Here is a 56,716-nt window from a genome sequence, read left to right on the forward strand (position 1 = left end):
GCTTGTATGTTCTTTTATAAATACGGGGCCAGTATATGCTTTTTATGAAACGGCAAAATTGTTCTATTTACAGCAAACCTTTAAGCCTAGTAATAAGATCGGAGATGCAGGAAAATCTTTTTTAAAAACAAGTGTTTTTATTAACCCTATAGGAAATAACTACAGTTTCAAAGGCCGTAATGTTATTGTAATATTTACTGAGGGCTTTTCATCTGAAATTATGGGCAGCTCTAAACCTGGAGCATTTTCAGTTACGCCTAATTTAAATAAGTTATCTACTGAAGCACTAAGCTTTAAAAACTATTATAATCATACAGCTGCAACCTTTCGAGGGTTAAGAGGTCAGTTAACTTCTGGTTATCAATTTCGGGATGGCTTTACTGATACTGGTACAGGTATTGGACAATTATCTAACTCAGAAATTGATAATATTTATCTTCACCGTCAAACCTCTTTACCGGATATATTGAAAGAGTATGGTTATAAAAGTTATTTTATAGCATCCACCGAAAAAAACAACCCACTCAACACAATGTTGAAAACACTTAATTTTGATAAAGTTCTTGGTATGGGTGATTTTATTGGTTATCAACGAGATAGAATGACGGATAAGCAAACATTTAATGCACTGCAATATTTTTTACGCTCTCAGGAAAATAAAAAAGAACACTTTTTTATTGGTGTCTATCCATCTGGTACTCATCATGGTCAAGATAGTCCAAATGAAAAATATTTTGATGGTAACAACCCGCTCTACAATAAATTCTATAACTATGATTTTCAGTTAGGGAAATTTGTTGACTTCTTTCGGCGTAGTTCATTTTATAATAATACATTATTAATAATAACGTCAGATCATTCAACATTTCCTTCGACAGAATATAAAAAAGCATTTAATAGCGATTCTCGTTACTTTGTAGGCGAAATACCATTTCTGGTTATTGGAGGAGATATCACTCCTGAAATTTTGGATGCAGACGGTAAAAATTCATTAAGTTTTGCGCCAACAATATTGCACATGTTAGGGATTCAGTATTCAATGAACTATTTTTTGGGATGTTCTCTTTTTGATAAGGAATGCACATCGCCATTTTCACATCTTTCTGCTATTGGTAGTGACTATTTCATTACAAGCAAAGAAAATCATGTTGAACTAATACCAAATAATAGTGATAGTGAATTAATAAAACTTGCTGAACGTTTTTATAATATCAGTGGATAAGTAGATGATTGGGTAAGAAGTAATCGATCTCCTAATTATGAAAAATATGACTGTAAAATAAGATATAAATTAAGCTATTCTTTATCTTAAATAAGCCGCAACCCCGCGGTGACCACCCCTGACAGGAGTAAACAATGTCAAAGCAACAGATTGGCGTCGTCGGTATGGCAGTGATGGGGCGCAACCTTGCGCTCAACATCGAAAGCCGTGGTTATACCGTCTCTATTTTCAACCGTTCCCGTGAGAAGACGGAAGAAGTGATTGCTGAAAATCCAGGCAAAAAACTGGTTCCTTACTATACGGTGAAAGAGTTTGTTGAATCTCTTGAAACGCCTCGTCGCATCCTGTTAATGGTGAAAGCAGGTGCAGGCACGGATGCTGCTATTGATTCCCTGAAACCATACCTCGATAAAGGCGACATCATCATTGATGGTGGTAATACTTTCTTCCAGGACACCATTCGTCGCAACCGTGAGCTTTCCGCAGAAGGTTTTAATTTCATCGGTACTGGTGTTTCCGGCGGAGAAGAGGGCGCGCTGAAAGGGCCTTCCATCATGCCTGGTGGTCAGAAAGAAGCCTATGAACTGGTTGCGCCAATCCTCACCAAAATTGCTGCCGTAGCTGAAGATGGCGAACCGTGTGTTACCTATATTGGTGCCGATGGTGCAGGTCACTACGTAAAAATGGTTCACAACGGTATTGAATACGGCGATATGCAGCTGATTGCGGAAGCCTATTCTCTGCTGAAAGGTGGCCTGAACCTTTCCAACGAAGAACTGGCTCAGACTTTCACCGAGTGGAATAACGGTGAGCTGAGCAGCTACCTGATCGACATCACTAAAGATATCTTCACTAAAAAAGATGAAGACGGTAACTACCTGGTCGATGTGATTCTGGATGAGGCAGCTAACAAAGGTACTGGTAAGTGGACCAGCCAGAGCGCACTGGATCTCGGTGAGCCTCTGTCACTGATCACTGAATCAGTGTTTGCACGTTACATCTCTTCTCTCAAAGAGCAGCGTGTTGCGGCGTCTAAAGTACTGTCCGGTCCGCAAGCACAACCTGCAGGCGACAAAGCTGAATTCATTGAGAAAGTTCGTCGTGCGCTTTATCTGGGTAAGATTGTTTCTTACGCTCAGGGCTTCTCACAGCTACGTGCCGCGTCTGAAGAGTACAACTGGGATCTGAACTATGGTGAAATCGCGAAGATCTTCCGTGCTGGCTGTATCATCCGCGCTCAGTTCCTGCAGAAAATCACTGATGCTTACGCTGAAAATCCGAAGATCGCTAACTTGCTGTTAGCGCCGTACTTCAAGAAAATCGCCGACGATTACCAGCAAGCTCTGCGTGATGTAGTAGCCTATGCGGTACAGAACGGTATCCCGGTTCCGACCTTCGCCGCTGCGGTTGCCTATTACGACAGCTACCGTGCTGCGGTACTGCCTGCGAATCTGATCCAGGCACAGCGTGACTATTTCGGTGCGCATACTTATAAACGCATTGATAAAGAAGGTGTATTCCACACCGAATGGTTGGATTAATCTGATTTAATCAGTAATAAACTAAGGCCCGGCATTTATCGCTGGGCTTTTTTTTGCCATAAATCTTATAGACTAAATTTCATTGCTTAATATTAACTTAATAAATATTAGCTATTCTTATAAAGAAAATCTGAATTGTTTTTCGTTGCGTTGACCAGTCATCATCGTAGCGTTAAAACTTTTAACTCTTATCAGGATGCTAAAAACATCATGATTCATAGTTAAGTTAATTCTGAGAGCATGAAATGAAAATCACCATTTCCGGTACTGGTTATGTAGGCCTTTCAAATGGGCTTTTAATCGCACAAAATCATGAGGTTGTAGCATTAGATATTTTACCAGCACGCGTCGCAATGCTGAATGATAGGATATCTCCTATTGTTGACAAGGAGATTCAGCAGTATTTGCAATCAGATAAAATATGCTTTAATGCCACTTTAGATAAAAATGAAGCCTACCGGAATACAGATTATGTGATTATCGCAACTCCGACTGACTATGATCCTAAAACTAATTATTTCAATACATCCAGCGTAGAATCAGTAATTAAAGATGTAACAGAGATAAATCCCCAGGCGGTAATGGTTATCAAATCCACGGTTCCGGTAGGTTTTACCGCCGCTATGCATAAGAAATACCACACCGAAAATATTATTTTCTCCCCCGAATTCCTTCGCGAAGGTAAAGCCCTTTACGATAATCTTCATCCTTCTCGTATCGTGATCGGCGAACGTTCTGAACGTGCAGAGCGTTTTGCCGCGTTATTACAAGAAGGGGCAATCAAACAAAATATTCCGACCCTGTTTACTGATTCAACAGAAGCTGAAGCAATTAAACTTTTTGCTAATACCTATCTCGCGATGCGTGTGGCGTACTTTAACGAACTGGATAGTTATGCAGAAAGTTTAGGATTGAACACCCGTCAAATTATTGAAGGCGTTTGTCTTGATCCGCGCATCGGCAACCACTACAACAATCCATCATTTGGTTACGGTGGCTACTGTCTACCGAAAGATACTAAGCAGCTGTTGGCAAACTATCAGTCTGTTCCCAATAATATTATCTCCGCCATCGTTGAGGCTAATCGTACCCGGAAAGACTTCATCGCTGATGCTATCTTGTCGCGCAAACCTAAAGTAGTTGGAATATATCGTCTGATTATGAAGAGTGGTTCGGATAACTTCCGCGCTTCGTCCATTCAGGGGATTATGAAGCGGATCAAAGCTAAGGGTGTTGAAGTTATCATTTATGAACCAGTGATGAAGGAAGAATCGTTCTTCAACTCGCGACTGGAACGTGACCTCACAACGTTTAAGCAACAGGCTGATGTCATCATTTCTAATCGTATGTCTGAAGAGCTTAAGGATGTAGCAAATAAGGTCTATACCCGTGATCTTTTCGGTAGTGACTAACCTATTGTTATCATGATGGTTTTCTGTACGCACGTCATTTAATGTTTGTGGATTAATTCAGTATTTTTATTGTTACTCCTATAGCATTCATACAGATTATCGCTAAACTATGGCGACCTGAAATTTTCCGTCTGTTAGGGTAATGATGAGAGTTGAAAATAATAATATTCCTGGGCATAACCATGACCCGGAACAGATTGATTTAATTGATTTACTGATGCAGTTGTGGCGTGGGAAGGTGACAATCTTCATCACTGTTATTGTGGCAATCGCTCTGGCTATCGGATATCTGGCGGTCGCGAAAGAGAAATGGACGTCGACAGCCATTGTTACTCAGCCAGATGTGGGGCAAATTGCTGGCTATAACAATGCCATGAATGTTATCTATGGTCCGGCTGCACCGAAAGTGTCGGATTTACAGGAGGCGTTAATTGGTCGCTTCAGTTCTGCCTTCTCTGCATTAGCCGAAACGCTGGATAATCAGGAAGAACCAGAAAAACTAACCATTGAACCTTCTGTTAAAAACCAGCCGTTGCCGTTAGCTGTTTCTTATGTCGGGCAAACTGCGGCGGACGCACAGAAGAAGCTGGCTGAATATATTCAACAGGTTGATGACCAGGTGAATGAAGAGCTGGAAAAGGACCTGAAAGATAATATTGCCTTGGGTATGAAAACCCTGAAAGACTCATTGAAAACTCAGGAAGTGGTGGCGCAGGAGCAAAAAGATCTGCGTATCCGCCAGATTCAGGAAGCGTTGCAATATGCGAATCAGGCACAGTTGGCAAAGCCACAGATTCAACAGACCGAAGACGTAACGCAGGATACGTTGTTCCTTCTGGGGAGTGATGCACTGGAGTCGATGATCAAGCATGAAGCGACCCGTCCGCTGGTTTTCTCTCCTGGCTACTACCAGACTCGTCAAAACCTTTTGGATATCGAAAGCCTGAAGGTTGATGATCTTAATATAAATGCCTACCGTTACGTTATGAAACCCACACTGCCAGTACGTCGCGATAGCCCGAAAAAGGCCATCACACTGATTCTGGCTGTGCTGCTGGGCGGTATGGTTGGCGCGGGGATTGTGCTGGGGCGTAACGCGCTGCGTAATTACAACGCGAAATAATCTTTTTAGCTTTAAAGAAAACGGGCAGGGTGATGACACCATGCCCGTTTTTTTGTTGCCGATGTGACAACAACATCACATCCAGTCAGCCTGCAACTCACTGATGTCGTTTGCGCAGGTTCTCAATCACCGTCGTTAAATCCAGATCCTGATCCTGCAACAGCACCAGCAGGTGATACATCAAATCAGATGCTTCGTTGGTCAGTTCAAAGCGGTCATGTACCGTCGCGGCCAGCGCAGTTTCCACGCCTTCTTCGCCCACTTTCTGTGCGATACGCTTGGTGCCACTGGCATACAGTTTGGCAGTGTAGGAGGTTTCCGGATCGGCAGATTTGCGCTCGGCGAGCAGTTGTTCCAGTTGATACAGGAACAGCCACTGGTGAGCGGTGTCGCCGAAGCAGCTGTTGGTGCCTTTGTGGCAGGTTGGGCCGATGGGATTCGCCAGCACCAGTAGTGTGTCGTTGTCGCAGTCCGGCGCAATGCTCACTACGTTGAGGAAATTGCCTGACGTTTCGCCTTTGGTCCACAGTCGCTGTTTAGTGCGTGAGAAGAAGGTAACTTTGCCGCTTTCTATGGTTTTATCCAGGGCTTCCGGGTTCATGTAGCCCAGCATTAACACTTCGCCGGATACCGCGTGTTGCACAATCACCGGCATCAGTCCGTCGGTTTTTTCCCAGTCCAGTTCGCGACGTTGTTGTTCTGTTAACATATCCTGATCTCCACGCCCTGTGTTGCCAGGTACGCTTTTAATTCACCAATATTGATTATTTGTTTGTGGAATACGGAAGCAGCCAGCGCGCCGTCAACGTCGGCATCGCGGAAGGCTTCGAGGAAGTGTTCCATAGTGCCCGCGCCACCGGAGGCAATCAGCGGGACGTGGCAAACTTCACGCACTTTTTTCAGCTGCTCGAGATCGTAACCGTTACGCACGCCATCCTGATTCATCATATTAAGAACGATTTCTCCGGCACCGCGTTTTTGCACTTCCTGTACCCAGTCGAGCGTTTCCCACTGGGTAACGTGGGTGCGGCTTTCATCGCCGGTATATTGATTCACATGATATTTACCGGTTTCGGCGTCGTACCAGGTGTCAATGCCGACCACAATACACTGCACGCCAAAACGATCTGCCAGACGAGTAATTAATGTCGGGTCCGCCAGCGCAGGGGAGTTGATGGAGATTTTATCAGCGCCAAAGGAAAGAATTTTCGCAGCGTCATCCAGAGACTTAATCCCGCCAGCAACGCAGAAGGGAATATCGATCACTTCCGCCACGCGAGATACCCAGCTTTTATCTACCACACGTCCATCGCTGGAGGCGGTAATATCGTAGAACACCAGTTCGTCAGCGCCTTCTTCGGCGTAGCGTTTTGCCAGCGGTACAATATCGCCAATGATTTCATGGTTGCGAAACTGTACGCCTTTCACCACCTGACCATCACGAACGTCGAGACACGGAATTATGCGTTTTGCCAACATGCGATGGCCTCCTTCACGGTAAATTTACCTTCCAGTAATGCCCGACCAACTATTACGCCGCGCACGCCAGTACCACGCAGGGCAGCGACATCATCAATGCCGCCAATGCCGCCGGAGGACTGAAATGCCACCTGCGGATATCTGGCGCACACTTCTTCATATAAAGAGACGTTAGAACCTGTCAGCGTGCCGTCGCGCGAGATATCGGTACACAGTACATGTTTCAGGCCGACGGGCAGATAGGTTTCCACCAGTTGTTCCAGTGAAACGCCCGAGTTTTCTTGCCAGCCGCTCACTGCCACCTGTTTGTTGCCTTGCTCGTCAATGCGTACATCCAGCGCCAGCACCAGCGTATCGGCACCGAAGCGTTCAAACCATCCTTTCACCACGTCAGGTGATTTTACCGCAGTGGAGCCGACGACCACGCGGGCAACGCCTGCGTCCAGTAATGCTGCCACGTCTTCTTCGCTACGCACGCCGCCGCCAACCTGCACCGGAACGTTAACGCCCGCGACCAGCGTTTTAATCAGGGGGATTTGGCGTTTAGCCGGATCTTTTGCCCCGGTCAGATCCACCAGATGCAGCACTTCGGCACCCTGCGCGGCGTAATCCTGTAAGCGTGGCAGCGGGTCGTTACCGTAATCACGCTGCTTGCCGTAATCGCCCTGATGGAGACGCACCACGGTGCCGTCGATTAAATCTAATGCCGGAATAATCATTACATCTCCAGGAAGTTTTTCAGCAACTTAGCGCCAGCGGCACCAGAACGCTCCGGGTGGAACTGCACGCCGTAGAAGTTATCTTTTTGCACCGCAGCGGTGAACGGTTCGCCGTAATTACACTGGGCGATGGTCCACGGATTGACCGGCATTGCGTAGCTGTGAACAAAGTAAAAGTACGCGCCGTCTTCAATTCCCTGAAAAAGACGGTTGCCTGCCTGCGGGTAAACGCGATTCCAGCCCATATGCGGCAGCGGCAGACCAAAGTCGGTCATTTTCGGCACATCCTCGTCGATGATGCCCAGCAAATCGACGCCGTTGCTCTCTTCGCTGCGTCGTCCCAGCAGTTGCATCCCTAAGCAGATGCCCAGCACCGGTTGAGTACAGGCTTTGATGAGATCAAACAGTTCGCGCTCACGCACCTGATCCATCGCCGCTTGTGCTGTGCCGACGCCGGGTAAAAACAGTTTATCGGCCAGCAACACTACGTCCGGATCACGGCTGACTTTCGGTTCATAGCCGTGACGCGCAATAGCAGACTTCACCGAGTTCAGGTTGGCGCAGCCGGTATCAAGGATCACCACGTTCATTACAACACTCCTTTCGACGAGGGTAAGGTGTCGCCTTCCACGCGGATGGCCTGGCGCAGGGTGCGACCAAAGGCTTTGAACAAGCTCTCTACACGGTGATGATCGTTTTTACCTTTGGTTTTCAGGTGCAGGGTCACGCCCATGGTGTAAGAGAGCGAACGGAAGAAGTGCTCGATCATTTCAGTGCTGAGATCGCCCACGCGCTGGTAGGTAAATTCGGCTTTATATTCCAGGTGCGGGCGACCAGAGATATCCAGCGCGCAGCGGGCAAGGCATTCGTCCATCGGCAGCACAAAACCGAAGCGGCAAATACCGCGTTTGTCGCCGAGGGCGATTTTTAACGCTTCGCCCAGCGCCAGGCCGGTATCTTCGACGGTGTGGTGATCGTCAATATAGAGGTCGCCTTTGACGTTGATTTCCATACGGAAGCCGCCGTGGGTGGCGATCTGATCCAGCATGTGATCAAAGAAGCCAACGCCGGTGTTAATTTTGCTGCCGCCTTCGCGATCCAGCCACACCTGAACGTCAATCTGCGTCTCTTTGGTGTTGCGTACCACGTGAGCGTAACGATCACGTTTGGTGAGTTGCTCGCCAATCATCGGCCAGTTCAGGGTTTCGCGGTTGTAGCGTAAACCATTAATGCCCATGTTTTCTGCGAGTTGAATATCGGTCGCGCGATCGCCAATCACATAACTGTTGGCACGATCCATTGCTTGTTCAGCCAGGTAACGCTCCACCAGTTTTACTTTCGGTTTACGGCAGTCGCACTCATCTGCGGGCAGGTGTGGACAAATCAGCACTTCATCAAACTGAACGCCTTGTGAGGTGAAGATCTGCATCATCAGGTTGTGCGGGCCATCGAAATCCGCCTGCGGGAAACTTTGCGTCCCCAGACCATCCTGGTTGGTGATCATCACCAGTTTATAGCCCGCTTTTTGCAGCTTCAGCAGTTCCGGGATCACGCCTGGTTCAAAGGCGAGTTTGTCAAAACGGTCCACCTGAAAATCACTCGGCGGCTCGCTAATCAGGGTTCCATCGCGATCGATAAAAAGATACTTCTGACTCATCAAACTTGCTCCGCACGTAAGGCGTCAATGACGCGCTGGCTTTCTTCACGGGTTCCGACGGTAATTCGCAGGCAGCCGCTTAAAGAGGGTTGTTTATTCTGATCACGTAAGATAATGCCCTGATCCCACAAAGATTTAAACACCGCGCTGGAGGCTTTAAAGCGCGCCAGAATGTAGTTGGTTTCGGAGTCGAAAACCTGCTCCACGCAGGGAATTTCTTTTAGCGCGGCAATCAGGTATTCGCGTTCTGCAATAATTTGCGCCACCCGTTCGCGCATGGCGACGATTCCCTTCTGGCTTAACGCCTGTGCGGCAATGTCGGCAACCGGCGTCGAGAGCGGGTAGGGGGCGATCACTTTCATTAACAGGTTGATGACTTCTTCGTTTGCCAGCGTAAACCCGCACCGAAGACCCGCCAGAGCGAAGGCTTTCGAAAGGGTGCGCAAAATAGCCAGGTGCGGATATTCCGCCAACCAGCCAGCCAACGATGCCTGTGGGCAAAATTCAATATAAGCTTCATCGGCGACCACAATGGCTTTACCGCGCGTTAACTCCAGCAACGTGCGAAAATCCTGCGGGTTGATCAGTTGCCCGGTTGGGTTGTTGGGGCTGCAAACGTAGACCACTTTCACGCCGTCCAGCTTGTCGGAAATCCCCTGCAAGTCCAGTTGCCAGTTTTCCAGCGTAGGTACGGTACGGCACTCGACGCCAATGGTTTCGGCGCTGACGCTGTACATGCCGTAAGTTGGCGGGCAATAGAGAATGGCGTCTTTCCCTGGTTCACAAAAAGCGCGAATCAGCAGTTCAATACCTTCGTCCGCGCCACGGCTGACCAGCACCTGCTCCGGTTTCACGCCTGCATACTGCGCATAATTTTCAATGACCGCTTTCGGCTGACATTCCGGGTAGCGGTTGAGCGTTTGCTGTGTTAGCTGAAACTCGACGGCTGTGGGATATTCGTTGGCGTTCAGCCAGACATCGCCGTTACCACCCAGACGACGCGCCGACTGATACGGCGTCAGGTTGCGAACGTTTTCACGCGCTAAATCGGTAATAGTCACGGTGCTCATGCTTGCTCCTTAAGGGCGTTAACACGCAAAGTAACGGCATTTTTGTGGGCGGTCAGGCGCTCGGCGGCGGCCAGCGTTTCAATGGTCGAAGCTAGCGCGGAAAACCCTTCTTTTGACAGTTCTTGCACGGTCATGCGCTTCTGGAAATCCGCCAGGCCGAGGCTGGAACAGGTGGCGGTATAACCGTAAGTCGGCAGCACGTGATTGGTGCCGGAGGCGTAGTCGCCCGCCGATTCCGGTGACCAGTCACCAAGAAATACCGAACCGGCACTGGTGATGCTATCGACCAGTTCACGGGCGTTGCGGGTCTGAATGATCAGGTGCTCCGGGCCGTACTGGTTGGAGATCTCTATGCACTGCGCTAAATCGTTGGTCACGATCAGGCGACTGGCGCTCAGTGCCTGACGTGCGGTTTCGGCACGCGGCAGTTCTGCCAACTGGCGTTCGACGGCTTCGGCAACGCGACGCGCCATATCAGCATCGGGAGTCAGCAAAATCACCTGTGAATCCGGGCCGTGTTCTGCCTGGGAGAGTAAATCAGAAGCGACAAAATCCGGTGTTGCGCCGCTGTCGGCAATGACCAGCACTTCCGACGGGCCTGCGGGCATATCGATCGCCGCACCGTCCAGACGCTGGCTAACCTGACGTTTTGCTTCGGTGACAAAGGCGTTACCCGGCCCGAAGATTTTGTCCACTTTTGGCACGGATTCAGTACCAAACGCCAGTGCGGCAATGGCCTGCGCGCCACCGACGTTAAACACTTCTTGTACGCCGCACAGCTGCGCTGCGTAGAGGATCTCATCGGCAATCGGCGGCGGTGAGCACAGCACGACTTTATTGCAACCCGCAATACGCGCCGGAGTCGCCAGCATTAATACGGTTGAGAAAAGCGGGGCGGAGCCGCCAGGAATATACAAACCAACTGAAGCTACCGGGCGCGTGACCTGCTGGCAACGCACGCCTGGCTGAGTTTCGACATCTACCGTCGGTAGTTTCTGGGCATTATGGAAGTTTTCAATATTCTTAACTGCCACCGCCATCGCCTGTTTCAGGTCGTCGCTCAGGCGTTCGCAGGCTGCGGCAATTTCCTCAGTAGTTACTTTCAGCGCGGTAACCGTGGTTTTATCAAACTTCGCGCTGTATTCCCGTAAGGCGTCATCGCCGCGAGTTTTCACGTTATCTAAAATTTCACGGACGGTACGGGTGATGCTTTCAGAGGCGGAGATCGCCGGGCGCATTAGCAGTTGGCGTTTTTGCTCCGCAGTACAGCTATTCCAGTCAATGATTGTGTTAAAGCTCATGGCTATTACTCCATCATCTTCTCAATTGGCAGAACCAGAATCGAGCTGGCGCCCAGTTCCTTCAGTTTTTCCATGGTTTCCCAGAACAGGGTTTCGCTACTGACCATGTGCATTGCTACGCGCTGTTGGTCACCCGCCAGCGGCAGAATTGTTGGGCGTTCTGCGCCAGGTAGCAGGGCGATGACATCATCCAGACGTTCGGTCGGTGCGTGCATCATGATGTATTTCGATTCGCGCGCCTGGATCACGCCCTGAATACGGGTTAGCAGTTTGTCGATCAGTTGCTGTTTGGATTCTTCCATTTCGCCATCGCGCTGGATCAGGCAGGCTTTCGAGCGGTAGATAACTTCGACTTCGCGCAGGCCGTTGGCTTCCAGCGTGGCACCGGTGGAAACCAGATCGCAAATCGCATCCGCCAGTCCGGCGCGCGGGGCGACTTCGACAGAACCGTTCAGTAAGCAGGATTTAAAAGAGATACCTTTCTGGTCGAGATAACGTTTGAGCAGGTGAGGATAAGAGGTGGCAATACGTTTACCGTTTAAGGAGAGCGGGCCGTCCCAGGCTTCATCAACCGGCGTTGCCAGCGAAAGGCGGCAGCCGCCGAAATCCAGACGACGCAGGGTAAAGTAGCGCGGATCTTCACCCTGGGCGCGGCGGTTAAGCAGTTCTTCTTCCAGCACGTTTTCGCCGATAATCCCAAGGTCAACCACGCCGTCCATTACCAGACCGGGAATGTCGTCGTCACGCACGCGCAGAATATCAATCGGCATGTTTTCAGCCATTGCGATCAGGCGCTGGGTGTGAAGATTAATTTTAATGCCACAGCGCGCCAGTAATTCGCGCGAGTCATCACTTAAACGGCCGGATTTCTGCATAGCTATGCGTAAACGAGTGTTGTCTGTCATTTCCTTCTTCCTCTTTAAACCTGTCTGAATCGGTATCAACCACGCAATAAAAAAGCCCCCGGAAGGCGATCTTCCGGGGGCTTTCTCATGCGTTCATGCACCACTGGAAGATCTGAATGTCTTCCAGCACACATCGCCTGAAAGACTAGTCAGGATGATGGTGATGATGGTGGTGTTTAAATTGAACGCGTGTCATAAAATTCTCTGTGAATGTTTATTCAACTGATGCCTTTTAACCTAAACCACTTTCACGTTAGAAAGCAAGGGCTTTTTTATATATTTTATGGCGATGGATTTGTTTAATGAATGAGCGGGGAAAGGAGGGGGCCAGGAGTGGCTACGTTAAAAAAGTAATCGTGAAAATATGTCTTTAAAACCCTCAAGAACATTGTGTTCTGTAACTAAAGTGGGCTTTGTTCCTGCCGGATGCGGCGTGAATGCCTTATCTGGTCTACAAATGTTGCCTAAATTCAATATATTGATGTTTTTGTAGGACTGATAAGCGGAGCGCATCAGGCAATTGTATATTTGCTAACAGTTTCGATTTCATTCATAGAATGAATTGTCAGTTTTGATACGCTAGCGTAGCCTTATAGATCTAAGGTGTATCAGGAGAAAACGGATGAAAAAGGTCGCAATTGTCGGGTTAGGGTGGTTAGGTATGCCGCTGGCGATGTCACTTTCAGCGCGAGGCTGGCAGGTCACCGGGAGTAAAACCACACAAGATGGCGTCGAAGCGGCTCGAATGAGCGGGATTGATAGCTATCTGCTTCGCATGGAGCCTGAGTTAGTTTGTGATTCTGACGATCTGGATGCCCTGATGGATGCCGATGCGCTGGTCATTACGCTTCCTGCACGTCGCAGTGGCCCCGGCGATGAGTTCTATTTACAAGCTGTGCAAGAGCTGGTGGATAGCGCGCTGGCTCATCGTATTCCTCGCATTATTTTTACCAGCTCAACGTCTGTCTATGGCGATGCACAAGGCACTGTGAAAGAAACTACCCCGCGTAATCCGGTGACCAACAGTGGACGAGTATTAGAAGAACTCGAAGACTGGCTGCACAATTTACCCGGTACTTCGGTCGATATTCTGCGTCTTGCGGGGCTGGTCGGACCAGGGCGCCATCCCGGACGCTTCTTTGCCGGAAAAACCGCGCCTGACGGTGAACACGGTGTTAATTTAGTCCACCAGGAAGATGTTATTGGCGCTATCACCCTGTTGTTACAGGCACCTAAAGGCGGACACATCTATAATATATGTGCGCCAGCTCACCCTGCGCGCAATGTTTTCTACCCACAGATGGCTCGTTTACTGGGGCTGGAACCCCCGCAGTTCAGAAACAGTCTGGACAGCGGTAAGGGTAAAATTATTGATGGCAGTCGGATTTGCAATGAACTGGGATTTGAATACCAGTATCCCGATCCGCTGGTAATGCCGCTGGAGTAAACGATCACGCCAGCAGGACGCCGCATACACTGCAAGGGGGCGTGTATGAAACCACTGCTGGATGTGTTGATGATCCTCGATGCCTTAGAAAAAGAAGGCAGTTTTGCGGCGGCGTCGGCCAAACTCTACAAGACGCCGTCCGCTCTGAGTTATACCGTTCATAAGCTGGAAAGCGACCTTAATATTCAATTACTCGATCGCAGCGGTCACCGCGCTAAATTCACCCGTACCGGAAAAATGTTATTAGAGAAAGGGCGGGAAGTTCTCCATACCGTGCGAGAACTGGAAAAGCAGGCTATCAAACTTCATGAAGGCTGGGAAAACGAGTTGGTGATTGGGGTAGATGATACGTTTCCTTTTTCCCTGCTTGCGCCACTCATTGAAGCCTTTTATCAACATCATAGCGTGACGCGCCTGAAGTTTGTCAATGGTGTACTCGGTGGTTCCTGGGATGCCCTGACTCAGGGGCGAGCGGATATTATTGTTGGCGCGATGCATGAGCCACCGTCTTCCAGTGAGTTTGGTTTCTCGCGGTTGGGCGATCTGGAACAAGTTTTTGCGGTAGCGCCTCATCATCCGCTAGCCCAGGAAGAAGAACCGTTAAACCGTCGTATCATTAAGCGGTATCGGGCGATTGTGGTGGGTGATACTGCGCAGGCAGGCGCTTCTACGGCCTCGCAACTTCTCGATGAACAAGAAGCCATAACCGTATTCGATTTTAAAACCAAACTGGAGCTACAAATAAGCGGTCTTGGTTGTGGCTATTTACCCCGCTATCTGGCGCAACGTTTTCTCGATAGTGGCGCGTTAATTGAGAAGAAAGTGGTCGCCCAAACTCTTTTTGAACCGGTCTGGATTGGCTGGAACGAACAGACCGCAGGGCTTGCCAGCGCATGGTGGCGGGATGAGATTTTAGCAAATAGTGCGATTGCTGGAGTTTATGCAAAATCTGATGACGGAAAATCAGCCATTTAAATAAAAAATTTTATGACAAGCCTCTCATTCTCTTGTCATTTACCCCCCATTTAGGCACAATGCGCCGCTGTCAAAAAATGACTAAAAACCGACGTTTTATCCGCGTCGGTTATTTTTTGCTTCAAACCAATCATTCATACCAAGAGGCCGGGCTTCGTACCGGATAGATATTTACTAAAAATCGACAGTTGTTGTCGCTGAGGAATCCAAAAAAATGGGGCAATTTTTTGCTTACGCGACGGTTTTCACCGTAAAGGAGAATGACCATGTCGCATAACGTTACTCCAAACACCTCTCGCGTGGAATTGCGTAAAACGCTTACGTTAGTTCCGGTTGTAATGATGGGTCTTGCCTATATGCAGCCGATGACGCTGTTTGATACTTTTGGTATCGTTTCAGGCCTCACGGATGGTCATGTGCCGACAGCCTATGCGTTCGCATTAATTGCGATCCTGTTTACGGCTCTGAGCTACGGGAAGCTGGTTCGCCGCTATCCTTCTGCTGGCTCTGCATACACTTACGCCCAGAAATCCATTAGCCCGACAGTCGGCTTTATGGTGGGTTGGTCTTCCCTGCTCGACTATCTGTTCGCGCCGATGATCAACATCCTGCTGGCGAAAATCTATTTTGAAGCTCTGGTGCCTTCCATCCCATCGTGGATGTTTGTGGTGGCGCTGGTGGCCTTTATGACCGCCTTTAACCTGCGTAGTCTGAAATCCGTAGCGAACTTCAACACGGTAATCGTAGTGTTGCAGGTTGTGCTGATCGCGGTAATTTTGGGCATGGTAGTTTACGGCGTATTTGAAGGTGAAGGCGCTGGTACGCTGGCGAGCACCCGTCCGTTCTGGTCTGGTGATGCGCATGTTATCCCGATGATTACCGGTGCGACGATCCTGTGCTTCTCCTTTACCGGTTTTGACGGCATCAGCAACCTGTCGGAAGAAACCAAAGATGCAGAGCGAGTGATCCCGCGTGCGATTTTCCTGACCGCGCTGATCGGCGGCATGATCTTCATCTTTGCAACTTACTTCCTGCAGCTGTACTTCCCGGATATCTCTCGCTTTAAAGATCCGGATGCGTCACAGCCTGAAATCATGCTGTACGTTGCGGGTAAAGCGTTCCAGGTTGGCGCGCTGATCTTCTCCACCATTACCGTACTGGCGTCCGGTATGGCGGCGCACGCAGGCGTAGCGCGTCTGATGTACGTCATGGGTCGTGACGGCGTGTTCCCGAAAAGCTTCTTCGGTTATGTACACCCGAAATGGCGTACCCCGGCAATGAACATTATCCTGGTTGGCGCGATTGCTCTGCTGGCAATCAACTTTGACCTGGTGATGGCAACGGCGCTGATTAACTTTGGTGCGCTGGTAGCATTTACCTTCGTTAACCTGTCGGTCATTTCGCAGTTCTGGATCCGTGAGAAGCGTAACAAAACGCTGAAAGATCACTTCCAGTATCTGTTCCTGCCGATGTGTGGTGCTCTGACTGTAGGTGCGCTGTGGGTTAACCTGGAAGAAAGCTCAATGGTTCTGGGTCTGATCTGGGCGGCAATCGGTCTGATTTATCTGGCTTGCGTGACGAAGAGCTTCCGCAATCCGGTTCCGCAATACGAAGACGTTGCATAATATTACAAGCCGGATGATGTAACCATCCGGTAAGTCACTAAAAACCGGAGTTTATCGCTCCGGTTTTTTCTTTTCAGACGATCTCTTCTGCGTACTGCCAAAGCGCCTTTAACAGCGCCACTTTCTCTTTATCATCGGCATATTGTTGTGCCAGCATTTGCAATTCATCAGCATAATCTTGCAAAAACTCTGGCGTGAAGACCTGACGACGGTGCTCCAGCCAGCGTTGCTGTTCGGCGTAGTCCAGCGTTCCTGGGAAGTTACGCGCACGATAATTGAACAACAGCTTCTCAATGCGTTTATCGACAAAGGTGATATCCAGTGCCGGTAAATTACGCGGCTCGGTTTCCAGTACAATTTTCATTGCCGCGCGATCGGCGTCGCTGAAAAAGCCGTTATAAAGTTGGGCATCCACGTTATCTGAAGGCGTAAATGGTTCGGCTTCAGCGAATATCGCCACCACTTTTTCACGCACTTGCGGATTTTCACGCAGAATTTTCAGGTTATCGAGACAATGCTGGCGATTAATGCCCAGCCGATCGGCATCTTCCGGGCGAAGCGTATTCGCCTGTGCTAATACCGGACATTTATTAATATGCACCAGCTTAACCGGAACGGCGGCGTTATCGCCCAGATCGGCTTTCGCGGTATACAGGCGCTCGCGCAGCGTGTCGCTATCCAGTTCCAGTAATGGCGAAATATCTCCCGCTAAATCCACCATAATCACGGCATTGCGATTTTCAGGATGCCATGCCAGCGGCGCAACCCAACTGGTATTGCCGCGCCATGCACCAAACATACCGGAAACGTGAACCAGGGGTTTCATCTGTGGCACATCAATCAACGCCATCAATTTGTGCTTGTTGCGATGGCTGTAGAGATAATCAAACAGGCGTGGCTGACGCGTTTTCACCAGTTTCGCCATCGCAATAGTGGCGTACACATCGGCCATCGCATCGTGGGCATTGCTATGTTCAATACCATTCGCTTTGGTTAAATGTTCAAGGCGAAAACTCGGTAGACCGTCATCATTTTCAGGCCAATTGATCCCCTCCGGACGCAGCGCATAACAGGCGCGCATGACGTCCAGCAGATCCCAGCGAGAGTTATCATGCTGCCAACTCCAGGCATAGGGATCGTAGAAATTACGATAAAAAATGTTGCGTGTGACTTCGTCATCGAAACGTACATTGTTGTAGCCCAGAATACAGGTCTTCGGCACGGTAAAAAGCGAATGAATGCGAGCGGCAAACGCAGCTTCGTTTTCTCCTTTCGCCCGCGCTTCCTGCGGGGTAATACCCGTGATTAAAACTGCTCCTGGTTGGGGTAAATAATCATCTGCAGGCTTGCAATAAAAAACCTCTGGTTCGCCGATGATATTGAATTCGCTATCGGTGCGAATGGCAGCGAACTGCGCAGGGCGATCTAACGCAGGGTGCGTGCCAAAGGTTTCATAATCGTGAAACAAAAAGGTAGATTGTTGCTTACCGTCATTCATCATTAGGTTAAATCCGTTATTTCTGCTGTATGTCAGAGTATCAAATATCACCGTGCTAATCAGCTTTAGAGCGACAATTTGACAGGGAGTAGCAACTGATAATGTCAGATTAAAAATGAGATAAATGTCACATTTTCTTGCACTTTATTCCAGCCAGTTCATCAGGATTTCCGTAAAAAGAACTGCTATTTGAAACTCCTGAGGATTTGCTGTTGAAACGCCGTCTTATTATTGCTGCTTCTTTGTTCGTTTTTAATTTATCGTCTGGTTTTGCGGCGGAAAATATTCCCTTTTCACCCCAGCCTCCAGAGATTCATGCAGGGTCATGGGTCTTGATGGATTACACAACCGGTCAGATCCTCACGGCGGGTAATGAGCATCAACAACGCAATCCTGCCAGCCTGACTAAGCTGATGACTGGCTATGTTGTTGATCGTGCAATCGATAGCCATCGTATTACGCCAGACGATATTGTTACCGTGGGGCGCGATGCATGGGCGAAAGATAATCCGGTATTCGTCGGTTCTTCACTGATGTTTTTGAAAGAGGGCGATCGCGTATCGGTACGTGATTTAAGCCGTGGTTTAATTGTGGACTCCGGCAATGACGCTTGTGTTGCACTGGCTGATTATATTGCCGGTGGGCAACGGCAGTTTGTCGACATGATGAACAATTATGCTGAGAAGTTACATCTTCAGGATACGCATTTTGAAACAGTGCATGGTCTGGATGCACCCGGTCAGCACAGTTCGGCCTATGATTTAGCCGTCCTTTCTCGCGCTATCATCCACGGCGAGCCTGAGTTTTATCATATGTACAGCGAAAAAAGCCTCACCTGGAACGGTATCACCCAGCAAAACCGTAACGGATTATTGTGGGATAAGACCATGAATGTTGACGGCCTGAAAACCGGGCATACTTCTGGTGCCGGGTTTAATCTCATTGCGTCGGCGGTGGATGGTCAGCGTCGTCTCATTGCGGTGGTGATGGGGGCTGACAGCGCAAAAGGTCGCGAAGAAGAAGCCAGGAAACTGTTGCGTTGGGGGCAACAGAACTTTACTACGGTGCAAATTTTACACCGGGGGAAAAAGGTTGGCACAGAACGAATCTGGTATGGCGATAAAGAAAACATCGCTCTGGGAACGGAACAAGAGTTCTGGATGGTGCTGCCAAAAGCGGAGATTCCTAATATCAAAGCAAAATACACCCTTGATGGTAAAGAACTGACCGCGCCAATTAGCGCCCATAAGCGGGTTGGGGAAATTGAACTTTATGACCGCGATAAACCGGTGGCGCACTGGCCGCTGGTCACCCTGGAATCTGTCGGAAAAGGCGGTATGTTTTCCCGGCTGAGTGATTATTTCGAGCATAAAGCCTGACCTTTCTTACGCCGCAGACTGGCAGGAGTGCGAGTCTGCTCGCATAATCAACACTCATTCCTTGTGGTTTTTATATTACAAATCATGCTGTATATAAAACCAGTATAAGTGGGGGCGTCATGAACTACGAGATTAAACAGGAAGATAAACGTACCGTTGCAGGTTTCCATCTCGTTGGCCCGTGGGAACAAACGGTAAAGCAAGGTTTTGAGCAGTTGATGATGTGGGTTGATAACAAAAATATTGTTCCGAAGGAGTGGGTGGCGGTCTATTACGATAATCCAGATGAAACACCTGCCGAAAAGTTACGTTGTGACACCGTAGTTTCGGTGGCAGATAGTTTCACACTTCCCGAAAACAGTGAGGGCGTTATCCTGACAGAAATTTCGGGTGGTCAGTATGCGGTGGCGGTAGCCCGCGTAGAGGGGGATGATTTTGCGAAACCCTGGTATCAGTTCTTTAACAGCCTCTTGCAGGACAGTGCTTACGAAATGTTACCAAAACCCTGTTTTGAGGTTTATCTGAACAATGGCGCGCAAGATGGTTATTGGGATATCGAAATGTATGTCGCGGTGCAGCCAAAACGGCGCTGATAAATGACGTCGGGTCAGAGGTTAACCTGATTGCCACGCTGTTTTTCGTTATGTAAAAGAGTAAGATCCGTCTTCAGTTTTCTGACAACCAAACCGGGAACGTCCGCTATTCCCGGTTTGCCGGACAGATTTGTTACATAGCGTTATTGCACCTGGTTTGTCAGATTGCATTATGATCGTTTTTTCCCTCGTTCACGGAGTGCCCGCGTGCGTGCCGATAAGTCCTTAAGCCCGTTCGAAATTCGAGTCTACCGTCATTACCGCATTGTTCATGGTACTCGGGTTGCGCTGGCGTTCTTGCTCACCTTTCTCATCATTCGCTTGTTTACTATCCCGGAAAGCACCTGGCCGTTGGTCACTATGGTGGTGATCATGGGGCCAATTTCGTTCTGGGGTAACGTTGTCCCTCGTGCGTTTGAACGTATTGGCGGTACGGTGTTTGGCTCGATTTTAGGTCTTATTGCTCTGCGACTGGAGTTAATCTCTTTACCGCTGATGTTAGTCTGGTGCGCGGCTGCCATGTTTCTTTGTGGCTGGCTGGCACTCGGCAAGAAACCGTATCAAGGTTTATTGATTGGTGTGACGCTGGCAATTGTTGTTGGTTCCCCAACAGGTGAAATTGATACGGCATTATGGCGAAGTGGCGATGTGATCCTCGGCTCTTTACTGGCAATGTTGTTTACCGGTATCTGGCCGCAACGTGCGTTCATCCACTGGCGCATTCAACTGGCGAAAAGTCTGACCGAGTATAATCGGGTCTATCAATCTGCATTCTCACCGAACTTACTTGAACGCCCACGACTGGAAAGCCATCTGCAAAAACTCCTGACCGATGCCGTGAAAATGCGAGGGCTGATTGCACCAGCCAGCAAAGAAACCCGCATTCCAAAATCGATATATGAAGGTATCCAGACTATTAATCGTAATCTGGTTTGTATGCTGGAGCTGCAAATCAATGCCTACTGGGCCACGCGTCCCAGTCATTTTGTGTTATTGAACGCGCAAAAACTGCGTGATACACAGCACATGATGCAGCAAATAGTGCTGAGCCTTGTTCATGCGCTGTATGAAGGTAATCCGCAGCCGGTTTTTGCCAATACGGAAAAATTGAACGATGCTGTGGAAGAGTTGCGTCAGTTGCTCGATAGCCACCATGACCTGAAGGTCGTAGAAACGCCGATTTATGGCTATGTGTGGCTGAACATGGAAACGGCACATCAGCTTGAGTTGCTATCGAATCTGATTTGCCGGGCCTTGCGCAAATAATTCCTGAACTTCAGAATCATCTTGCAGCTGCTTCGATTCAGCAAGGATAAAGGGTATGATAATGAAAAGGGATAAAAGCATTGTCATCTGCGGCAGCTATGAGTAATGTTGGCCCTAACGAATAGCGGTTGCTTAAACGAATCCGACTCTCACATTATCAGGGGTATAAAAATGGAAACTACCAAGCCTTCATTCCAGGACGTACTGGAATTTGTTCGTCTGTTCCGCCGTAAGAACAAACTGCAACGTGAAATCCAGGACGTTGAGAAAAAGATCCGTGACAACCAGAAGCGTGTCCTGCTGCTGGACAACCTGAGCGATTACATTAAGCCTGGGATGAGCGTAGAAGCAATCCAGGGCATCATTGCCAGCATGAAAGGTGACTATGAAGATCGCGTTGATGATTACATCATCAAAAACGCCGAGCTCTCCAAAGAACGCCGCGATATCTCCAAAAAGCTGAAAGCTATGGGCGAAATGAAAAACGGCGAAGCGAAGTAATTTCTGCTTTATTCGATGAGGGTTGCCCGGCAACCCTCATTATTCATTGACTCTTTTCTGTGTATCACAAGTCATCATTCCCATCTGATAACCTATCAAAATTAGCGACAGCCTTCTTCTGTATGCAGCAAGGCAAAAAGCTCTGCAACTCCGATGTTATTAACCGCACTGGTCACTAACACGTTGCGCGCTCCAGCTTCCCGTAACCAGCATTTCACCAAAGATATTTGTTCCATGCTGGCTAAATCTGCTTTGGTTACTACTCCAATGACCGGGCGATTCATTGACGAGGTAAAGCCTGGCGAAAAAGGTGACCACGGTGCGTCCGCATTAAGCACAAGCGCGATAATGTCCGCTTCGCAGGCACTGACCAGCAGTGCGCTGTAAAGACTACGGTTTTCGAGGTATTCGCCTGGTGTGTCAATGGTGGCTGGTGACCAGACAATGGCCTGCGTTTTCTGATACTGAAGATCTTCTCCGCGCAGACATTGCGTGAGTGATGTTTTTCCGCACTGACTGGGGCCAATGAGCATCATACGTTGCATAACGTCAGGTCCGTGTAATGGGGCAGGCGGTAAAGTGCATCATTTCACCCAGCGTGCGGGTAACCTGATTAAGTGCATATTCGATAGCTGAAACATCGCCAGTCAGTACTACGGCACCAGTAAAACGATCAAGAAAACCAATTTCTACAGCTCCCGACTTTGTGGCGATATCGCACGCGATAATAGACGCTTCGCTGGGGGTAATCGTCAGAATGCCAATGGCGGAAACGGTATCTGGTAAACCTAATTTCTTAAACAGCTCCTTCCCTGGGTTAGCAATGACATGCGCCAGCGTAACCTGTTTACCGGGGACATATTCCTGAATCATCCGTTCAGTAGCGTGCTGAGTTGTCATTATCCCTCCACCATCTGACGCCACAAGGCTTCATGCGGACGGGCAATTACCGAGCGATAGACCAGCAATCCTTTTTCCCCCGCGCGCTCGCTGGCGACAGAGACCGCATTATTAACATCTGAAATATCGCCAGCAACCACCATGTAGCATTTACCGCCAATACCGAAGGCCATATGCACTCGAACGAGAGTGACATTCGCAGCTTTAACTGCGCAATCGGCAGCATCAATGCAGGCTGCCACACTCCAGGTTTCGACCACACCGATAGCCTGACGCTGTTCAACATGGTTCAGTCCGCTGATTGCGGGCAGAATGCTGGGATGAATATTAGGGAGGATCAGGCTGTCGACCAGCATTTCACCTGCAAGGGATGCGCCGCTGCTGATGGCCTGTTGCACCGCACCGACATCGCCACCGAGCATCAGCAGAAATTTCCCGGGACATAGCGTTTTGCTGACCAGTAACTCAACATTGGCGCTTTTCAGCATGGCATCGCCGGTTTCCATCCCTTTTGCGATACTGCTAAGTTCTAAAATACCTACCGCTTTCGACATGGTTAACCTCTTACAACCGTAATAGCGTTTTCTGTCACATCGCTGACCGTGCCATTAATACTGGCATGAATGGGAGCACCTAATGTGCCGTGTGGAATTTGGCCTACACATTGTCCACGAACGACACGATCGCCTTTTTGTACACACGCAATTGCGCTGGCACCGATATGCTGGCGTAACAATAGAGTCACTTTTTCGGGCTGAGGCACCTGTTCAGACAATGGCGCATCCTGATACCACGGGGTTAATCCCAGTCTGGTTACCAGCCGTTTTACTGGGATCAGCCGATAATTTGCCATGACATCCTCAGGATTTAAGGCACCTTCGTAGCGGAGATTTTTGGCGCGTAATTCCTGCTTAAGCAGGCGGTTTATGCGCATCGGCGAAATACCTACCGGACAGGCGACGCTGGCGCAGACGTTGCACTCCGAACAGGTGAGAGCTGTCAGTAACAGTTGTGGCGTAGCGAGCTGTTGATAGTTAACCGCACGTACTAACAAATGTGGCGACAGTTCGTGACCAATTAAATGACGCGGGCAGAGATCGGTACATAAGCGGCATTGCTCACAAACGGTTTTCGCGACGACAAGTACGCTACGGTCATCCTGCATTCGACGTTGGATCAGTGAATGAGAATTGGGTAAAACCAGCAAGCCGCCAGTGGTTTTGCTGATTGGCGTGTCGAGCGATGTGATCAAACTACCCATCATCGGACCGCCATTGATAAAACCAGGATTATCCACTGTTGCGCCGCCCGCCAGCGCCAGTACTTCGCGTAAAGACATCCCGATGGGAACGGTCACTGTGATTGGTTTAGCCACTGCACCATTAACAGTAAGCGTGCGTCGCGTCACCGGATACTGTTGTTCAACGGCTCTGGCAATATTCAGTACGGTTTGCACATTATTGACCACCACACCGACACTAACGGGTAACGCAGCGGGAGGAACGCGGCGACCTGTTGCCATCCAGATGGTCAGCACTTCGTCTCCTGCGGGGTAAACGTCGGGTAAAATATGCAGGCGGATATCCTGCGGAAGCAATGGTGTGAGTGCGTTTATTGCTGGTTGATACTTCTCTTTCAGCGCGATAATTCCGCTCCTGGCTCCGGTGGCTTTCATCGCATAGTGAACACCACGAAGCAGGCGGCTGGCTTGTTGTGCCATTAACTGTTGATCCACTTTCAACATTGGTTCGCATTCCGCCGCATTCACCAGGAAAGTGTCAACCCGCGCCTGTAGCTTAATATGTGTTGGAAAGCCTGCGCCACCAGCGCCCACGACGCCTGCTGCCTGTACTCGCTCGCGGATCGTCTGTTCGTCAAAGGACATTAACTCGCCGTTCATACCAACTCCTCAAGCATTTCTGCTATAGCGATGGCATCAGCCGCTCGTGGATTGGTACGCAGTGTGGCATCCGCCAGCGCAGCCCGAACCATATCTGGAATACGTGATGACCATTCTGCTTTTTTATCTTTCAGTGCATTGGCGAGAGTCGGCATTGAACAGGCTTTTTTTAGCTGTTCAATATGTTGAATGAGTGCATTCAGGCTTGCGGTGTCATTGGCATCGTCAGGGCATAAATGGCACGTTTTCGCCAGCCGGGCATAGCGTTTGGCAGCACGCGGATCGCCAGCATTAAAACGAATAACCGTCGTAAGCAGGAGCGCATTCGCCAGGCCGTGTGGCAGATGAAACTGCCCGCCGAGTTGATGGGCAATTGCATGATTTAACCCAAGCCCAGCCTGACTAAAGGCCATTCCTGCAAGCGTAGAGGCATTATGCATTTTGCCGCGAGTAGCAAGACAATCGCCTTTATTCACTGCTGTGGGCAGGTAGTGAAAAACAATTTGCACGGCTTTTTCGGCCAGTGCATCCGTGAAGTCACTGGCATGGGGAGAAACATAAGATTCAAGGGCATGGGTTAAAACATCCATTCCGGTATTGGCAGTTATCGCGGCTGGCACACTGACGACCAGCGAGGGATCGAGAACCGCTATATCCGGATAAAGCGCATTATCGAAAAGAGGATATTTAATCCCTTTATCGGGATCGCTGATGACACAGGCGCTGGTCACTTCCGAACCGGTGCCGCTGGTGGTGGGAATAGCAACGCAGGTTTCAATCTCAATAGCACACTGGCGACTAAACCAGACAATCGCTTTTGCGGCGTCCAGTGCAGAGCCTCCGCCAAAACCGATAACCACATCCGGGCGTAAAGTCTGCATTTGTGCAATGCCTTTTACCACAGTCTGGATCGTTGGATCGGGCGTTATTTCGCTAAAAATACTGATGCGGTTGCTATCAGGCAACGACTGACACAACGTGTCAATCAATGGCGAACCAGCCAGGAAGGCGTCGCAAATAATCCAGATGTGCTTATTGGTGAAACGGCTAAGGACTTTGAGACTTCCCAAACCGCTGTATAAACGTGTCTGCAATGAAAAAGTATTCATTTCCGTTTCTCTAGCGAATGGAAAAGCCACTGGTTAACACGCAGCGTCGTGAGCGGGCAAAAGTCCGTGCTGACGTTGTCCCTTCGCCAGTCGGTGTAGCAATGGTGAAGGTCGTAAAGCCTTCGCCGCCGACGCCAATACCCGCCCAGGAGGGGCCGTTTTTGACAAAGATTGAGGTTTGCATAACGCGCGCAGCAAGGTTGAGTCGTGAGACGTTCTGCGAGTGCATAATTGCCGTGTGGTGCAAACCGTCTTCGACTTTCAGCGCCAGGGTGAGGGCGCTGTCAAAATCGTTGACTTTTACAATGGGTAGCATCGGCATCAGTTGTTCACAGGTAACCCAGTTATCATCGGCGTCAACAACGGCAATCAGTAATCGTGGCATTTTCTGCGGTAGAGGAATTCCAGCCGCTTCCAGAAGATGGCATGGGCTTTTTCCGACCAGTTTTTTGTTGGCGACGCCGTCGGGCAGACAAACGGCGCGCAATTTTTCAGTTTGCTGATGGTTAAGAAGAAATGCGCCAAAACTTTGCATCTGTTGAATTAAATACTCTGCCACTGACGCTACGACAATCAGGCTTTTTTCAGCGATACATGGCAGGTTGTAATCGAAAGAAGCGCCGTTGATGATGTCTTCGGCGGCTTTCACAATATCCGCCGTTTCATCGACGATACACGGCGGGTTACCCGCACCGGCACCAATCACTTTCTTACCACTTTTCATTCCCATCGCGACGATACCCGGACCGCCGGTAATCGCCAGAACGCTGATTTTAGGGTGCGCCATCATCTGTTCGGTGGCTGTAAAGGTCGGTTCAGTTACGGTAACGATCAGGTTATGAATGCCACTACAGCGAAACGCGATGTCTTCGATTATGGCAATGAGTTTCAGCGATACGTTTTTGGCTCCTGGATGAGGACTGAAGTAGATGCTATTGCCTGCTGCCAACATGCTGATGCTGTTATTAATGACGGTTTCCGTAGGATTGGTACTCGGCGTGACCGAGCCAATAACACCAAACGGAGAGTATTCAAATAAAACCATGCCACCATCACCGGTTAGTGCCGTGGTGGTTAAATCTTCAATTCCTGGTGTGTTATCAAGTGCCGCTTTGTTTTTTAGATACTTATCTTCTTTATTTCCCATCCCCGTTTCGCTGGCGCTTTCTTCTGCCAGTTCGGTAAGGCGGGGCGTTAATTCTTCGCGAATGGCGCTGATAATGGCGCTGCGGGTTTTAAGCGGACACTGTTGAAAGCGCAAAAAGGCCTGGTGTGCAGCGCAGACGGCCTCATCGACAGTCTGGAAAATACCATTTCTTTGTATTTGTAAGGCGCTGGGCATCAGTTTTTCGCGCAGGATATTGCGGATAATCATTTCTAATTCAGTCGTATTCATTGGTTTGCTCCTGCATTAATTGCTGCCATTGCGGCTTGTGCAATATCCATATCTTGTTCAACGCTACCACCGCTGATGCCAAGTCCCCCAAGCAATATCCCGTCTCGCCAGAGAGGAAAACCACCACCAAAAGTGACGACTTTGCCTTGCATATGGCTTTCGAGCCCGTAAAGTGGCGCTCCGGGTTGTACGGCGTCAGCAAGTTTGTGTGTTGCCGTTTTCATCGCCACGGCGGTCCAGGCTTTTTTCGGTGCCAGCTCACTGCTGACCAGCAGTGCATCGGGCATCCGCCAGGTAACACTTTCTGTCCCGTTGGCATCAACAATGCTGATGACAACGGGAATATGTAGTTCATCCGCGCGTATTGCCGCACTACGAATGAGCTGGTGAAGATCCTGAAAAGTGAGCGGCATCGTGCGTTCCTTCAATGCTGGAGTGTGATTGGCTTCGTGATAACGTTTTGTGATTTCCCGAATCATCAGGTTTTGATGAACAACGTTGTCTTCCACGCGGGCGAGGGCATACAAGCAATCGGAAAGTCGGTTGATATAGTGCAACAAAACATGGCGGACGGTGGCTTCCGTTGTCAGTTCAACCAGAAGTCTTTCAGCCCGCCGGGCTACCGTGCGGGCGACATGCATACGGCTCGCGGCTTCACAACGACCAGGCAGTATGAAGCTGTGAACTGGAGGGACAGCGTTCATTGCGCTGTCGATCGCTTTTTCCAGCGCGGCAATTTCTTCTGTTCCGATGTAACGCTGCTGCGCTGACGGCTGTTCGCTTTCACTGGCGAGCTCGGCGCTAAACCAAAATATTTGTTGCTGAATAGCTTCCAGTAAGATGCGATGGCTTTCGATGGAGGTGGCGCAATAACACAGACTGAGTGTTGCGTTTAGCTCATCCAGCGTGCCATAGGTTTTGACACGTCGATGAGTTTTACTGACACGCTGTCCGGTAAATAGAGACGTACTTCCTGAATCACCTGTTCGGGTATAAACCGCCATCGTTAAAGTCCTTAGCGTGAAAGCGTATCGACAATGCCGACCACTGCCAGATCAATGGCTTCGTTGGAGCCGGAAAAAACATATCTGGCGCTGGAGCCGCTGCTGAGGAGTACCAGTTCACCAACGCCTGCGCCGACTGAATCAACGGCAACTTCGTCGCCGGTTAACGGTGTGAGAGGCAATTCGCCGTCGGCACTGACCCGGCGAACCAACAGCAGTTTTTTCCCGATCAGAGAAGGTGATTTTTGCGTGGATACCACCGCGCCGGTGACTCGAGCCAGATGCATGGGTTACTCCTGCCTGATTAACTGAATGTTTCGGGTAATTGCCGCTTCACGCGCAAGTGCGGTCACACAACATTTCCGCTGTAGTACCAGTATCCCCGCGCATAACGGTGCTACATCGGCATAACTTAAAAGTCGACCACGATGAAGGTGGATTGGTTGTCCTTGTTCGTCGCACCAGCTTAGCGGTAGACGGGCGAGAGTCTTCAATTCAATGGTGTTCAGTAAATGACGCTGCAACGATAATTGAAGGTGCATTCCCCATGCTAACGCCTCGTGAAGGTGGGTTACTGCTCCGCCTGACGTATCGTTCTCTGCAAGCTGTCGCAACAACGGCAGATCGACGTATCGAATTTGTAACGATGCATACTGATGAACTATCTTGTGAACGCTGGCTTCTCGCAGTTGCGAAACGGTCAGCGTGAGTGTTTTTTCCGCACGTTGTTTCAGGCGAAAAATCACTTCGTCAACAATGCGTTGCATCAGCACATGATTCATGGCAGCGCCACCAGCATGGCAAAAACGTCAGGATTATCAGCGCCTGCAGCGTTGGCTTCGTCGGTGTCAATATGCATTTCAAGACGCATATCCGGTGAGACGCGAACAGCCACGTTATCGAATATCAGTCGTCGCTCATCACCTTCAATGGCGACCGCCACTTTATCGCCATGCGTAACGCCATAAATCAGGGCATCAAGCGGAGACATATGGATATGCCGTTGCGCGACAATTACGCCAGAAGCGATTTCCAGTTCGGCAAACGGACTTATCAGCCGAATCCCCGGTGTGCCGCTGAGATCGCCTGACATGCGTAGCGGAGCGGTGATCCCCAACGTTCTGGCATCTGTCCGGGAAATTTCCACCTGGCTTGCGTTGCGTAGCGGTCCCAACAAGCGAACGTTGTGCAATTTGCCTTTTGGTCCCACCAGCGTAACAACTTGTTCAGCAGCGAATTGACCTGGTTGCAATAACGGTTTTTTCTCGCTGATCGGTTGTTCAGGAAAAAGGCGCACATAATCCGCAGTTGAAAGGTGAATATGACGACTGGAGACGCCCAGAGGGATAGGGCGCTCGCGCATCTCATCCAGAACCTGGCTCACTGTTTCTTGCAAGGTTTGTTTGTCCATTGTTACTCCTCTCGCTTATCGGAGTGGAGGCAAAGTGAACGTGGCTCACCTTTTTGCCGTTGACACGCCGGATCAAGACACAAATTACAACTGATACTCTCCGGGGTGACTGTGGCTGCTGGTGTTTCGCTAGCTTCAACCCTTACATTCAATGCTTCTGTTGTGCGGGACAGTATTCCCTCTCCCGGACGGGCAATTGCTTTGTGCGCGACAAAGCCATTTCGCTGCCCGGCGAAGCTGGCACCCGTCTCGATCGCTGCATTAACCGAGGCGACGTCACCGGTGATTTTAATGAGCGTCCAGCCTGAGCCATTGGTCTTCTCAAGACCAACCAGCGTGATGGACGCGGCTTTTGCCATAACATCCGCGCAACTGATGGCGAGTGCCAGACCACTGACTTCAAGTAATCCCAGTGATTGCTTCACGCTGTGCTCCTTAGCGAATTGGGTTATGCAGATTTTGGTAAAATGGCCTCAACATCGCTGTGCGGTCGTGGGATGACATGGCAGGATTTCACTTCGCCAACGGCGCTTGCGGCGGCGCTCCCCGCGTCAACGGCGGCTTTTACTGCGCCAACATCGCCGCGCACCATCACTGTGATCAGACCTGAACCAATCTTTTCATAGCCGACCAGTTGTACGTTGGCGGATTTAACCATGGCGTCTGCGGCTTCAATCGCGCCGACTAACCCTTTTGTTTCAACCAGTCCCAGTGCGTTATTCATACGGTGTTTCTCCTGTGGATTATGAGTGGTATTCCTTGAAGGGAATCCCTTTGACCAGCCGGGCTGCGTTATTGCCGGTGCTGCGCCGGGCATGGTTATCTTGTTGATGCATCAGCGTAAACAGTGGCTCTGATGCCGGTAAGTTTTTGTAATGCACAATCAGTTTTTCCTGGTCACAGGCTATGCCAACCAACAGGGGAGACTGACGAGCAGCCTGCCAGGCGCTATCGATGATTTCACCTGATGGAATGTGTTGAATGCGAAAGGGAATACCTTCCTCTTCAATGCCAAGAAGAACCTCATTCCATTTATTGATACAGTCACCGATTTCAGTGACGACAATGGTTGGTGCTCGCTCTTTACTTTCCATGAACCGACGCCTTGTGCCAGGAGATGAGTAGCCCGGTAGCCACCGCATTGCGCGGGCCTTCTCTACCACGGATATTCCCGCGCCCTGCGACCAGTCGATAATGTGCCAACGCATCGGTGACTAACTGCGGGACTTCGAAATCCAGTGAAGAGCCGCCCACCAGAACGACGAACGGAATGTTGCGAATATTTCCACCAGGACTCACCTGACGTAGTGCGCGCAGGGCGTTCGTTACGAAGACCCGCTCTTTTGCACTGCGACGAATGGTTCGCACTTTTTCCAGCGTTATATCACCGGGAATGGGCACCAGTTCGTCGGGTTTCACCACACAAACGCGGGCAAATACCTGAGGGGATAGTGGAGTAGGGAAGAACTGAACGCTGCCGTCTTCATGGCGTAAGTGGAACAGGCTTTCTACTTTTGCTAGTGGGTGTTTTTTGATCTCTTCTGCCAGATAGCGATCATTTAAGCTCAGTTCCCTGGCGATAATCATCGTCACCATGTCGCCCGCTCCCGCAAGGTGAGTGGCAATCATTTCTCCTTTTTGATTGATGATGGAGGCATCGGTAGAACCTGCGCCTAAGTCCAGAATTGCCAGGGGACGTGTAGTTCCTGGGGTAGTTAACGCTCCCTGAATGGCTGCCTCTGCTTCTGCGCCTCCGACCTGAACATCAACATGCAGTTTTTGCTTAATTTCACTGGCGATCATCGCCATTTGCAGACGGTCGGATTTCACCATTGACGCTATACCAACAGCCTGTTCCAGTGAAAATTCGCCTGCCAGACCACCGGTAACGCTGACGGGAACTGAGGTATCTATCGCCAATAAATCCTGAATAAAAATTTCGTTGCTGGGTTTATTGGTCAGCTCCGCCATGGTCTGGCGAACATTTTCCAGCATCCCGCCGATGTTGGTGCCCGGTTCGCCCGTCACATTTTCCAGTTTTGGGCATTCACCGACTGCTTTCATTATTGCATCGGCACCAGCGGCAACATCAACCCGAGTTGTGCGCCCGGCAGAAAGAAACTCGATATTTCCGGCGGGTATCGAACGGGCTTTAACGTCGCCAGAAGGCGTTTTCACGACCACAGCTGAACGGTTGCCGATTAGCGCCCGTGCGACAGGAACGATATTTTTAGTCTCTTCAGCATTGAGGGCGAAAACGGTGGCAATCCCATATGGGTTAGAAAGGGTTTCGATAACTTTCCCGGGAACAGCGACTTCAATAGCAGCTAACATGCCGAGCGGAATACGATCGATGTAGAGGACTTCATCAACAATGGGTAAAGGGTTTTCCAGTCGGTTACTGACCAGCACGCCATCGTCGCGTTGCAGAATAACGCCTGTCAGCTGATATCCGGCACGCACGGAGGCATTTATCATGGTTGCGATATCGGCAAAATCAAAAGCCGATGACACGACCAGAATGTACGGTGTGTCCGCCGGGCGTGTTAACAACTCTTGCGGAGTGATGGTGAGTCCTACACCCAGCCCCACTCCGCCTGGAGTTTTCGGGTTGTGACCGATCATGGTTGATTCAGTGATAATGGTTTCCGTAATGGTTTCCATCGCCACATCGCCAATGACCGGGGTTGCTTCGTTGATACGAATAAGCGAAATATCGCTAACATTGATGCCGACTTTTTTCGTTGCCTGCGCGAGTGCCTCCTGAATGCCATGTACGTTACGCAACGTACCTTTGATTCCGGTGGTTTCTGCCAGGGCGCTGCTCACGAACGACAATTCGCCAGACGCACTGAGTGTTGCCAGCGCAACCTCTGTGGATGAGTTGCCGATATCAATGCCTGCTATATATCGCATAGTTCGCCCTTAATCGTCGCCTTTCAGTTTTTTACGCTCGACATAGAGTTCCGCAGCTTCACGGACAAAAGCGGCACAAATTCTGGCCTGATAACAACGCTCAAGATCGTCGGCAATGGCAATGAGTTCTTGCTTAGTCGAACGATAAGGGCGTAACGCATTGTAGATTTCGAGGATGCGATCATCCGGCACTGAGGTAAGCTCGGCGGCGCGTTCAAAATTCATCGCCAGGCGATCGCGTCCAGCATCTCTGGCAATTGCGGCCTGAATGCGCAACGTTTCCGGGGTTATGCGCATGTCCTGGGCGGTGACTTTATCGCTGAGTACATTTTCCAGGGTGAAATCGTCGAGCGTTTTATTCGTCGCCGTTTTGACCCATTCTGGATGTTTATTTGCCAGCGGGTAATCACTCACTTTTGCGTTCAGTGTTGATGAGTGGGATGGCGCAGAGACAGGAGCTGTATCCTGGAGACTGTTCATTCGGTTCAACACGTCCCTGACCATCGACTCAATTGCATCGGTATTCATGAAGGTTTCCTTTGTTAAAACGTCACGCGCAGTTCTTGCGGTTTTTTGCCAGTGACCACGTACTTAGTCTCTTTGATATGTAAGATGGCGGACTTGGCCTGGTATTTCGGCCGCGCCATTTGATCGTTGAGGGTCGGAACAGGTTGTGGAGACTTGCGCTTCGCATAACGCGCGGCGTTTTTGCCAATCTGGCGATAAGTTTCCAGCGTCAGCAAAGGTGCTTGTGGAAAAAGTTCCAGGTTAGACAAGGGAGGAAGACCTTGCTGGTGGATAACTGTGGTGCCTTTTGACTGAATACCAATAGCAATGCCGGAACCGCTGAGACGATCGCCTTCAACCGCCACGAAGGCAACATCAGACGATTTAAAGCAGCGAATCACACGGGCTTTAACACCTTCTTCTTCGATACCGGCAATCACTTCGCGCAATATGTTTTTATGCGGAATACCGATGATATTGACGGTTTGCGCCAGGCCAAACGCCGGGCCTACAGCGATAATAACTTCATCTTGCTGAGTGCCTTGTTGGGCTTCGCCAATTTCGGTCAGAAAACTTTCGCTATCCGGTGCGGAAGAGACCGGTGCGCGAAATGAAACGGACTTATCGCTGGTTTGCATTTCTGCCAGCACGTCTTCGATTATCTGACGTAGTAATTTTTCGTTAATTTCCATTTCTCACCCTTAGTCAATATCGTTGGGATCAAGTGCACCGGGAATATTTTTGATCTCTTCCCAGCGTTCCCCTTGCAGGCGATAACCTGTAGCCGGTCCGGCGTAATCATTGACGTCATTGACCGCAGAGCGCACTTGTCCGTCATCGACGATAATGGCGGAGGTATGGAGATAGTCGCCGGTCAGTTTTGCTTTTTGCAAGTTGAGCATGTCCTGGGCGACATCGGTAAAACCGGCTTGCGCCAGGGCTTTCACCACTTCCAGGCTGTTACGGTTTTTATTGATAATTTCCTGGGCGAACTTGATGTCTTCCACGATGTTGCGCTCTGGCATATCTTTCGAACCGTGGGCATAGGTTGCCGCTTCGACCTCTTCATCGGTGATAGGGGGTAATCCCATACCGGCAAAAACAGCCTGTAAAGCGCGTGCGGCTTTATTGCGGATAGCGATAACATCTTCTTCGCGCACTGGTCGCAGGCCACCATCAACCTTGAGGTCACGTTGAATGACGTTGTAATCATCGAAGTCTTCGGCATCTTCGTTTGAACCAGCAAACATGTTGTCGTAGTTCGGCACAGCGGAAAAACCGGAAGAGATAAAGTCGGTGCCTGGCAGAAACTGCATCAGAAAACGTGCGGTACGGCGCATATCTGAGTGGGTAAAGGTCTGGTCATTACTGGAGGCGCATTCCAGATCCAGTGATGAACAAATTAAGTTTTCCGCCAGCACTGCGCGGATGCCTGACGGCACTGCCGATGGAACGCCGATGCAGCTTACGGAACCGTTCTGTAGACCCTGAACACCTGCGGCTTTGGTGATGTAAATGCAACGAGCCTCAAGGTAAAGCATTGATTTACCTTCCGCATAGCCCATCTGCACTTCAGAGCCGGAGCCGGAAGTAAAGCGCATTTTTAAGCCGCGAGAAGCATAAGATGACGCGAGAAATCCTTTTGACCACGGTGTATCGTCGCCGTCGGTGAAAACAGGTTCCGTGCCGTAGACAGAAATCGTTTCGGCGTAGCAGGTATGGCCTAACATACCGAGTTTCAGTTCGGTGGCTTCCTCCAGTGAACACTGGGTCAACACGCCCGGGCGTCCTACCTGTGAACCGACCAGAAGAGCGATGGCGTTGAACGGTGCATAGCGAGCAACGGCAACGGTGGTTTCCTGTTCGTCAAATCCGCGCCATGCGCCTTCAGCCGCGTCGGCAGCAATTTGTACCGGATTGTCTTTGATGTTGGTGACGTGAGCCTGTTGCGATGGTGTTCGACGAGCGCGCATTTTCTGCATCGCCATCATCATCTCTACCACGTTCATCTGTGAAACCACTTCGACGATTTTGGCGGGCGTCATCGCAGTGGTCAAGGGAACAATATCGCTACGTTTGACATTTGGATCGCACAACATATTGGCAAGTTTAACCGAATCCATTGCGATGACTTCTTCGGCGCGCGCGAGATTGATACCGTAGCGGGCGATAAAATGGTCGATCAGGTCAAACTGGCTGGCAGGTTTCCCATCCAGTTCGGTGACGACGCCGTTAACAATTTTGATTGACGGTTTAGGATCGTTCGGGCTTTCCATCGCAATGAAGCCTTCTTCAATCCACTCTTTAACGAAACCGTCCTGGTTGACCGGGCGTTTTGCCAGTGCTTCAAATCTTTTCGATCTCATGAATCTGCCTCAGGGAATTCAGATGTAGGAAGGGCGATCGTTTTTCGGTGTATCGCCGAGAGTCGAAAGTACGGTTTTACCGATTTCGCGTGCGGAGATGACCGCCTGACGGACTGCGCCGGAGTCTCCTGAGATAATCAGGATGACCTCATTGCTAAAGCTGGTGCCATGAGCCGGGGAGCTGTATGCCACGACATCCACATTGGCGGACTTCAGGGCGGTATCGGCCATCAGAACACCCACAGCGGCAGGAGCGCCGACAATAACGCCGCAAGCGCGACCCAGTGGTGCGCCAAACGCTTTTTCCAGTGCATAGCTGGCGCGGGCGGTATATTGCAGTTCCAGATGTCCGGCTTCGTTGGCATAGACATCACCAAAGGTTCTGTCGAGTTCTTTTAGAGCAACTTCAATACCGCGTTTCACGTCGGAAACATCGTTGCCACCTAAAAGGATTAACGAGCCGTGTCCGGCACCGCCTTTAGTATCGCGAGGAAGTTCAATGCTAATAACTTCGGTGTTGGTGGCTTTTACGGCTTCATCAGCGGCCATAATGTGTGGCCCTGCACCAATACGTGCGCCCAGAATGCCAATGGAGCGATAGCGTTTTTCAAGTTTCATCGCGTCCAATAGGGCGCTATCAACGTTTGCAATGACCAGACCTACAGTGTCGCCAATAGCGGTGCCAACAAATTCCGTTAACGTGCAGCTTTTTTCTGCCATAGCCGTCTCTCGTGTTTGATGATTGGTTTCCGGGAGAACCTCATGCTTCGGTGTCGCTACGCGTGCGATGACCTGCGCCATGATCTGTTCGACCAGTTCACTGCTGCTCATGGGTTAATTCCCTTTGGTAAGATTTTTTCGACATCGGTATGTGGGCGGGGGATAACGTGTACGGCTTTCACTTCGCCGACATTACGCGCAGCGACGGCACCTGCATCTGTTGCCGCTTTAACCGCCCCGACATCACCACGAACGATGACGGTCACCAGCCCGGAACCAATTTTTTCGTAGCCGACCAGCAATACATTTGCCGACTTCACCATGGCGTCTGCGGCCTCTATGGCGGCAGTTAATCCTTTGGTTTCTACCATTCCTAACGCTTCTTGTTGCATAAAGACCTCGCCTGGATTTTTTGACGATATGACTATAAAAAAAAGCGAGGAAAAAGAATGGCTGACTTAATCGCTAATGAGAAAAATTAATAGAGGGCAAATATTATAAAATTGCTTTCAGAGATTATATGTTATTCATTTATTGGTTGTTTTTGACGTGGTTTAATGTGAATTAATTGCATTGGGGACGGTGTTTTAATTTGAAATAATACTTCGTCGAGTTTGGTTTTCTGAAATTAACTGTGATATTTGTTTAAATTTTATTATGCAGGCATGGCAATTTTTTATTGTATCAGATTGGCGATATATATAACGCCAATAGTGATGATTGCTGTAGTGAATGCTATAGCAATGACAATAATTTGCTATAGCAACACTATTTTTCCACGAATCTGACATGCATGTTGGCAATATTTTTTCCCGCGCAATTTTTATAGTTGCGTTCGATATACACAACAATCAGCGCATTGTTGGCTGATAAAGAAAAAACTCTGTGAAAAAGGTGTCAGTATGAATGATTCACTCAAGGCGCAATGCGTTGCCGAGTTTTTGGGCACCGGACTGTTCCTCTTTTTTGGCATTGGTTGTTTGTGTGCCCTAAAACTTGCCGGTGCAAGCCTGGGACTGTGGGAAATTTGTATTATTTGGGGGTTAGGTATTTCACTTGCTGTTTACCTTACGGCAGGCATTTCCGGTGCTCATCTTAACCCGGCGGTTACTATTGCTTTGTGGTTGTTTGCCGCTTTTCCTGGTCGTAAAGTGCTGCCATTTTGTGTGGCGCAATTAGCGGGAGCCTTTGGTGGCGCAGTTCTGGCATATTTTTTATACAGCAATTTGTTTGCCGATTTTGAATCTGCTCACAATATGGTTCGTGGTAGTGCAGAAAGTTTACAACTCGCCAGTATCTTCAGTACTTACCCGGCAGCAGCGATAAATGTATGGCAGGCTGCCTTGGTTGAAGTGGTCATAACGTCCATGTTAATGGGGTTGATTATGGCGTTGACCGATGACGGCAATGGCGTACCCAAAGGGCCGCTTGCGCCTTTACTTATTGGTATTCTGGTTGCTGTTATTGGTGCTTCTACCGGATCATTAACCGGTTTTGCCATGAATCCAGCGCGTGATTTTGGACCAAAAATTTTCACCTGGCTTGCTGGTTGGGGAGAAATTGCGATGACTGGCGGACGTAATATTCCTTATTTCATTGTACCCATTATTGCTCCGGTCATTGGAGCCTGTGCTGGCGCGGCGATTTATCGCTTTCTTATTGCACAAAATTTACCTGTCAATAGTGTTACGCCTAAAGAGAACAGCGAATAGTGAAATAGCCTGGCAGTTATAAACGTTTATTTTTTTAGTGTTTGTGATCTGCTTTCCGAACTTATTAAAAAGTCTCCCGCTTCATGGAGGCTTTTGTTATTGTCCGTTTTGCTTCTCGTCAGTAAATCATTAAGGATGATGTGAAGATTAAATGTAAAACAATTGTTTTACCATAACAATAAATTAACTGGGAGGTTTTATCATGATTTCTGCGGCGACACTTAATTCAGAACTCATTAATAAAATCGCACAGGATTTTGCGCAGGCGACTAGTCTTGCGGTTGTCGTGGTCAATATCCACGGTGATGAAATCTCCGAGCTGTTTAACTTCACTCCATTTTGTCAGATGATGCGCCAACACCCTCAGCTTAGCACTCGCTGTCGCATGAGCGATCGTTGTGGTGGTCTGGAAGCCTCTAAATCAGATCAGCCTTGTATTTACCGCTGTCATGCAGGGTTAACTGATTTCTCTATTCCTCTGGTGATTGCCGGGCATTTAGTCGGCTTTGTGTTGTGTGGACAAGTTCGCCTGCGTAATGATGATGTTGATTTGATCAATATTCTGAATGTCGATGATTGTTGGCAAGCCGACCCAGAACTACTTAATGAATTTCGCAAAGTTCCTGAGATGGATTACTCGAGAGTTATGGCCTCTGCTGATTTATTGAAGTTGATTGTGGAAAATTGCCTCAAAAAGCAACTCAATTTTGTCGTTATTAAAGAGAATAAACCTCATTCGGGTTCAGTTCGTCAGACCCGTGCGCCTAATCCCCATGATAATAAAATGAAAAAAGCATTGCGCTATATCGATGCACATTTGTCAGACGATTTGCGTCTGGAAGATGTTGCCTCGCATGTTTATCTAAGTCCTTATTATTTCAGTAAGTTGTTTAAGAAATATCATGGGATTGGTTTTAATGCGTGGGTAAACCAACAACGAATGGCCAGCGCGCGTGAGCTGCTGTGCCATAGTGACTGGAGTATCGCCAGTATCGCGCGTAATTTAGGCTTCTCACAAACCAGTTATTTCTGCAAAGTTTTTCGCCAGACGTATCAGGTGACTCCGCAGGTATATCGTCAGCAAATTAGTGAAAATGTAGCAGCGGAAACAGCATAAAATTAATGTGGAAAATGAGGGATGATTAAATAGACGCTGGCAATATTAATTAACGTTATTTACGTGTTATGGGATAAGTGAGATCAGCTCATAACATACGCTGACAGGTTCGGCACATTTGTGCCTGGGAAGAGGGTGAAAATCCCTCGCAGCCCCCGCTGCTGTAATGCTGACAACCCCGAAAATACCACTGATCGCGAGATTGGGAAGGCCGGGGAAGGATGATGCGAAGCCAGAAGACCAGCCTGTCAGTCAATACCAACAACTTCGGTGGGAAGTGGGTTGTCCGGAAGCGCCCGGTTGAGTATTGGCGCGTCTTTATACCCCTACCACCCTGAGAGGATCAGGGTATGGCGGCATCATTTAGTTCCTTCATTGTAGTGCCGACAGGCACCTGGGCTGCTCTCAATGCGCGGCAATCGTTTTTCATGGTATATCAGCCTGACCGTCATTACAGGAAACGAAGCGGAGGACGGGGGATATGAAAACGATAAAACCCGAATCGATAGCCCTTTTTTGCCTCTCCTCTGGCGATATTAATCTGGCGAAATATCTGGCTGAAATGTTGCCAATGACCTGTTTTGTTGGTGAGGACTGGCAGCAAGGTTTCTTGCCTTTTAAAGGTGGGGCTGTTCAATCGTTATCAGACGCGTATACCGATTATTCAGTGCTGTTATTGATTGCTGAAAACAGGGTCTCCATACCAGAAAATTTCTCTCATCCTGATGGCGCGACGGTAATCGTAATCACACGGCATAATGCCCGTTTGCTGGCTGGTTCGGCTGGTGGTGCAGTAGCATTAATCCATTATCTGAATGAAATATGTCAACGCAGTGAAAATATTGCCAATGACACATTCTGCCAGAAGTTTACACAGGGAAATCGGACTATTTCACAACACCGCCTTCGTTCGTAATGGATTGAGAACGCTGGATTTTTATTTTCATTACGCGCAGTATTAATTGCGGAAATGTTATTACGATCAGCAACGATGGTTCTGGTCAATGAATACCATCATACAATTGAACCAGGAGTCCGTATGATGATTTTGGTGACAGGTGGTGCACGGAGCGGGAAGAGTCGGCACGCCGAGGCGCTTATTGGGGATACTCCACAGGTTCTGTATATCGCCACTTCGCAAATCCTTGATGATGAGATGGCGGCACGGATTGAGCATCATCGGCAGGGGCGTCCGGCGCATTGGCACACGGTGGAACGCTGGCAGCAGCTTGATGAGTTAATTAATGCAGACATTAATCCGCAGAACGCTGTGTTGCTGGAATGCATTACGACAATGGTGACTAATCTGTTGTTTGATTATGGCGGCGATAAAGATCCTGAAGGATGGGATTATGTGGCGATGGAGCAAGCGATAAATGGCGAGATTCAGTTGTTGATTGCTGCCTGTCAACGTTGCCCTGCAAAGGTCGTATTAGTGACCAATGAAGTGGGAATGGGTATTGTGCCGGAGAATCGTCTGGCGCGACATTTTCGTGATATTGCCGGGCGAGTGAATCAGCAACTGGCCGCTGCGGCAGATGAAGTATGGCTGGTGGTTTCGGGTATTGGAGTAAAAATCAAATGAGTAAATTATTTTGGGCGATGCTCTCTTTCATTACGCGTCTGCCTGTACCGCGTCGTTGGTCCCAGGGGCTGGATTTCGAACATTATTCTCGCGGTATCATTACTTTTCCCTTAATTGGGTTATTGCTTGGTGCGATTAGTGGGCTGGTCTTCATGGTGTTGCAGGTATGGTGTGGTGTACCCCTGGCGGCACTATTTAGCGTGCTGGTTCTGGCGCTGATGACAGGGGGATTCCACCTGGACGGTCTGGCAGATACCTGTGATGGTGTATTTTCTGCACGTAGCCGAGATCGTATGTTGGAAATCATGCGTGATAGCCGTTTAGGCACCCACGGCGGTCTGGCATTGATTTTTGTTGTGCTGGGAAAGATTTTGATTTTGAGCGAACTGGCTCTGCGTGGTGAGCCTATCCTGGCATCGCTGGCTGCAGCATGTGCTGTCAGCCGTGGTACTGCCGCATTATTGATGTATCGTCATCGTTATGCCCGGGAAGAAGGGCTTGGCAATGTGTTCATTGGCAAAATTGATGGGCGACAAACCTGCGTCACACTAGGCTTAGCCGTAATTTTTGCTGCTGTATTACTGCCTGGTATGCATGGTGTGGCTGCTATGGTGGTGACGATGGTGGCAATTTTCGTCCTCGGTCAGCTTTTCAAACGTACACTGGGCGGGCAAACCGGCGATACGCTGGGAGCTGCCATAGAGCTTGGTGAGCTGGTCTTTCTGCTGGCGCTGCTATAAAGAGACGCAACATGCAAACACTTGCCGATTTACTGAATACGATCCCGGCCATCGATCATGCTGCTATGTCGCGCGCACAACGGCATATTGACGGGTTACTCAAACCCGTCGGTAGTCTGGGGAGGCTGGAGGCGCTTGCCGTACAACTGGCAGGAATGCCGGGGCTGAATGGTGTTCCTCATGTGGGTAAAAAAGCGGTAGTGGTTATGTGTGCCGATCACGGCGTCTGGGATGAAGGTGTCGCTATTTCCCCGAAAGCGGTGACAGCCATTCAGGCTGAAAATATGACACGCGGAACAACCGGCGTGTGTGTCCTGGCAGCACAGGCGGGGGCTAAAGTTCATGTAATTGATGTAGGGATAGATACTGCGGAGCCAATACCCGGACTTATCAACATGCGTGTCGCTCGAGGTAGCGGCAATATAGCTTCAGGTCCTGCAATGAGCCGCTGTCAGGTTGAAGAGTTGCTTCTGGAAGTCATTCGTTATACGCGTGAACTGGCGAAAAATGGCGTCACGTTGTTTGGCGTGGGTGAGCTGGGAATGGCAAACACGACGCCGGCTGCGGCGATAGTCAGCACAATTACTGGACGCGATCCCGAAGAAGTGGTTGGTATTGGCGCAAATCTGCCGACAGATAAACTGGCAAACAAAGTTGATGTTGTTCGTCGGGCAATTACGTTGAATCAACCGAATCCGCTGGATGGTGTTGATGTACTGGCAAAAGTTGGTGGATTTGATTTGGTCGGAATGGCTGGCGTGATCTCAGGAGCCGCTTCCTGTGGTTTACCCGTGTTGCTGGATGGCTTTCTTTCTTATGCCGCCGCGCTTGCTGCGTGCCAGATGTCACCTGCAATCAAACCGTATCTTATTCCTTCCCATTTGTCGGCAGAAAAAGGGGCGCGTATTGCGTTGGCACATTTGGAGCTGGAGCCGTATATCAATATGGAAATGCGTTTAGGTGAGGGGAGTGGTGCGGCGCTGGCGATACCCATCATCGAAGCTGCTTGCGCGATATACAACAACATGGGCGAACTTGCTGCCAGCAACATTATTCTACCGGGGAATACAACTTCTGAATTGAGCAGTAAAAAACGAAAAGTCTGATAAAAGCTATACTTATCGGATGGCTTTCGCGACTTAGGAAAGGGATATGATGCGTCGTGTAAATATTCTTTGTTCATTTGCTCTGCTTTTTGCCAGTCATAATAGCCTGGCGGTAACTTATCCATTACCCCCAGAGGGGAGTCGTTTAGTGGGGCAGCAACTTACAGTAACGGTTCCCGATCACAATACCCAGCCGCTGGAAACTTTTGCCGCGCAGTACGGACAAGGGCTGAGTAATATGCTGGAAGCGAATCCGGGGGCTGATGTTTTCTTGCCGAAGTCTGGTTCGCAGCTCACCATTCCGCAGCAACTGATTTTACCCGCCACTGTGCGAAAAGGGATTGTGGTTAATGTCGCCGAGATGCGTCTGTATTACTACCCACCAGACAGTAATACTGTGGAAGTGTTTCCTATTGGTATTGGTCAGGCTGGACGAGAAACCCCGCGTAATTGGGTGACAGCCGTTGAGCGTAAACAAGAAGCACCAACCTGGACGCCAACCCCTAACACTCGTCGTGAATATGCAAAGCGTGGGGAGAGTCTGCCTGCATTTGTCCCAGCCGGACCCGATAATCCTATGGGGTTGTACGCTATTTATATCGGCAGGTTATATGCCATTCACGGTACTAATGCCAATTTTGGGATTGGCCTACGGGTAAGTCAGGGTTGTATTCGTCTGCGCAATGACGATATCAAATATCTGTTTGATAATGTTCCGGTAGGGACGCGCGTGCAACTTATTGATCAGCCAGTGAAATACACAACGGAGCCGGATGGTTCAAAGTGGCTGGAAGTTCATGAGCCGCTGTCGCGCAATCGTGCAGAATATGAGTCCGACCGAAAAGTGCCATTGCCGGTGACGCCTTCCTTGCGGGCGTTTATCAACGGGCAAGAAGTTGATGTGAATCGCGCGAATGCTGCGTTGCAACGTCGATCGGGAATGCCAGTACAAATTAACTCTGGCTCAAAGCAGATGTTTTAAAATAGCTGTTGTATAAAAAGCAAAAAGCCTGCTCTAAAGCAGGCTTTTTTGAATTTGGCTCCTCTGACTGGACTCGAACCAGTGACATACGGATTAACAGTCCGCCGTTCTACCGACTGAACTACAGAGGAATCGTGAGAACGGGGCGCATATTAATGGCAGTACATGGCGATGTCAAAGGGGGAAATGCATTTTTTTGTTCGTTTGCTGCCAATTTCAACAAAATGATGAACTTTCAATCTTTTTAATCATGTTCCATCGTGGTGCATGACATCCTTTCATGGGGCAGGGAATGCTTCTCCTGGCTTAAAGCGCCAATGACGAAACAATCATAATCTCTTATTTGACGGGCGATTAGCTTTCGTATCAACGCCAAAACGAAACTGGCAAGTATCTTGCAATCTGGTTGTTAGTAATGTCGGCACTCGGGCTGACGCTTAAAAAAACCGGAGGCACCATGAACTTTAGACGCTTGAAATACTTCGTCAAAATTGTAGATATTGGTAGCCTGACTCAGGCTGCGGAAGTATTGCATATAGCACAGCCTGCGCTCAGTCAGCAGGTTGCCACGCTGGAAGGTGAGCTAAATCAGCAACTTTTGATTCGCACAAAACGTGGCGTTACGCCGACAGACGCCGGAAAAATTCTCTATACCCATGCGCGGGCAATTTTACGTCAGTGTGAACAGGCCCAACTGGCGGTGCATAATGTAGGTCAGACATTGTCAGGTCAAGTCTCGATTGGCTTTGCGCCAGGAACCGCAGCGTCATCTATCACCATGCCTTTATTACAGGCGGTACGCACTGAATTTCCGGAGGTCGTTATCTATCTCCATGAAAATAGCGGTGCTGTGCTTAACGAAAAACTTATAAACAACCAGCTTGATATGGCGGTGGTTTATGAGCATTCCCCTGTGTCTGGTGTATCCAGTCAGACTTTGTTAAAAGAGGATCTGTATCTTGTCGGAACTCAGGATTGCCCAGGGCAAAGCGTTGATGTTAATGCGATAGCGCAAATGAACCTCTTCCTTCCCAGCGATTACAGTGTAGTAAGACTTCGTGTTGATGAAGCTTTTTCCCTGCGCCGGCTTACAGCGAAAGTCATCGGTGAAATTGAGTCTATCGCTACGCTTACCGCTGCGATTGCCAGCGGTATGGGCGTTGCAGTATTACCTGAATCGGCCGCACGTTCGTTATGTGCCGCAGTTAACGGTTGGATGTCACGTATTACCACGCCTTCAATGAATCTCTCGTTGTCATTAAACTTACCCACCAGATCAGTTTTATCGCCACAGGCGCAGGCAGTTAAAGAGCTATTATTGTCAGTGATTAGTTCTCCAGCCATGGAAAAAAGACAATGGCAATTGGTGAGCTAAACGTTATACCTGGATGGAATAAGATGCGGGTTTTTATTATTTGTTATGCCGGGCATTAGACTCTAACAATAATGGATGTTTGATATGCCCGGAGTTTACCGTGAATTTCCAACAACTAAAGATAATCCGCGAAGCTGCCCGTCAGGATTACAATCTGACAGAGGTCGCGAATATGCTCTTTACCTCACAGTCAGGTGTCAGCCGTCATATTCGAGAGCTGGAGGATGAACTTGGTATCGAAATATTCGTTCGTCGTGGCAAGCGGCTGCTTGGCATGACTGAACCGGGCAAAGCATTACTGGTCATTGCAGAACGTATTCTGAATGAAGCCAGTAATGTTCGACGGCTTGCAGACCTGTTTACCAACGACACATCTGGCGTACTCACTATTGCAACGACGCATACTCAGGCTCGTTACAGCTTGCCTGGGGTCATTAAAGCCTTTCGCGAACTTTTCCCCGAAGTGCGACTCGAGCTTATCCAGGGGACGCCGCAGGAAATTGCGACTCTGCTACAAAACGGCGGAGCTGATATTGGTATAGCCAGTGAGCGTTTGAGTAATGATCCCCAACTCGTCGCTTTCCCGTGGTTTCGTTGGCACCATAGTTTGCTCGTTCCTGTCGATCATCCCTTAACACAAATTACGCCATTGACGCTGGAATCAATAGCGAAGTGGCCGTTGATCACTTACCGACAGGGAATTACGGGGCGCTCACGTATTGATGACGCCTTTGTCCGCAAAGGTTTGCTGGCAGATATTGTATTAAGTGCGCAGGATTCTGATGTCATCAAAACCTATGTCGCCCTCGGTTTGGGGATAGGATTAGTTGCCGAACAATCCAGCGGTGAGCAAGAGGAAGAGAATTTAATTCGTCTGGATACGCGGCATCTTTTCGATGCCAGTACCGTCTGGTTGGGACTGAAACGAGGACAACTACAGCGTAACTACGTCTGGCGTTTTCTGGAATTGTGCAATGCTGGATTGTCGGTTGAGGATATTAAGCGGCAGGTGATGGAAAATAGTGAAGAGGAAATTGATTATCAGATATAGCAAAAAGCCCGCTATCAAAGCGGGCTTTTCATAATTTGGCTCCTCTGACTGGACTCGAACCAGTGACATACGGATTAACAGTCCGCCGTTCTACCGACTGAACTACAGAGGAATCGCTGTTGAGGCACATCTTAACGGCGAAAAATCATTTGTCAAACCTGTTTTTTAAATTCATCAACCGTTTGCCGTTTCTATCAACAGTTTGTTGCATTTGCAGACAATTTGTCGGCGAAAATCTTTGCAGCTTTTCTGATTCTCCCTCATTATTTGAAATGTGGTTTCACTTTCTGCAATTAAGGTCGGCTTTGAATATCCTCTCAGCTTTACGCCAGGTTGTTCGCCACACTCGCTGGCACTCAAAACGTAAGAGTTACAACGTGTTGTTCTGGCGCGAGATAACTCCGCTTGCTGTTCCTATCTTTATGGAGAATGCCTGTGTCCTGTTGATGGGCGTGCTGAGCACTTTTCTGGTCAGTTGGCTGGGAAAAGATGCAATGGCGGGCGTTGGGTTGGCGGACAGCTTCAACATGGTCATTATGGCCTTTTTCGCAGCTATCGATCTTGGTACTACTGTCGTTGTGGCATTTAGTCTCGGTAAACGTGATCGACGGCGAGCCAGAGTAGCAACACGGCAATCATTGGTGATCATGACGTTATTTGCCGTGCTGTTGGCAATTTTCATTCATCATTTTGGCGAACAAATTATCGATTTTGTTGCAGGTGATGCCACGACAGAGGTTAAAGCACTGGCGTTGACTTATCTGGAACTGACGGTGCTCAGTTATCCAGCCGCTGCCATCACCTTGATTGGCAGTGGGGCACTTCGTGGCGCCGGGAATACGAAAATACCGCTACTTATAAATGGTAGCATGAATATTTTTAATATTATTATTAGCGGTATATTGATTTACGGGCTTTTCTCCTGGCAGGGGCTGGGGTTTGTTGGCGCAGGGCTAGGATTAACTATTTCCCGTTATATTGGCGCAATTGCAATTTTGTGGGTACTGGCGATTGGCTTTAATCCTGCACTACGAATCTCGTTAAAAAGCTATTTTAAGCCATTGAATTTCAGCATTATCTGGGAAGTTATGGGGATTGGTATTCCCGCGAGCGTTGAATCAGTATTGTTTACCAGTGGTCGGTTATTAACACAAATGTTTGTTGCTGGTATGGGAACCAGCGTTATTGCCGGAAATTTTATCGCTTTTTCGATTGCGGCTCTTATCAATTTACCAGGGAGTGCGCTCGGTTCTGCTTCTACAATAATTACTGGTCGAAGGCTGGGAGTAGGGCAGAGAGCGCAAGCAGAAATACAGTTGAGGCATGTTTTCTGGTTGTCCACCCTTGGGTTAACGGCGATAGCCTGGTTAACGGCTCCCTTTGCCGGGGTTATGGCGTCATTTTATACCCAAGATCCCCAGGTTAAACACGTGGTTGTGATTCTTATTTGGCTAAATGCTTTGTTTATGCCTATTTGGTCGGCCTCATGGGTATTACCTGCGGGTTTTAAAGGTGCTCGTGATGCCCGCTACGCTATGTGGGTATCTATGTTGAGTATGTGGGGATGCCGAGTGGTAGTAGGTTATGCGCTGGGAATTATGCTTGGCTGGGGCGTGGTTGGCGTTTGGATGGGGATGTTTGCTGACTGGGCCGTGCGTGCTGCGTTGTTTTACTGGCGGATGGTGACCGGGCGCTGGCTATGGAAATATCCTCGCCCTGAACATGAAAAGTGTGAAAAAAAGGCAGTTGTGTCGGAATAAACGACAAAACGCAGAATATTTCAGCAAACGATTTCAAAATTAAAAAACAGGCTTTGACAATGTAGATGGGCATCGTTAATATTCGCCCCGTTCTCACGATTCCTCTGTAGTTCAGTCGGTAGAACGGCGGACTGTTAATCCGTATGTCACTGGTTCGAGTCCAGTCAGAGGAGCCAAATTATGAAAAGCCCGCTTTTATAGCGGGCTTTTTGCTTTTTACTTATAAAATCCTTCACATCTTTTCTTGATGCAAAGGATCTTCGCTCATTATCGGAACGGCGGCTCATTAAAGGTGCGCAGTTTACGGGAATGCAGTCGATCGCCTTCCGCGCGCAGTAAATCAATTGCCCGGATGCCAATCTGCAAGTGTTCGGAAATCGCACCTTCATAAAAACGGTTAGCCTGGCCGGGAAGTTTAATCTCACCATGCAATGGCTTATCTGAAACACACAGTAGCGTCCCGTATGGCACGCGGAAACGGTATCCTTGTGCTGCAATGGTTGCACTTTCCATATCAATCGCTACGGCCCGACTTAAGTTAAAACGAAGTGCAGAAGCCGAGTAACGCAATTCCCAGTTCCTGTCATCAGTAGTTACCACAGTGCCAGTACGTAGCCGCTGTTTAACTTCCTCACCCGGCCTGCCGCTGACGAGTTTGGTGGCGTCATAAAGCGCGCGTTGCACTTCAGCAATGCTGGGAATAGGGATATCGGGCGGTAAAACTGCATCAAGAACGTGGTCATCGCGTAAATAAGCATGTGCAAGTACATAATCACCAATGGACTGGCTTTCACGTAATCCACCGCAGTGACCAATCATCAGCCAGACATCCGGGCGTAGCACCGCCAGATGATCGCAGATGGTTTTAGCATTTGATGGCCCCACACCAATATTTACCAGAGTAATACCCTGGCCATCGGCAGTGATTAAATGCCATGCTGGCATCTGGTGTTTTTTCCATGCGAGATCAGAAATCGCTTCTTCAGGTGCTTCTGTTTCGGCGGTGATCCATATCCCTCCAGCACAGGAAAGAGCAATGTAGGGACTATCAGGATCGAGGATCTGGCTGCACCCCCAACGAACGAATTCATCCACATAACGTGTGTAGTTGGTAAACAAAACGAACGGCTGAAAATGTTCGACTGGCGTGCCGGTATAATGGCGTAACCGCGCGAGGGAAAAATCGACCCGGCGCGCATCAAAATGCGATAGCGGAGAAAATTCCGTTGGATGATAAATGCCGTCTGCAGTTTCATCGCCAATTTGCGCCAGTTCTGTTGTCGGGAAGTAACGAGTTAGCCCGGCGCTCATCGAACGATCAAGTGTCAGTTCAGAGCCATCGATGACATAGGGATAGGGGATTTCATGCTGCGAGGGTTGCACGGAGATGTGCGCACCATAATCTTGATACAGTAACGTTAGTTGTTCATTGAGATACGAACGAAAGAGAGCAGGGCGGGTAATAGTGGTGGTATAGCTGCCAGCGTGAGTAAAACGTCCAAATGCGCGTGTTTTGGGAGGATTTGTGGCGCAGCCATCCCAGGTCACGGTCAATGATGGATAGACAAAAAGACCTTGTTTGCGGGCGTTTTCATCAGGTAATTCGCCACTTTTAATATAGTTGCCAATGGCATTGCGTAAAGCGACTACAGATTGCTCATACAGCGCGTCAAGTTTATCCAGTGCCTGAGCTGGGGTCAGACCGGAGCCCTTATTATTCATGTGTGTCTCCTGTTCCATACAATTACCGCACATCCGATAGTATGTCACAGGAATGTGAAACAAAAGTGTAAGGCGAAGATCGAATGATCTTCGCCAGGCCATCAGATGCGTTGATTGTCTTTCATCAACAAAGCGGTCATTGCGGAAATCAGGCATCCAGCCAGCAAATAAATGGCGACGCTATGCCAGTCCCCGGAAAAATAAGTAATGAGGGCGGCGGCAATAAAAGGGGTAAATCCTCCACCTACCACACTGGCAACTTGATATCCTACCCCAGCGCCGCTGTAGCGATAACTGGCACCAAACATCTCTGTGAACATCGGTTGTTGCACACAAACCACCATGTCATGCGCAATATTCGCCAGCATAATGGAGAAGAAGACTATCCAGAAAATGGATTGAGCCTCGAGCGCCATGAAGAAAGGAAACGCGCTTAAGGTTCCGATAACTGCGCCAGTGATATAAACCCTGCGGCGACCAAAACGATCGGCAAGCCAGGCAAAACAGGGAATTGTCAGGCAGCTTAACCCTCCCACCAGCAAACCAATATTCAGGAATAATTCGCGTGGCAGCCCCATATTCTGGGTTGAGTAGTTAAGCGCAAAGGCGGTAACGATATACATCGTCAGCAACTCGCACAGTCGCAGCGCAATAATCTTCAGAAAAGCCCCTGGATGTAGTAACAGTGCCTGGATAACAGGGATTCGCTTTTTCACTGCCGCTTGATTATGTTGCTGTTGCTCAAATTCAGCGGATTCCTCCATACCATTACGCACCCACAATGCCCCCAACACCAGTACGGTGCTAAACAGGAAAGGAATGCGCCAGCCCCAGCTCAAAAACTGCTCGTCAGTCGTCATCATACTAATCAGAGAAACCAGTCCAGTTGAAAGCAGTAACCCTACACCGTAGCCAACTTGTACACCGCTACTGTAAAAGGCTTTTTTATTTTTCGGCGCGCTTTCAACGGACAGCAATGCTGCGCCTCCCCATTCTCCGCCGACGGCAAATCCCTGAATAGCACGCAGCGTCACCAGTAAAATCGGTGCCCACCAGCCAATAGTCGAGAATGAAGGAAGAATACCAATCAATGCTGTTGCGATCCCCATCATCCAGACAGTCAGCATCAACATGCGCTTACGCCCCAGGCGGTCGCCAAAATGGCCGAAAATGACACCTCCAAGTGGACGGAAAAGGAATCCGACGCCAAAAGTGGCAAATGCTGCGAGAGTTCCCATTGCCGGGCTCACTTGTGGGAAAAACTCTCGATTAAATACCAGTGCTGCAGTAATGCCATAGAGTAAAAAATCGTACCAGTCGACGACGGCACCGGCAAAACTGCCTAATGCAGCTCGTCGGGCGCGACTTAACGAAAGCGTTCCTTCATCGGGACGCGTGGAGATGAGCGTGGAGTCCATAGTGTTCCTGTCTGTACTGTCTTTTTATAATTAGTATGGAAAAAGGTCACTCACATTGCCGTCAATCTATAAACGAACCTTATGAGACTACCGCGACAGAGAGCATCTGCAAATATTTTTATACCTGAAAATGAGCATGGAGGGCGGATAGGGTCTACTGTAATGTGCTGGAAACGAACAAAATTGTGGATTCAGGTGCGTATTAGAAAATCAAAAGACAGAGAAATGTGATCGCTAAGGTAGCACTGGCTACTTGCTGGCGTTATTTTTGCAGATGAATTTTTCGAATTTTCTCAATGAGATTTGTGTCACTGACACGGGGTGGGCTAATTGCTTGAATGATTGGCGGAGAGAGGGGGATTTGAACCCCCGGTAGAGTTGCCCCTACTCCGGTTTTCGAGACCGGTCCGTTCAGCCGCTCCGGCATCTCTCCGTTCAGATTGTTGCAATGATGCCAGGAAATTTGGCATTTTAACAGTCCCTGTCCGTGCAATTTTGTTCAAGTGACGAGTTTGCGAGCAAAACGATGATTAAGTGGCCCTGGAAAGTACAAGAAACCGTTCATGATGATGCAATTCCGTGGAAGGAAGCTCTGTCGATACCTCTTTTGACAAGTTTGACTGAGCAGGAGCAAAACAAATTAGTCACTCTTGCTGGACGTTTTTTGCAACAAAAACGGTTGGTTCCTTTACAAGGGGTTGAACTTGACGCTTTGAAAAGCGGTCGTATCGCCTTGCTGTTTTGTTTACCTGTTATGGAACTGGGGCTGGAATGGCTGGATGGTTTCCATGAAGTGTTAATTTATCCAGCACCATTTGTGGTAGACGATGAATGGGAAGACGATATAGGACTGGTACATAATCAACGCATCGTTCAGTCAGGTCAAAGCTGGCAGCAAGGCCCCATCGTACTGAATTGGCTCGATATACAGGATTCCTTCGATGCCTCTGGGTTTAATCTGATCATCCACGAAGTTGCACATAAACTGGACACCCGGAACGGCGATCGCGCCAGTGGTGTCCCCTTTATTCCTTTACGTGAAGTCGCGGGCTGGGAACACGATCTTCACGCGGCGATGAATAACATTCAGGACGAAATTGAATTAGTGGGCGAAAATGCCTCCAGCATTGATGCTTATGCCGCCAGTGACCCTGCAGAATGTTTTGCCGTGCTTTCCGAATACTTTTTTAGTGCCCCGGAGCTTTTTGCTCCTCGTTTCCCCTCTCTGTGGCAACGTTTCTGCCAATTTTATCAGCAGGAACCGCTGCAAAGACTGCGAAATGCGAATGAACGAGGCACATATTCAGCACCAGATGTTCATTAAATATTAAATTTGTTGCTTAATTAACCGATTGAAATAACGTGTGAATTTTAGTGTTGACACTCGCAGTGTCACTCAGTAATATTCGCCTCGTTCTCACGATTCCTCTGTAGTTCAGTCGGTAGAACGGCGGACTGTTAATCCGTATGTCACTGGTTCGAGTCCAGTCAGAGGAGCCAAATTTTGAAAAGCCTGCTTTCGAGCAGGCTTTTTGCTTTTCGATGTTAGCCATAACCGGACCCGTATCTAACCTCCCTTAAATCTGATAACTACATCAGGGCTGAATTTTTGCGATAATTCTTTTTATCGTATTTCTGAACTCATCCAGATTGATGTGATCAATATTTTTCCCTACCACAATCGTCTCTGAAATATCGGCCATAGCAGGCCAGCGTGTTTTATAATCGGCATATACTGCGATGACAGGGACATTATAAGCACTTGTCATATGTAAAACAGAAGTATCAGGTGTTATTGCGAGAAAAGCATCTTTTATGACGGCGGCAGAACGTGGTATTGAAGGTGACAATGATAAATGATAGACATTGTCAAAACACTGCGTTAGTTCTATTGCTTTTTCAGTACCATTCGGGCCATGAACAATGACAATTGGCATATTTATTTCATTTTTAATTATAGCTATTAGTTTTTGAGCTATTGAGCCTGAAAAAGTTCGCTCCTGAACACTACCATCAAGATTAAGAGCAATATATGCGCCCAATGAGGTAAGTTCATAACGTACCTCGTTTATTACCTCTTTGTTGATCGGCAGTTCAAATAAGGGGCGGACAGGCGGGAAACCAGCCTCTCGCATCATGAATGCCCATGTCATTGGTACTGGCGCCCGAAGAGACTGGTCCATTTTCGACGCCGATTTACATAAGGAGGAATAACATTTCATTGTTAAACCCACCACTTGTAAATTGGTTTTGGCTTTTAAATGACTTATGAACAGCATTGTCTTCAGGTTTTTCTTGCGCATAGCTTCAATGCAGAGATCCGGTGTACCGTATTGATCTCTTATACTTTGCGCCAGACTTTTTATTTCTCTAAAGCTGGCATGATCCTGCATTGTCATACTGACTAATGTTAATTTAGTCTCTTTAAGACAAAGCGAATCAAAAACAGATTTATTAATTGTGGATGCGACAATTAATAAATGTTTTATTTTATGTGATTCCAGCGATCTAATTATGGGGTAAATGGCCATTGCATCACCAATTTGGTCGGGGATGTGAATGACCACAAATTCAGTATTTGTAATATTGATATTTGCACATGAATAACCATAATAACTGAATGCAATGCGTCTAAAAATTGACACTAACGACATTTCCAACCTCGCTTCCCTACTGGTTAAAACGTGATGGAGTTTATCAGAGATAGTCGTTTTCTAAAATCGCTAAAAAGCGAGATAATACATAACTTATTTCTATTATTAATTTTTAATTATTCAATTAAATTATGTTTGTATCGCAAAAATACTTGTATTGCATAGCTTCAATGTACATTTCAATCTGAAGTCGATGCAAAGTGAAGGTAAGAGAAGAGATAAAACGTCAGCAATCAGAGTGATCATCTAAGTGGGGGAAATACCCCCACTTTTTTATTATACCGTAAGTGATGTCCGATTAACCCTGGTATGCAGCCAGCATTTCCTGTGCTGCGAGTTTACCCAGCGCATTCGCTGCAAAAGGACTGTCGCCGGTGAGAAGTTTACGATCCTTATGTACCCGGCCGGTAATATCATCATTGATGATATTCATTCCCATTTTCTTCAGTTCTTCACCAAAGTACCAAGTCAGATGGCCAGGCATATAGCCAATATCTGGCGTTTGTTTGTCTGCGGCGTCAGGGAACGCACAAATGGAATAACCGTTCAGCGGGTTATCACCATGACGAAGTGCCAGAAACGCAGCCGGACCATGGCAGAGAGAGATAACAAAACGGTCATTTTCAACTGCCCATTGTAGAGCGGTTGCAACTTCTTTGCTTTCCGGTAAGCCAATGAGAGCGCCATGACCGCCGGGAACAAAAATTGCTGCGTACTCGCTGTCTGCGTTTAAGTTGGCGACAATATCCGCTAATTTCTTCGGATTGCGGAACAAAGATTTGTGTTGCTCAAAGAATGGCATCACTTTTTCATCTTTGTGCGGCATAGCCCAGTATTCAAACTTCGTCATCAGGCCGGAGATGGTCGCAACTTCGAACTCGAAACCTGCTGCATACAGGTGATACAGCGGCAGCAACGTTTCAATCGGATGGTTGCCCGTTGAGAACAGTTTACCGTTATCGGTCGGCAGATAACGTTCGTCAGCGGCGATCACCAGAATTTTGTGCTTGCCGCTATACGGTTTTGGATAGTCCACTCCATCAAGATCAGATACCGGGCTGGTATACTGACTAAGCGAAAATTCTGAAGGGAAGAACGCATTATCTTCAGCAATATCGATCTGCGGATTCTTACTTGTTTGAACAGTCATAGTGTATTCCTTATTGTAACTTAGGTAGGTTAGTCACTATATTCGCGACTGAGCTGGGTGCTATATTTAACCAGGAGCGTAAAATGAGTCAATATACCGAAAGCGGTAGGAGAGTATGTTAAATATGGTTGGGTAAATACACAGCTATTATCGAATAGTGATCTCACCGATTCCACCTTATTTGCAATAAAAACTCAAAGCGTAGCAATATATTGTAGTCCATTTTTCAGAAAAGATGAGATTGCATATCCTCGTTACAGAGGGGGAGTGCAAAATTCGTAAATGAGATTTTTAGCAAAAAAATAATGATGAAACTGCCCTGTAAGGCCGTGAATCGCGAAAAAATGATGATCCAGATTAAGGTTTAACTGATGGCAGATATGATTAATTACATGGCATCAGATGTGCTAATTACAGGAGCTACCTGGAGTTGCTCTGCCAGGAGTGGCCAAGGCGCAGCTGATTTAATGTGCCCAATGATGCTGTATTTATGGCGTAAGTATAAAATTTAACAGATAAATTAATTATAACGTAAATTCTTTTTATATTCAGATGTTTTCAGGGATTTTCTATGTACCGAAATATTGTTATTCCGGTGAATGTCTTTTCCCGGGATGATAGAGAGCAAGCATTTTATCATGCGCAATTTTTCGCCAACGTTTCATCAGGGCATGTTCATTTGCTTGGCTTTATACCGGAGTATGTAAGGATACTGGAGCGGGGATATGTTTCTGACATACATCGTTTGGAATATGTGCTACGTGATCAGGCTTTGCGCCGTTTAGCTACACTGGCAGAACAGTTGGTTTTGCCTGAAGGGTTTATCCATACCTATGTTTATCTTGGGACTCTTCCGGAAGGGGTGAAGGAACTGGCTGAACAGCAACTGGAAGATGTTATTGTGCTGGGAGCTACTCAGGAATTGGGTTTTGTCGATATGCTACGGCAGTTTAGCGTGCCGCTGTTGCTGATTTGATGACGATAAAAAAGCCTGAGTTCGATGAGGGACGAACTCAGGCGGGTATTAGGTTTTTACAGTAACACGCCGAGGCGCGTTGGCTGATTAGAACTGGTAAACGATACCAAATGCGAGTTGGTCGTCGGTGTTCAGTCCATGAGCGAGAACATAATCACTCTTATCAAGCAGGTTGATCTGATAAGCGGTATATACGTTCATGTTCTTATTGAAGTAATACCAGGTACCGATTTCAATATAGTTCAGACGATCAGAATCTTTGTAACCTGCTACGTCCAGTGCTTTAGAATAGGAGTAACCGATGGATGGACGCAGACCGAAGTCGAACTGATATTGCAGAACAGCTTCGAAGTTTTGTGTTTTGTTCACAACATCACCGTCGTCGGAATTCATGTTGTGAGATTCACCGTACATCACAGCAGCATAGACGTTGTTGGCGTCATATTTTGTTGACAGTGCCCAAACTTCAGCTCTTTCGCCTTTACCATCACCAGACTGGTAATCAGTACGATCAGAGTTTGCATAAGCTCCCGCAAATGCAAAACCGTCAATGCTATAAGTAACAGATAAACCATGACCATCGCCATTAGCTTCGTAGTTGCCGGAACCTTCATTTTTACCCTGATATTGCAGAGCAAAGTTCAGACCATCAACCATGCCGAAAAAGTCAGTGTTACGATAAGTTGCGACACCGTTGGTACGGTTAGTCATAAACAAGTCTGTGCCTGCCCATGAATCACCGCCCCACTCAACGAACATATCAGTAAATGCTTCAGCATCGTAAGCAACGCCGAGGTTACGTCCATAGTCGAATGAACCAAAATCTTTGTAGTTCAAACCAGCATAAGCCAGACGTGTTTGGTCAGGATTTTGTCTGTTTGATGCTTCCAGGTCTACTTCAAACTGACCATAGCCAGTCAGTTCAGAGTTGATCTGAGTTTCACCTTTCACGCCGAAACGAGCATAAGAGGTATCTTGAGAGTTGTCGTCTTTTTCACCATTTTCACGGTCGGTCAGAATGCGTTCACCAACCATCTTGCCGTAGAAATCAACTTTATTGCCATTTTTATTATAAATTTCAGCCGCATTTGCTGCGCCAGCAACTAATAACGCCGGGACCAGCATTGCCAGAACTTTTCTTTTCATTATGTATTCCCTTGTGATTATAATCTTCATGAATATAAAAATAAGTGCCGTTATCCAAAAAAAGCACATTTGGATACTATTCTATGAAGTTCATTTTATTTTAAGAAATACATGTAACAAATGTATTTAAAAGATTTCAAAATATTTCCAATCTATTTAATATAATTCACGATTATGAGTTAAAACAATAAATATTCATGACATTTATGGTTTTATATCAAATAGTTATTGGTTTTTGATAAGAATGGATTGCGTCAATGATTGTTTCGCTAAAAATCGT

The 56,716-nt window shown here is 48.4% G+C and carries 58 protein-coding genes, 5 tRNA genes, 1 riboswitch and 1 other annotated feature; of the genes, 26 read left to right on the plus strand and 37 right to left on the minus strand.

What is annotated here, in order from left to right; all coding sequences use genetic code 11:
- The 4 genes from A7098_RS18595 to wzzB form a co-directional block, all read left to right on the plus strand.
- The coding region (locus A7098_RS18595) for a sulfatase-like hydrolase/transferase (protein ID WP_105281255.1) at positions 1-1,222 on the plus strand (1,222 nt) is incomplete at its 5' end.
- A 134-nt stretch (positions 1,223-1,356) separates the two neighbouring features.
- Positions 1,357-2,763: an NADP-dependent phosphogluconate dehydrogenase gene (gndA, locus tag A7098_RS18600; protein ID WP_085460843.1), complete on the plus strand. Its 1,407-nt coding sequence runs from the start codon at positions 1,357-1,359 to the stop codon at positions 2,761-2,763.
- A 245-nt stretch (positions 2,764-3,008) separates the two neighbouring features.
- Entirely contained in the window at positions 3,009-4,175 is a 1,167-nt protein-coding gene (gene ugd, locus A7098_RS18605; RefSeq protein WP_000704838.1) for a UDP-glucose 6-dehydrogenase, read from the plus strand.
- Positions 4,176-4,320: 145 nt separating this feature from the next.
- On the plus strand, positions 4,321-5,298 hold the full coding sequence (gene wzzB, locus A7098_RS18610) for an LPS O-antigen chain length determinant protein WzzB (protein WP_001261963.1): 978 nt from the start codon (positions 4,321-4,323) through the stop codon (positions 5,296-5,298).
- Between the two features lie 97 nt (positions 5,299-5,395).
- Here the strand turns inward: wzzB and hisIE are convergent, their stop codons facing one another.
- The 9 genes from hisIE to hisL all read right to left on the minus strand — a co-directional run bounded on the left by hisIE (position 5,396) and on the right by hisL (position 12,625).
- Positions 5,396-6,007 carry a bifunctional phosphoribosyl-AMP cyclohydrolase/phosphoribosyl-ATP diphosphatase HisIE gene (hisIE, locus tag A7098_RS18615; protein ID WP_000954890.1) on the minus strand — a complete coding sequence of 204 codons (612 nt, stop codon included), beginning with the start codon at positions 6,005-6,007 and terminating at the stop codon, positions 5,396-5,398.
- Positions 6,001-6,777 carry an imidazole glycerol phosphate synthase subunit HisF gene (gene hisF, locus A7098_RS18620; protein ID WP_105281256.1) on the minus strand — a complete coding sequence of 259 codons (777 nt, stop codon included), beginning with the start codon at positions 6,775-6,777 and terminating at the stop codon, positions 6,001-6,003. The genes hisIE and hisF overlap by 7 nt, the downstream gene beginning before the upstream one ends.
- A complete protein-coding gene (gene hisA, locus A7098_RS18625; RefSeq protein ID WP_105281257.1) occupies positions 6,759-7,496 on the minus strand; it encodes a 1-(5-phosphoribosyl)-5-[(5-phosphoribosylamino)methylideneamino]imidazole-4-carboxamide isomerase in 738 nt (245 codons plus the stop codon). Before hisA ends, hisF begins: the two co-directional genes overlap by 19 nt.
- A complete protein-coding gene (gene hisH / locus A7098_RS18630) occupies positions 7,496-8,086 on the minus strand; it encodes an imidazole glycerol phosphate synthase subunit HisH (protein WP_001103560.1) in 591 nt (196 codons plus the stop codon). Before hisH ends, hisA begins: the two co-directional genes overlap by 1 nt.
- Positions 8,086-9,153, minus strand: a complete 1,068-nt coding sequence (gene hisB, locus A7098_RS18635; RefSeq protein WP_000080099.1) for a bifunctional histidinol-phosphatase/imidazoleglycerol-phosphate dehydratase HisB — start codon at positions 9,151-9,153, stop codon at positions 8,086-8,088. Before hisB ends, hisH begins: the two co-directional genes overlap by 1 nt.
- A complete protein-coding gene (gene hisC / locus A7098_RS18640) occupies positions 9,153-10,223 on the minus strand; it encodes a histidinol-phosphate transaminase (protein WP_105281258.1) in 1,071 nt (356 codons plus the stop codon). The genes hisB and hisC overlap by 1 nt, the downstream gene beginning before the upstream one ends.
- A complete protein-coding gene (gene hisD, locus A7098_RS18645; RefSeq protein WP_000009582.1) occupies positions 10,220-11,524 on the minus strand; it encodes a histidinol dehydrogenase in 1,305 nt (434 codons plus the stop codon). The genes hisC and hisD overlap by 4 nt, the downstream gene beginning before the upstream one ends.
- 5 nt (positions 11,525-11,529) lie before the next feature.
- Complete coding sequence (gene hisG, locus A7098_RS18650) at positions 11,530-12,429, minus strand: ATP phosphoribosyltransferase (RefSeq protein WP_000131781.1); 900 nt, start codon at positions 12,427-12,429, stop codon at positions 11,530-11,532.
- Positions 12,430-12,475: 46 nt separating this feature from the next.
- Positions 12,476-12,599 (minus strand) — a sequence feature (His leader region).
- Complete coding sequence (gene hisL / locus A7098_RS18660; RefSeq protein ID WP_001364200.1) at positions 12,575-12,625, minus strand: his operon leader peptide; 51 nt, start codon at positions 12,623-12,625, stop codon at positions 12,575-12,577. (Overlaps the previous feature by 25 nt.)
- Positions 12,626-13,051: 426 nt before the next feature.
- Between hisL and A7098_RS18665 the strand changes: the two genes are divergently transcribed.
- The 4 genes from A7098_RS18665 to plaP all read left to right on the plus strand — a co-directional run bounded on the left by A7098_RS18665 (position 13,052) and on the right by plaP (position 16,476).
- Positions 13,052-13,876 (plus strand): SDR family oxidoreductase, encoded by an 825-nt coding sequence (locus A7098_RS18665; protein WP_000754742.1) that lies wholly within the window; start codon positions 13,052-13,054, stop codon positions 13,874-13,876.
- Positions 13,877-13,921: 45 nt separating this feature from the next.
- Positions 13,922-14,851 carry a LysR substrate-binding domain-containing protein gene (locus tag A7098_RS18670; protein ID WP_000803376.1) on the plus strand — a complete coding sequence of 310 codons (930 nt, stop codon included), beginning with the start codon at positions 13,922-13,924 and terminating at the stop codon, positions 14,849-14,851.
- 214 nt (positions 14,852-15,065) lie between these two features.
- The gene (gene yoeI, locus A7098_RS18675; protein ID WP_105279388.1) at positions 15,066-15,128 is read left to right on the plus strand and encodes a membrane protein YoeI; all 63 of its coding nucleotides are present in this window, start codon (positions 15,066-15,068) and stop codon (positions 15,126-15,128) included.
- Entirely contained in the window at positions 15,118-16,476 is a 1,359-nt protein-coding gene (gene plaP, locus A7098_RS18680) for a putrescine/proton symporter PlaP (RefSeq protein WP_000019197.1), read from the plus strand. The genes yoeI and plaP overlap by 11 nt, the downstream gene beginning before the upstream one ends.
- A gap of 73 nt (positions 16,477-16,549) precedes the next feature.
- Here plaP and sbcB read toward each other — a convergent pair whose 3' ends face one another.
- Positions 16,550-17,977: an exodeoxyribonuclease I gene (sbcB, locus tag A7098_RS18685; protein ID WP_000980575.1), complete on the minus strand. Its 1,428-nt coding sequence runs from the start codon at positions 17,975-17,977 to the stop codon at positions 16,550-16,552.
- A gap of 209 nt (positions 17,978-18,186) precedes the next feature.
- Between sbcB and dacD the strand changes: the two genes are divergently transcribed.
- The 4 genes from dacD (at position 18,187) to A7098_RS18705 (ending at position 21,713) form a co-directional block, all read left to right on the plus strand.
- The gene (gene dacD / locus A7098_RS18690) at positions 18,187-19,353 is read left to right on the plus strand and encodes a serine-type D-Ala-D-Ala carboxypeptidase DacD (RefSeq protein ID WP_105281259.1); all 1,167 of its coding nucleotides are present in this window, start codon (positions 18,187-18,189) and stop codon (positions 19,351-19,353) included.
- Positions 19,354-19,472: 119 nt separating this feature from the next.
- Positions 19,473-19,946, plus strand: coding sequence for a DNA gyrase inhibitor SbmC (gene sbmC, locus A7098_RS18695; RefSeq protein WP_001105402.1), 474 nt, complete (start codon positions 19,473-19,475; stop codon positions 19,944-19,946).
- 207 nt (positions 19,947-20,153) lie between these two features.
- Entirely contained in the window at positions 20,154-21,212 is a 1,059-nt protein-coding gene (locus A7098_RS18700) for an FUSC family protein (RefSeq protein ID WP_001200875.1), read from the plus strand.
- A gap of 171 nt (positions 21,213-21,383) precedes the next feature.
- Positions 21,384-21,713: a DUF496 family protein gene (locus A7098_RS18705; RefSeq protein ID WP_000450409.1), complete on the plus strand. Its 330-nt coding sequence runs from the start codon at positions 21,384-21,386 to the stop codon at positions 21,711-21,713.
- Positions 21,714-21,814: 101 nt separating this feature from the next.
- On the opposite strand, the gene pduV is transcribed toward A7098_RS18705, so the two are convergent.
- Genes pduV through pduA form a run of 19 tightly spaced genes read right to left on the minus strand, consistent with a single transcriptional unit; the run spans position 21,815 to position 36,334 of the window.
- The gene (pduV, locus tag A7098_RS18710) at positions 21,815-22,258 is read right to left on the minus strand and encodes a EutP/PduV family microcompartment system protein (protein WP_001189427.1); all 444 of its coding nucleotides are present in this window, start codon (positions 22,256-22,258) and stop codon (positions 21,815-21,817) included.
- A 4-nt stretch (positions 22,259-22,262) separates the two neighbouring features.
- The gene (gene pduU / locus A7098_RS18715; RefSeq protein ID WP_032225599.1) at positions 22,263-22,613 is read right to left on the minus strand and encodes a propanediol utilization microcompartment protein PduU; all 351 of its coding nucleotides are present in this window, start codon (positions 22,611-22,613) and stop codon (positions 22,263-22,265) included.
- Positions 22,613-23,167, minus strand: coding sequence for a propanediol utilization microcompartment protein PduT (pduT, locus tag A7098_RS18720; protein WP_000030732.1), 555 nt, complete (start codon positions 23,165-23,167; stop codon positions 22,613-22,615). Before pduT ends, pduU begins: the two co-directional genes overlap by 1 nt.
- 2 nt (positions 23,168-23,169) lie before the next feature.
- Positions 23,170-24,513: a 4Fe-4S dicluster domain-containing protein gene (locus tag A7098_RS18725; protein ID WP_105281261.1), complete on the minus strand. Its 1,344-nt coding sequence runs from the start codon at positions 24,511-24,513 to the stop codon at positions 23,170-23,172.
- Entirely contained in the window at positions 24,510-25,622 is a 1,113-nt protein-coding gene (locus A7098_RS18730) for a 1-propanol dehydrogenase PduQ (protein WP_001091430.1), read from the minus strand. The genes A7098_RS18725 and A7098_RS18730 overlap by 4 nt, the downstream gene beginning before the upstream one ends.
- Before the next feature lie 10 nt (positions 25,623-25,632).
- Positions 25,633-27,018 (minus strand): CoA-acylating propionaldehyde dehydrogenase PduP, encoded by a 1,386-nt coding sequence (gene pduP / locus A7098_RS18735; RefSeq protein WP_105281262.1) that lies wholly within the window; start codon positions 27,016-27,018, stop codon positions 25,633-25,635.
- Positions 27,015-28,022 carry a two-domain cob(I)yrinic acid a,c-diamide adenosyltransferase PduO gene (gene pduO, locus A7098_RS18740; RefSeq protein ID WP_105281263.1) on the minus strand — a complete coding sequence of 336 codons (1,008 nt, stop codon included), beginning with the start codon at positions 28,020-28,022 and terminating at the stop codon, positions 27,015-27,017. Before pduO ends, pduP begins: the two co-directional genes overlap by 4 nt.
- An 11-nt stretch (positions 28,023-28,033) precedes the next feature.
- Positions 28,034-28,309 carry a EutN/CcmL family microcompartment protein gene (locus tag A7098_RS18745; RefSeq protein WP_105281264.1) on the minus strand — a complete coding sequence of 92 codons (276 nt, stop codon included), beginning with the start codon at positions 28,307-28,309 and terminating at the stop codon, positions 28,034-28,036.
- Between the two features lie 3 nt (positions 28,310-28,312).
- A complete protein-coding gene (gene pduM / locus A7098_RS18750; RefSeq protein WP_032225597.1) occupies positions 28,313-28,804 on the minus strand; it encodes a microcompartment protein PduM in 492 nt (163 codons plus the stop codon).
- Complete coding sequence (locus tag A7098_RS18755) at positions 28,801-29,433, minus strand: phosphate propanoyltransferase (protein ID WP_000361049.1); 633 nt, start codon at positions 29,431-29,433, stop codon at positions 28,801-28,803. The genes pduM and A7098_RS18755 overlap by 4 nt, the downstream gene beginning before the upstream one ends.
- Positions 29,434-29,435: 2 nt before the next feature.
- A complete protein-coding gene (locus A7098_RS18760) occupies positions 29,436-29,858 on the minus strand; it encodes a BMC domain-containing protein (protein WP_105281265.1) in 423 nt (140 codons plus the stop codon).
- A gap of 23 nt (positions 29,859-29,881) precedes the next feature.
- Positions 29,882-30,157, minus strand: coding sequence for a propanediol utilization microcompartment protein PduJ (gene pduJ / locus A7098_RS18765; protein ID WP_001057752.1), 276 nt, complete (start codon positions 30,155-30,157; stop codon positions 29,882-29,884).
- 19 nt (positions 30,158-30,176) lie between these two features.
- Complete coding sequence (locus A7098_RS18770; RefSeq protein ID WP_000444018.1) at positions 30,177-30,527, minus strand: glycerol dehydratase reactivase beta/small subunit family protein; 351 nt, start codon at positions 30,525-30,527, stop codon at positions 30,177-30,179.
- Positions 30,517-32,349, minus strand: a complete 1,833-nt coding sequence (locus A7098_RS18775; protein ID WP_105281266.1) for a diol dehydratase reactivase subunit alpha — start codon at positions 32,347-32,349, stop codon at positions 30,517-30,519. The genes A7098_RS18770 and A7098_RS18775 overlap by 11 nt, the downstream gene beginning before the upstream one ends.
- A 9-nt stretch (positions 32,350-32,358) precedes the next feature.
- A complete protein-coding gene (gene pduE / locus A7098_RS18780; RefSeq protein ID WP_001090588.1) occupies positions 32,359-32,877 on the minus strand; it encodes a propanediol dehydratase small subunit PduE in 519 nt (172 codons plus the stop codon).
- A gap of 14 nt (positions 32,878-32,891) precedes the next feature.
- Entirely contained in the window at positions 32,892-33,548 is a 657-nt protein-coding gene (locus tag A7098_RS18785; RefSeq protein ID WP_105281267.1) for a propanediol/glycerol family dehydratase medium subunit, read from the minus strand.
- 9 nt (positions 33,549-33,557) lie between these two features.
- Entirely contained in the window at positions 33,558-35,222 is a 1,665-nt protein-coding gene (gene pduC / locus A7098_RS18790; RefSeq protein ID WP_105281268.1) for a propanediol dehydratase large subunit PduC, read from the minus strand.
- Positions 35,223-35,240: 18 nt separating this feature from the next.
- Positions 35,241-36,053 carry a propanediol utilization microcompartment protein PduB gene (gene pduB / locus A7098_RS18795; protein WP_000098932.1) on the minus strand — a complete coding sequence of 271 codons (813 nt, stop codon included), beginning with the start codon at positions 36,051-36,053 and terminating at the stop codon, positions 35,241-35,243.
- Positions 36,050-36,334: a propanediol utilization microcompartment protein PduA gene (gene pduA, locus A7098_RS18800; protein ID WP_001183616.1), complete on the minus strand. Its 285-nt coding sequence runs from the start codon at positions 36,332-36,334 to the stop codon at positions 36,050-36,052. The genes pduB and pduA overlap by 4 nt, the downstream gene beginning before the upstream one ends.
- A gap of 510 nt (positions 36,335-36,844) precedes the next feature.
- Between pduA and pduF the strand changes: the two genes are divergently transcribed.
- From pduF to ldtA, 7 genes are all read left to right on the plus strand, one after another.
- The gene (pduF, locus tag A7098_RS18810; protein WP_105281269.1) at positions 36,845-37,654 is read left to right on the plus strand and encodes a propanediol diffusion facilitator PduF; all 810 of its coding nucleotides are present in this window, start codon (positions 36,845-36,847) and stop codon (positions 37,652-37,654) included.
- A gap of 202 nt (positions 37,655-37,856) precedes the next feature.
- On the plus strand, positions 37,857-38,771 hold the full coding sequence (gene pocR / locus A7098_RS18815; protein WP_000622042.1) for a regulatory protein PocR: 915 nt from the start codon (positions 37,857-37,859) through the stop codon (positions 38,769-38,771).
- Positions 38,772-38,859: 88 nt separating this feature from the next.
- Positions 38,860-39,035: riboswitch (cobalamin riboswitch) on the plus strand.
- Between the two features lie 217 nt (positions 39,036-39,252).
- On the plus strand, positions 39,253-39,687 hold the full coding sequence (locus tag A7098_RS18820) for a cobalamin biosynthesis protein (protein WP_105281270.1): 435 nt from the start codon (positions 39,253-39,255) through the stop codon (positions 39,685-39,687).
- 123 nt (positions 39,688-39,810) lie between these two features.
- Positions 39,811-40,356 (plus strand): bifunctional adenosylcobinamide kinase/adenosylcobinamide-phosphate guanylyltransferase, encoded by a 546-nt coding sequence (cobU, locus tag A7098_RS18825; RefSeq protein ID WP_000973181.1) that lies wholly within the window; start codon positions 39,811-39,813, stop codon positions 40,354-40,356.
- Complete coding sequence (gene cobS / locus A7098_RS18830) at positions 40,353-41,096, plus strand: adenosylcobinamide-GDP ribazoletransferase (protein WP_010347019.1); 744 nt, start codon at positions 40,353-40,355, stop codon at positions 41,094-41,096. The genes cobU and cobS overlap by 4 nt, the downstream gene beginning before the upstream one ends.
- 11 nt (positions 41,097-41,107) lie before the next feature.
- Entirely contained in the window at positions 41,108-42,202 is a 1,095-nt protein-coding gene (gene cobT / locus A7098_RS18835; protein WP_105281271.1) for a nicotinate-nucleotide--dimethylbenzimidazole phosphoribosyltransferase, read from the plus strand.
- A gap of 46 nt (positions 42,203-42,248) precedes the next feature.
- Positions 42,249-43,184, plus strand: coding sequence for a L,D-transpeptidase (gene ldtA, locus A7098_RS18840; protein WP_000986313.1), 936 nt, complete (start codon positions 42,249-42,251; stop codon positions 43,182-43,184).
- A 55-nt stretch (positions 43,185-43,239) separates the two neighbouring features.
- On the opposite strand, the gene A7098_RS18845 is transcribed toward ldtA, so the two are convergent.
- A tRNA-Asn gene (locus tag A7098_RS18845) sits at positions 43,240-43,315 on the minus strand.
- Positions 43,316-43,641: 326 nt separating this feature from the next.
- On the opposite strand from A7098_RS18845, the gene nac reads away from it, so the two are divergent.
- Both nac and cbl read left to right on the plus strand, forming a co-directional pair.
- A complete protein-coding gene (gene nac / locus A7098_RS18850; RefSeq protein WP_105281276.1) occupies positions 43,642-44,559 on the plus strand; it encodes a nitrogen assimilation transcriptional regulator NAC in 918 nt (305 codons plus the stop codon).
- Between the two features lie 100 nt (positions 44,560-44,659).
- Entirely contained in the window at positions 44,660-45,610 is a 951-nt protein-coding gene (gene cbl / locus A7098_RS18855) for an HTH-type transcriptional regulator Cbl (protein ID WP_105281272.1), read from the plus strand.
- Positions 45,611-45,646: 36 nt separating this feature from the next.
- Here cbl and A7098_RS18860 read toward each other — a convergent pair.
- A tRNA-Asn gene (locus A7098_RS18860) sits at positions 45,647-45,722 on the minus strand.
- Between the two features lie 160 nt (positions 45,723-45,882).
- On the opposite strand from A7098_RS18860, the gene yeeO reads away from it, so the two are divergent.
- Entirely contained in the window at positions 45,883-47,370 is a 1,488-nt protein-coding gene (yeeO, locus tag A7098_RS18865; RefSeq protein WP_105281273.1) for a toxic metabolite efflux MATE transporter YeeO, read from the plus strand.
- Between the two features lie 100 nt (positions 47,371-47,470).
- Positions 47,471-47,546 (plus strand) — tRNA-Asn (locus A7098_RS18870).
- Positions 47,547-47,637: 91 nt separating this feature from the next.
- On the opposite strand, the gene amn is transcribed toward A7098_RS18870, so the two are convergent.
- The 3 genes from amn to A7098_RS18885 form a co-directional block, all read right to left on the minus strand.
- Positions 47,638-49,092 carry an AMP nucleosidase gene (gene amn, locus A7098_RS18875; protein WP_001060235.1) on the minus strand — a complete coding sequence of 485 codons (1,455 nt, stop codon included), beginning with the start codon at positions 49,090-49,092 and terminating at the stop codon, positions 47,638-47,640.
- 101 nt (positions 49,093-49,193) lie between these two features.
- Positions 49,194-50,510, minus strand: a complete 1,317-nt coding sequence (shiA, locus tag A7098_RS18880) for a shikimate transporter (RefSeq protein ID WP_021550951.1) — start codon at positions 50,508-50,510, stop codon at positions 49,194-49,196.
- A 343-nt stretch (positions 50,511-50,853) separates the two neighbouring features.
- Positions 50,854-50,943 (minus strand) — tRNA-Ser (locus A7098_RS18885).
- Between the two features lie 93 nt (positions 50,944-51,036).
- Here A7098_RS18885 and mtfA point away from each other — a divergent pair.
- Together mtfA and A7098_RS18895 are read left to right on the plus strand one after the other, a co-directional pair.
- Positions 51,037-51,834 (plus strand): DgsA anti-repressor MtfA, encoded by a 798-nt coding sequence (gene mtfA / locus A7098_RS18890; protein ID WP_024165184.1) that lies wholly within the window; start codon positions 51,037-51,039, stop codon positions 51,832-51,834.
- Between the two features lie 100 nt (positions 51,835-51,934).
- Positions 51,935-52,010: transfer RNA gene (locus tag A7098_RS18895), tRNA-Asn, on the plus strand.
- Positions 52,011-52,105: 95 nt separating this feature from the next.
- On the opposite strand, the gene A7098_RS18900 is transcribed toward A7098_RS18895, so the two are convergent.
- Positions 52,106-53,164, minus strand: a complete 1,059-nt coding sequence (locus A7098_RS18900) for a glycosyltransferase family 9 protein (protein ID WP_105281274.1) — start codon at positions 53,162-53,164, stop codon at positions 52,106-52,108.
- Positions 53,165-53,462: 298 nt separating this feature from the next.
- A complete protein-coding gene (gene hchA / locus A7098_RS18905) occupies positions 53,463-54,314 on the minus strand; it encodes a glyoxalase III HchA (protein WP_000218185.1) in 852 nt (283 codons plus the stop codon).
- Positions 54,315-54,885: 571 nt separating this feature from the next.
- Between hchA and A7098_RS18910 the strand changes: the two genes are divergently transcribed.
- A complete protein-coding gene (locus tag A7098_RS18910; RefSeq protein WP_105281275.1) occupies positions 54,886-55,290 on the plus strand; it encodes a universal stress protein in 405 nt (134 codons plus the stop codon).
- A gap of 87 nt (positions 55,291-55,377) precedes the next feature.
- Here A7098_RS18910 and A7098_RS18915 read toward each other — a convergent pair whose 3' ends face one another.
- Positions 55,378-56,436: a porin gene (locus A7098_RS18915; protein WP_000824379.1), complete on the minus strand. Its 1,059-nt coding sequence runs from the start codon at positions 56,434-56,436 to the stop codon at positions 55,378-55,380.
- Between the last annotated feature and the right edge of the window lie 280 nt (positions 56,437-56,716).

The organism is Escherichia sp. MOD1-EC7011 (genome assembly GCF_002965005.1).
GTDB classification, from domain to species: domain Bacteria; phylum Pseudomonadota; class Gammaproteobacteria; order Enterobacterales; family Enterobacteriaceae; genus Escherichia; species Escherichia ruysiae.

Coding starts and splice junctions, on each gene's coding strand:
- hchA (WP_000218185.1), bottom strand. CDS start 54,314: ATGACTGTTCAAACAAGTAAGAATCCGCAGATCGATATTGCTGAAGAT.
- hisB (WP_000080099.1), bottom strand. CDS start 9,153: ATGAGTCAGAAGTATCTTTTTATCGATCGCGATGGAACCCTGATTAGC.
- pduP (WP_105281262.1), bottom strand. CDS start 27,018: ATGAATACGACTGAATTAGAAATGATTATCCGCAATATCCTGCGCGAA.
- A7098_RS18775 (WP_105281266.1), bottom strand. CDS start 32,349: ATGCGATATATAGCAGGCATTGATATCGGCAACTCATCCACAGAGGTT.
- yeeO (WP_105281273.1), top strand. CDS start 45,883: ATGTGGTTTCACTTTCTGCAATTAAGGTCGGCTTTGAATATCCTCTCA.
- pduV (WP_001189427.1), bottom strand. CDS start 22,258: ATGCAACGTATGATGCTCATTGGCCCCAGTCAGTGCGGAAAAACATCA.
- pduE (WP_001090588.1), bottom strand. CDS start 32,877: ATGAATACCGATGCAATTGAGTCGATGGTCAGGGACGTGTTGAACCGA.
- shiA (WP_021550951.1), bottom strand. CDS start 50,510: ATGGACTCCACGCTCATCTCCACGCGTCCCGATGAAGGAACGCTTTCG.
- pduJ (WP_001057752.1), bottom strand. CDS start 30,157: ATGAATAACGCACTGGGACTGGTTGAAACAAAAGGGTTAGTCGGCGCG.
- cobU (WP_000973181.1), top strand. CDS start 39,811: ATGATGATTTTGGTGACAGGTGGTGCACGGAGCGGGAAGAGTCGGCAC.
- amn (WP_001060235.1), bottom strand. CDS start 49,092: ATGAATAATAAGGGCTCCGGTCTGACCCCAGCTCAGGCACTGGATAAA.
- pduB (WP_000098932.1), bottom strand. CDS start 36,053: ATGAGCAGCAGTGAACTGGTCGAACAGATCATGGCGCAGGTCATCGCA.
- cobT (WP_105281271.1), top strand. CDS start 41,108: ATGCAAACACTTGCCGATTTACTGAATACGATCCCGGCCATCGATCAT.
- hisIE (WP_000954890.1), bottom strand. CDS start 6,007: ATGTTAACAGAACAACAACGTCGCGAACTGGACTGGGAAAAAACCGAC.
- hisD (WP_000009582.1), bottom strand. CDS start 11,524: ATGAGCTTTAACACAATCATTGACTGGAATAGCTGTACTGCGGAGCAA.
- ldtA (WP_000986313.1), top strand. CDS start 42,249: ATGATGCGTCGTGTAAATATTCTTTGTTCATTTGCTCTGCTTTTTGCC.
- pduM (WP_032225597.1), bottom strand. CDS start 28,804: ATGAATCATGTGCTGATGCAACGCATTGTTGACGAAGTGATTTTTCGC.
- plaP (WP_000019197.1), top strand. CDS start 15,118: ATGTCGCATAACGTTACTCCAAACACCTCTCGCGTGGAATTGCGTAAA.
- pduF (WP_105281269.1), top strand. CDS start 36,845: ATGAATGATTCACTCAAGGCGCAATGCGTTGCCGAGTTTTTGGGCACC.
- sbcB (WP_000980575.1), bottom strand. CDS start 17,977: ATGATGAATGACGGTAAGCAACAATCTACCTTTTTGTTTCACGATTAT.
- gndA (WP_085460843.1), top strand. CDS start 1,357: ATGTCAAAGCAACAGATTGGCGTCGTCGGTATGGCAGTGATGGGGCGC.
- pocR (WP_000622042.1), top strand. CDS start 37,857: ATGATTTCTGCGGCGACACTTAATTCAGAACTCATTAATAAAATCGCA.
- pduO (WP_105281263.1), bottom strand. CDS start 28,022: ATGGCGGTTTATACCCGAACAGGTGATTCAGGAAGTACGTCTCTATTT.
- A7098_RS18745 (WP_105281264.1), bottom strand. CDS start 28,309: ATGCATCTGGCTCGAGTCACCGGCGCGGTGGTATCCACGCAAAAATCA.
- pduA (WP_001183616.1), bottom strand. CDS start 36,334: ATGCAACAAGAAGCGTTAGGAATGGTAGAAACCAAAGGATTAACTGCC.
- A7098_RS18705 (WP_000450409.1), top strand. CDS start 21,384: ATGGAAACTACCAAGCCTTCATTCCAGGACGTACTGGAATTTGTTCGT.
- A7098_RS18725 (WP_105281261.1), bottom strand. CDS start 24,513: ATGAACGGCGAGTTAATGTCCTTTGACGAACAGACGATCCGCGAGCGA.
- cobS (WP_010347019.1), top strand. CDS start 40,353: ATGAGTAAATTATTTTGGGCGATGCTCTCTTTCATTACGCGTCTGCCT.
- mtfA (WP_024165184.1), top strand. CDS start 51,037: ATGATTAAGTGGCCCTGGAAAGTACAAGAAACCGTTCATGATGATGCA.
- A7098_RS18915 (WP_000824379.1), bottom strand. CDS start 56,436: ATGAAAAGAAAAGTTCTGGCAATGCTGGTCCCGGCGTTATTAGTTGCT.
- A7098_RS18820 (WP_105281270.1), top strand. CDS start 39,253: ATGAAAACGATAAAACCCGAATCGATAGCCCTTTTTTGCCTCTCCTCT.
- A7098_RS18730 (WP_001091430.1), bottom strand. CDS start 25,622: ATGAATACTTTTTCATTGCAGACACGTTTATACAGCGGTTTGGGAAGT.
- pduU (WP_032225599.1), bottom strand. CDS start 22,613: ATGACAACTCAGCACGCTACTGAACGGATGATTCAGGAATATGTCCCC.
- pduT (WP_000030732.1), bottom strand. CDS start 23,167: ATGTCGAAAGCGGTAGGTATTTTAGAACTTAGCAGTATCGCAAAAGGG.
- hisC (WP_105281258.1), bottom strand. CDS start 10,223: ATGAGCACCGTGACTATTACCGATTTAGCGCGTGAAAACGTTCGCAAC.
- wzzB (WP_001261963.1), top strand. CDS start 4,321: ATGAGAGTTGAAAATAATAATATTCCTGGGCATAACCATGACCCGGAA.
- A7098_RS18770 (WP_000444018.1), bottom strand. CDS start 30,527: ATGGAAAGTAAAGAGCGAGCACCAACCATTGTCGTCACTGAAATCGGT.
- sbmC (WP_001105402.1), top strand. CDS start 19,473: ATGAACTACGAGATTAAACAGGAAGATAAACGTACCGTTGCAGGTTTC.
- A7098_RS18785 (WP_105281267.1), bottom strand. CDS start 33,548: ATGGAAATTAACGAAAAATTACTACGTCAGATAATCGAAGACGTGCTG.
- ugd (WP_000704838.1), top strand. CDS start 3,009: ATGAAAATCACCATTTCCGGTACTGGTTATGTAGGCCTTTCAAATGGG.
- A7098_RS18900 (WP_105281274.1), bottom strand. CDS start 53,164: ATGTCGTTAGTGTCAATTTTTAGACGCATTGCATTCAGTTATTATGGT.
- nac (WP_105281276.1), top strand. CDS start 43,642: ATGAACTTTAGACGCTTGAAATACTTCGTCAAAATTGTAGATATTGGT.
- hisG (WP_000131781.1), bottom strand. CDS start 12,429: ATGACAGACAACACTCGTTTACGCATAGCTATGCAGAAATCCGGCCGT.
- A7098_RS18670 (WP_000803376.1), top strand. CDS start 13,922: ATGAAACCACTGCTGGATGTGTTGATGATCCTCGATGCCTTAGAAAAA.
- hisH (WP_001103560.1), bottom strand. CDS start 8,086: ATGAACGTGGTGATCCTTGATACCGGCTGCGCCAACCTGAACTCGGTG.
- pduC (WP_105281268.1), bottom strand. CDS start 35,222: ATGAGATCGAAAAGATTTGAAGCACTGGCAAAACGCCCGGTCAACCAG.
- hisA (WP_105281257.1), bottom strand. CDS start 7,496: ATGATTATTCCGGCATTAGATTTAATCGACGGCACCGTGGTGCGTCTC.
- A7098_RS18755 (WP_000361049.1), bottom strand. CDS start 29,433: ATGGACAAACAAACCTTGCAAGAAACAGTGAGCCAGGTTCTGGATGAG.
- A7098_RS18665 (WP_000754742.1), top strand. CDS start 13,052: ATGAAAAAGGTCGCAATTGTCGGGTTAGGGTGGTTAGGTATGCCGCTG.
- hisF (WP_105281256.1), bottom strand. CDS start 6,777: ATGTTGGCAAAACGCATAATTCCGTGTCTCGACGTTCGTGATGGTCAG.
- A7098_RS18910 (WP_105281275.1), top strand. CDS start 54,886: ATGTACCGAAATATTGTTATTCCGGTGAATGTCTTTTCCCGGGATGAT.